The organism is Indioceanicola profundi (assembly GCF_003568845.1).
GTDB classification, from domain to species: domain Bacteria; phylum Pseudomonadota; class Alphaproteobacteria; order Azospirillales; family Azospirillaceae; genus Indioceanicola; species Indioceanicola profundi.
Genome location: NZ_CP030126.1, coordinates 2,587,501 through 2,645,171, shown reverse-complemented (window position 1 = coordinate 2,645,171; position 57,671 = coordinate 2,587,501). Strand labels below are relative to the sequence as shown.

47 protein-coding genes, 2 tRNA genes and 2 rRNA genes (2 of these 51 only partly in view) are annotated in these 57,671 nt (G+C 67.0%); 31 read left to right on the top strand and 20 right to left on the bottom strand.

Annotated features, from left to right (window positions below; translation table 11 throughout):
• Positions 1-707, top strand: the 3' portion of a protein-coding gene (locus DOL89_RS12575) for an ATP-binding protein (RefSeq protein WP_119679468.1). 3,295 nt of this gene lie to the left of the window's left edge; 707 of the gene's 4,002 nt are visible here — the last part of the coding sequence; the start codon falls outside the window, past its left edge; its stop codon occupies positions 705-707.
• Between the two features lie 9 nt (positions 708-716).
• Here DOL89_RS12575 and DOL89_RS12570 read toward each other — a convergent pair whose 3' ends face one another.
• The 4 genes from DOL89_RS12570 to DOL89_RS12555 form a co-directional block, all read right to left on the bottom strand.
• On the bottom strand, positions 717-1,256 hold the full coding sequence (locus tag DOL89_RS12570; RefSeq protein WP_119679467.1) for a hypothetical protein: 540 nt from the start codon (positions 1,254-1,256) through the stop codon (positions 717-719).
• A gap of 84 nt (positions 1,257-1,340) precedes the next feature.
• On the bottom strand, positions 1,341-3,200 hold the full coding sequence (locus tag DOL89_RS12565) for a DUF294 nucleotidyltransferase-like domain-containing protein (RefSeq protein WP_119679466.1): 1,860 nt from the start codon (positions 3,198-3,200) through the stop codon (positions 1,341-1,343).
• 116 nt (positions 3,201-3,316) lie between these two features.
• Positions 3,317-5,074, bottom strand: a complete 1,758-nt coding sequence (locus tag DOL89_RS12560) for a sodium:solute symporter family protein (RefSeq protein ID WP_119679465.1) — start codon at positions 5,072-5,074, stop codon at positions 3,317-3,319.
• 15 nt (positions 5,075-5,089) lie between these two features.
• Positions 5,090-5,356 carry a DUF4212 domain-containing protein gene (locus tag DOL89_RS12555; RefSeq protein WP_225889784.1) on the bottom strand — a complete coding sequence of 89 codons (267 nt, stop codon included), beginning with the start codon at positions 5,354-5,356 and terminating at the stop codon, positions 5,090-5,092.
• A gap of 603 nt (positions 5,357-5,959) precedes the next feature.
• Here DOL89_RS12555 and cysG point away from each other — a divergent pair.
• The 8 genes from cysG to cysN all read left to right on the top strand — a co-directional run bounded on the left by cysG (position 5,960) and on the right by cysN (position 13,902).
• Positions 5,960-7,369 (top strand): siroheme synthase CysG, encoded by a 1,410-nt coding sequence (cysG, locus tag DOL89_RS12550; RefSeq protein WP_119679464.1) that lies wholly within the window; start codon positions 5,960-5,962, stop codon positions 7,367-7,369.
• A gap of 13 nt (positions 7,370-7,382) precedes the next feature.
• Positions 7,383-7,712, top strand: a complete 330-nt coding sequence (locus DOL89_RS12545; protein WP_119679463.1) for a DUF2849 domain-containing protein — start codon at positions 7,383-7,385, stop codon at positions 7,710-7,712.
• A 17-nt stretch (positions 7,713-7,729) separates the two neighbouring features.
• Entirely contained in the window at positions 7,730-9,469 is a 1,740-nt protein-coding gene (locus DOL89_RS12540; protein ID WP_119679462.1) for a nitrite/sulfite reductase, read from the top strand.
• A complete protein-coding gene (locus DOL89_RS12535; protein WP_119679461.1) occupies positions 9,456-9,962 on the top strand; it encodes a DUF934 domain-containing protein in 507 nt (168 codons plus the stop codon). The genes DOL89_RS12540 and DOL89_RS12535 overlap by 14 nt, the downstream gene beginning before the upstream one ends.
• Positions 9,959-10,678 (top strand): phosphoadenylyl-sulfate reductase, encoded by a 720-nt coding sequence (locus tag DOL89_RS12530; protein ID WP_119679460.1) that lies wholly within the window; start codon positions 9,959-9,961, stop codon positions 10,676-10,678. Before DOL89_RS12535 ends, DOL89_RS12530 begins: the two co-directional genes overlap by 4 nt.
• A complete protein-coding gene (locus DOL89_RS12525; RefSeq protein ID WP_205574578.1) occupies positions 10,675-11,013 on the top strand; it encodes a DUF2061 domain-containing protein in 339 nt (112 codons plus the stop codon). The genes DOL89_RS12530 and DOL89_RS12525 overlap by 4 nt, the downstream gene beginning before the upstream one ends.
• A 62-nt stretch (positions 11,014-11,075) precedes the next feature.
• Positions 11,076-11,969 (top strand): sulfate adenylyltransferase subunit CysD, encoded by an 894-nt coding sequence (cysD, locus tag DOL89_RS12520; protein WP_449768889.1) that lies wholly within the window; start codon positions 11,076-11,078, stop codon positions 11,967-11,969.
• A 1-nt stretch (position 11,970) separates the two neighbouring features.
• The gene (gene cysN / locus DOL89_RS12515) at positions 11,971-13,902 is read left to right on the top strand and encodes a sulfate adenylyltransferase subunit CysN (protein WP_119679458.1); all 1,932 of its coding nucleotides are present in this window, start codon (positions 11,971-11,973) and stop codon (positions 13,900-13,902) included.
• Positions 13,903-14,059: 157 nt separating this feature from the next.
• Here the strand turns inward: cysN and DOL89_RS12510 are convergent, their stop codons facing one another.
• A complete protein-coding gene (locus DOL89_RS12510; RefSeq protein WP_119679457.1) occupies positions 14,060-17,338 on the bottom strand; it encodes an amidohydrolase family protein in 3,279 nt (1,092 codons plus the stop codon).
• A 145-nt stretch (positions 17,339-17,483) separates the two neighbouring features.
• Positions 17,484-17,762, bottom strand: coding sequence for a hypothetical protein (locus DOL89_RS12505; RefSeq protein WP_119679456.1), 279 nt, complete (start codon positions 17,760-17,762; stop codon positions 17,484-17,486).
• A 555-nt stretch (positions 17,763-18,317) separates the two neighbouring features.
• Here DOL89_RS12505 and DOL89_RS12500 point away from each other — a divergent pair.
• Entirely contained in the window at positions 18,318-19,889 is a 1,572-nt protein-coding gene (locus tag DOL89_RS12500; RefSeq protein ID WP_162937485.1) for a lipopolysaccharide biosynthesis protein, read from the top strand.
• Here the strand turns inward: DOL89_RS12500 and DOL89_RS12495 are convergent.
• The 6 genes from DOL89_RS12495 to DOL89_RS12470 form a co-directional block, all read right to left on the bottom strand.
• Positions 19,822-20,109 (bottom strand): DUF1289 domain-containing protein, encoded by a 288-nt coding sequence (locus DOL89_RS12495; protein ID WP_119679454.1) that lies wholly within the window; start codon positions 20,107-20,109, stop codon positions 19,822-19,824. The two genes, DOL89_RS12500 and DOL89_RS12495, sit on opposite strands and share 68 nt — an antisense overlap.
• 82 nt (positions 20,110-20,191) lie before the next feature.
• Complete coding sequence (locus DOL89_RS12490; protein WP_119679453.1) at positions 20,192-20,374, bottom strand: hypothetical protein; 183 nt, start codon at positions 20,372-20,374, stop codon at positions 20,192-20,194.
• A gap of 79 nt (positions 20,375-20,453) precedes the next feature.
• Positions 20,454-21,590, bottom strand: a complete 1,137-nt coding sequence (locus tag DOL89_RS12485) for a pentapeptide repeat-containing protein (protein WP_162937484.1) — start codon at positions 21,588-21,590, stop codon at positions 20,454-20,456.
• Positions 21,591-21,669: 79 nt separating this feature from the next.
• The gene (locus DOL89_RS12480) at positions 21,670-22,653 is read right to left on the bottom strand and encodes an NAD(P)H-dependent flavin oxidoreductase (RefSeq protein ID WP_119679451.1); all 984 of its coding nucleotides are present in this window, start codon (positions 22,651-22,653) and stop codon (positions 21,670-21,672) included.
• A 32-nt stretch (positions 22,654-22,685) separates the two neighbouring features.
• On the bottom strand, positions 22,686-22,976 hold the full coding sequence (locus tag DOL89_RS12475; protein ID WP_119679450.1) for a type II toxin-antitoxin system RelE/ParE family toxin: 291 nt from the start codon (positions 22,974-22,976) through the stop codon (positions 22,686-22,688).
• The gene (locus DOL89_RS12470; protein ID WP_119679449.1) at positions 22,976-23,170 is read right to left on the bottom strand and encodes a CopG family transcriptional regulator; all 195 of its coding nucleotides are present in this window, start codon (positions 23,168-23,170) and stop codon (positions 22,976-22,978) included. The genes DOL89_RS12475 and DOL89_RS12470 overlap by 1 nt, the downstream gene beginning before the upstream one ends.
• 158 nt (positions 23,171-23,328) lie before the next feature.
• Here DOL89_RS12470 and DOL89_RS12465 point away from each other — a divergent pair, with 158 nt between their 5' ends.
• A complete protein-coding gene (locus tag DOL89_RS12465; RefSeq protein WP_119679448.1) occupies positions 23,329-25,599 on the top strand; it encodes an NADP-dependent malic enzyme in 2,271 nt (756 codons plus the stop codon).
• Positions 25,600-25,644: 45 nt separating this feature from the next.
• On the opposite strand, the gene DOL89_RS12460 is transcribed toward DOL89_RS12465, so the two are convergent.
• Entirely contained in the window at positions 25,645-25,995 is a 351-nt protein-coding gene (locus tag DOL89_RS12460; RefSeq protein WP_119679447.1) for a DUF3147 family protein, read from the bottom strand.
• Between the two features lie 190 nt (positions 25,996-26,185).
• On the opposite strand from DOL89_RS12460, the gene DOL89_RS12455 reads away from it, so the two are divergent.
• The 7 genes from DOL89_RS12455 (at position 26,186) to phoB (ending at position 34,175) form a co-directional block, all read left to right on the top strand.
• Positions 26,186-27,619 (top strand): ATP-binding protein, encoded by a 1,434-nt coding sequence (locus tag DOL89_RS12455; RefSeq protein ID WP_119679446.1) that lies wholly within the window; start codon positions 26,186-26,188, stop codon positions 27,617-27,619.
• Positions 27,620-27,822: 203 nt separating this feature from the next.
• Positions 27,823-28,863 carry a substrate-binding domain-containing protein gene (locus tag DOL89_RS12450; protein ID WP_205574577.1) on the top strand — a complete coding sequence of 347 codons (1,041 nt, stop codon included), beginning with the start codon at positions 27,823-27,825 and terminating at the stop codon, positions 28,861-28,863.
• Between the two features lie 140 nt (positions 28,864-29,003).
• On the top strand, positions 29,004-30,470 hold the full coding sequence (gene pstC / locus DOL89_RS12445) for a phosphate ABC transporter permease subunit PstC (protein WP_119679445.1): 1,467 nt from the start codon (positions 29,004-29,006) through the stop codon (positions 30,468-30,470).
• Entirely contained in the window at positions 30,463-31,776 is a 1,314-nt protein-coding gene (gene pstA / locus DOL89_RS12440; RefSeq protein ID WP_119679444.1) for a phosphate ABC transporter permease PstA, read from the top strand. Before pstC ends, pstA begins: the two co-directional genes overlap by 8 nt.
• Positions 31,777-31,781: 5 nt before the next feature.
• Positions 31,782-32,585: a phosphate ABC transporter ATP-binding protein PstB gene (gene pstB / locus DOL89_RS12435; protein ID WP_205574576.1), complete on the top strand. Its 804-nt coding sequence runs from the start codon at positions 31,782-31,784 to the stop codon at positions 32,583-32,585.
• Between the two features lie 77 nt (positions 32,586-32,662).
• Entirely contained in the window at positions 32,663-33,388 is a 726-nt protein-coding gene (gene phoU / locus DOL89_RS12430) for a phosphate signaling complex protein PhoU (protein ID WP_119679443.1), read from the top strand.
• Between the two features lie 82 nt (positions 33,389-33,470).
• A complete protein-coding gene (gene phoB, locus DOL89_RS12425) occupies positions 33,471-34,175 on the top strand; it encodes a phosphate regulon transcriptional regulator PhoB (RefSeq protein WP_119679442.1) in 705 nt (234 codons plus the stop codon).
• Between the two features lie 40 nt (positions 34,176-34,215).
• Here the strand turns inward: phoB and DOL89_RS12420 are convergent, their stop codons facing one another.
• Both DOL89_RS12420 and fzlA read right to left on the bottom strand, forming a co-directional pair.
• Positions 34,216-34,929, bottom strand: coding sequence for a hypothetical protein (locus tag DOL89_RS12420; RefSeq protein WP_119679441.1), 714 nt, complete (start codon positions 34,927-34,929; stop codon positions 34,216-34,218).
• Positions 34,930-35,031: 102 nt separating this feature from the next.
• On the bottom strand, positions 35,032-35,700 hold the full coding sequence (fzlA, locus tag DOL89_RS12415) for an FtsZ-binding protein FzlA (RefSeq protein WP_119679440.1): 669 nt from the start codon (positions 35,698-35,700) through the stop codon (positions 35,032-35,034).
• Between the two features lie 253 nt (positions 35,701-35,953).
• On the opposite strand from fzlA, the gene DOL89_RS12410 reads away from it, so the two are divergent.
• A complete protein-coding gene (locus DOL89_RS12410) occupies positions 35,954-36,406 on the top strand; it encodes a GNAT family N-acetyltransferase (RefSeq protein ID WP_119679439.1) in 453 nt (150 codons plus the stop codon).
• 16 nt (positions 36,407-36,422) lie between these two features.
• Here the strand turns inward: DOL89_RS12410 and DOL89_RS12405 are convergent, their stop codons facing one another.
• A complete protein-coding gene (locus DOL89_RS12405; RefSeq protein ID WP_119679438.1) occupies positions 36,423-37,226 on the bottom strand; it encodes an undecaprenyl-diphosphate phosphatase in 804 nt (267 codons plus the stop codon).
• A 393-nt stretch (positions 37,227-37,619) separates the two neighbouring features.
• On the opposite strand from DOL89_RS12405, the gene DOL89_RS12400 reads away from it, so the two are divergent.
• From DOL89_RS12400 to DOL89_RS12385, 4 genes are all read left to right on the top strand, one after another.
• Complete coding sequence (locus DOL89_RS12400) at positions 37,620-39,077, top strand: NAD(P)-dependent oxidoreductase (RefSeq protein ID WP_119679437.1); 1,458 nt, start codon at positions 37,620-37,622, stop codon at positions 39,075-39,077.
• Positions 39,078-39,188: 111 nt separating this feature from the next.
• On the top strand, positions 39,189-39,836 hold the full coding sequence (locus tag DOL89_RS12395; protein WP_119679436.1) for a glutathione S-transferase family protein: 648 nt from the start codon (positions 39,189-39,191) through the stop codon (positions 39,834-39,836).
• A 16-nt stretch (positions 39,837-39,852) separates the two neighbouring features.
• A complete protein-coding gene (gene gltB, locus DOL89_RS12390; RefSeq protein WP_119679435.1) occupies positions 39,853-44,415 on the top strand; it encodes a glutamate synthase large subunit in 4,563 nt (1,520 codons plus the stop codon).
• 169 nt (positions 44,416-44,584) lie between these two features.
• The gene (locus DOL89_RS12385) at positions 44,585-45,100 is read left to right on the top strand and encodes an REP-associated tyrosine transposase (RefSeq protein ID WP_119679434.1); all 516 of its coding nucleotides are present in this window, start codon (positions 44,585-44,587) and stop codon (positions 45,098-45,100) included.
• Between the two features lie 68 nt (positions 45,101-45,168).
• Here the strand turns inward: DOL89_RS12385 and DOL89_RS12380 are convergent, their stop codons facing one another.
• Positions 45,169-45,843: a tRNA-uridine aminocarboxypropyltransferase gene (locus tag DOL89_RS12380; RefSeq protein WP_119680402.1), complete on the bottom strand. Its 675-nt coding sequence runs from the start codon at positions 45,841-45,843 to the stop codon at positions 45,169-45,171.
• A gap of 166 nt (positions 45,844-46,009) precedes the next feature.
• On the opposite strand from DOL89_RS12380, the gene DOL89_RS12375 reads away from it, so the two are divergent.
• Together DOL89_RS12375 and DOL89_RS12370 are read left to right on the top strand one after the other, a co-directional pair.
• The gene (locus tag DOL89_RS12375) at positions 46,010-46,585 is read left to right on the top strand and encodes a tetratricopeptide repeat protein (protein ID WP_162937483.1); all 576 of its coding nucleotides are present in this window, start codon (positions 46,010-46,012) and stop codon (positions 46,583-46,585) included.
• A gap of 102 nt (positions 46,586-46,687) precedes the next feature.
• The gene (locus DOL89_RS12370; RefSeq protein WP_119679432.1) at positions 46,688-47,152 is read left to right on the top strand and encodes a hypothetical protein; all 465 of its coding nucleotides are present in this window, start codon (positions 46,688-46,690) and stop codon (positions 47,150-47,152) included.
• 22 nt (positions 47,153-47,174) lie between these two features.
• On the opposite strand, the gene DOL89_RS12365 is transcribed toward DOL89_RS12370, so the two are convergent.
• Entirely contained in the window at positions 47,175-47,936 is a 762-nt protein-coding gene (locus tag DOL89_RS12365; RefSeq protein ID WP_119679431.1) for an MOSC domain-containing protein, read from the bottom strand.
• Between the two features lie 246 nt (positions 47,937-48,182).
• On the opposite strand from DOL89_RS12365, the gene clpB reads away from it, so the two are divergent.
• Complete coding sequence (gene clpB / locus DOL89_RS12360; protein WP_119680401.1) at positions 48,183-50,825, top strand: ATP-dependent chaperone ClpB; 2,643 nt, start codon at positions 48,183-48,185, stop codon at positions 50,823-50,825.
• A gap of 178 nt (positions 50,826-51,003) precedes the next feature.
• Positions 51,004-52,104, top strand: coding sequence for a hypothetical protein (locus DOL89_RS12355; protein ID WP_119679430.1), 1,101 nt, complete (start codon positions 51,004-51,006; stop codon positions 52,102-52,104).
• On the opposite strand, the gene DOL89_RS12350 is transcribed toward DOL89_RS12355, so the two are convergent.
• Positions 52,101-52,808 (bottom strand): rhomboid family intramembrane serine protease, encoded by a 708-nt coding sequence (locus DOL89_RS12350; RefSeq protein ID WP_119679429.1) that lies wholly within the window; start codon positions 52,806-52,808, stop codon positions 52,101-52,103. The genes DOL89_RS12355 and DOL89_RS12350 overlap by 4 nt on opposite strands.
• Before the next feature lie 121 nt (positions 52,809-52,929).
• On the bottom strand, positions 52,930-54,357 hold the full coding sequence (locus tag DOL89_RS12345; protein ID WP_119679428.1) for a M23 family metallopeptidase: 1,428 nt from the start codon (positions 54,355-54,357) through the stop codon (positions 52,930-52,932).
• 709 nt (positions 54,358-55,066) lie between these two features.
• Between DOL89_RS12345 and DOL89_RS12340 the strand changes: the two genes are divergently transcribed.
• The 4 genes from DOL89_RS12340 to DOL89_RS12325 all read left to right on the top strand — a co-directional run.
• Positions 55,067-56,551: ribosomal RNA gene (locus DOL89_RS12340) — 16S ribosomal RNA — on the top strand.
• 190 nt (positions 56,552-56,741) lie between these two features.
• Positions 56,742-56,818: transfer RNA gene (locus DOL89_RS12335), tRNA-Ile, on the top strand.
• A gap of 5 nt (positions 56,819-56,823) precedes the next feature.
• Positions 56,824-56,899 (top strand) — tRNA-Ala (locus tag DOL89_RS12330).
• A 267-nt stretch (positions 56,900-57,166) separates the two neighbouring features.
• Positions 57,167-57,671, top strand: a 23S ribosomal RNA gene (locus tag DOL89_RS12325); it runs 2,244 nt beyond the window's last position.
• The 16S and 23S rRNA genes sit together here with 2 tRNA genes alongside, the layout of an rRNA operon.

The following is a 57,671-nucleotide window of genomic DNA, read 5'->3' as shown; positions in this document are numbered from 1 at the left end:
CCCTGGCGACGCGCCGTTACGGCCTGCTGCTCACCGACTGCCACATGCCGGTCGTGGATGGCTACGAGCTGTCGGCGCGGCTGCGCCGGCGGGAGGCGGCCGACCGCCGCGGGACCCGCCTGCCGGTCATCGCGCTGACCGCCGACGCCATCCAGGGAACGCGGCAGCGCTGCCTGGATGCCGGAATGGACGGATATCTGGTGAAGCCGGTGGACCTGCTGGAGCTGGACGCGATCCTGCGCGACTGGCTGCCGGCCATTGCGGAGCTGCGCCGGCCCCTGGACCCGGCGGATGCGGCGGGCCGGCCTGCCCTGGCGGAAACCTCCGACCCGGCCGGCGGCGATGCCGCGGTGCTCGACCCCACGCGGCTGCGCGACGTGTTCGGCACACTGGACGGCCGTGCGGCGGAGATGCTGGAGCTTTATCGCAGCTCCACCGAACCGCTGCTGGCCGCCATACGCGCCGCCCTGGCGGTGGAGGATGCCGCCGCCCTGCGGCAGGCGGCACATGCGGCCAAGGGCGCCTCCATCGGCATCGGCGCCAAGGAGATGGGGGAGATAATGGCGGGGCTGGAGAGGGCCGCCCGTGCCGGCGACCTCACGCTTGCGGCGGAGCAGGCGGCGCGCCTGCCCGAGGCATGGTCCCGCCTGCTGTCCGAACTGGACGACTTCTCCGCCGCGGTCCGGGCGGACGCGGCGGCGGAGTAGGGCAAGGGATCAGGCCGGCGGCGCTTCCGCCTGTTCCTGCGCGCAGGCGGTTTCGAACAGCTTGGCCGGGCCGCCCTCCACCCATTCCAGGCCAGCGGGCAGCCCATCGGGACCGTAGCCAGCGCCCATGGTCACCACGGCGTCGCGCTTGCCGGCGCAGTCGACCAGGTGCCGCTGGATCAGCGTCTCCGCATCCCGCCGCAGCAGCAGAATGTCGATCATCGCCATGCCGGGATGGGCGGGATTGCGCTTGATGCTGGCGCTGTCGGCCACCACCAGCTCGGTGGCGACGGGCTGGACCAGGGACCAGGGTTCCAGCAGGGTCTTCTCCTCCAGCCGCTCCACCACCACCATGTGCGGCGGCAGCAGGCCCGCGGTGCGGTCGGCCCACTGGTAACGTACGGCGGCGGTGACGGCTATGATCGCCAGCGCGGCGACGGCGGCCATCATCCAGCGCGGCGGGCTGGCGCGGAACAGCTTGAAGCCCGCCATCACAAGGCCGACCGCCGCCAGCGCGGCGCAGGCCGCAATCACTACATCCAGGAACATTTCCCCCGAACCCTTTTTCCAGATTTGCCGACAAGCTATCCGGAATCGGGCAGGCTCCGCCAGCGTCCAGCCTTGCCGGCCACGTCAGGCCCGGCCGCCCCGATAGGCGGCGATGGCGGCGCCCTGCATGTTCTTCACGACCGAGAACGCGTCCTTCAGGTGGCCGCGCTCGAAAGGCGAGAGTTCCTGCGGGGTGAGATAGTTGTCGGGCTTGTGCCCGGCCCGCATCAGCCGGGCCTGGTGACGCAGCCGGACTAGGCTCAGGAATTCCAGCGCGTCGATCAGGTCGCGGCCGCCATCCTCGCTGATTCGGCCGTCCTTGACCGCCGCCTCGATCCGGTCATGGCTGTTCACCGGGGTGAGGCCGCCATCCAGAGCATAGATCCGTGCCAGATCCACGATGGGGGCGATGCCGCTGTGCTTCATGTCCAGCGTCCTGTTGTGCTCCCCGCCGGAGATCAGGACGAAGTTGCGGAAGATGCCCAGCGGCGGCTGGTGGGTCAGGGCGTTGCCCGTCATATGGCCCAGGAAGAGGCGGCTGCCCTTGGCCTGGGCCAGCACGGCCGATTGCAGCTCCTGGAACATGGCGGTGTCGCCGGCGACGGCGCGCATGTCGAAGAAGACGCTGGAATACATCAGCGCCTCCGGCTCCGGCTGGCCGATCCAGCGGGCGAAGGTCCGCTTCCATCCGGTCAGCGTCTGCCGCCAGCGCGGGTTCATGGCCATGATGCCGCCGGGGCAGTGCACATAGCCGGCAATGTCCAGCCCGTCGCAGACGAAGCGGGCGAATCGCTCGAACCAGACGGCGTGCCGGGTCGGGTCGTAGCTGTCGGCGATGACCAGGCAATTATCCTGGTCGGAGCGGGCCGTCTGCTCGTTCCGGCCCTGCGATCCGACGGCCAGCCACAGCCAGGGCACCGGGGCGGGACCCAGCTCCGCCTCCGCCAGTTGGATCAGCCGGGTGGTGGACGCATCCGCCAGGGTAGAGACGGCGTGGCCGATGCTGTAGGCGCTGGCACCGCCCTCCACCAGCTCATAGACCATGTCGGGGATGCCGCTCAGGGCCTCCGCGATGCCGTGCGGGTCGGTGCGCTGGGCCACGTCGCCGGCCAGATAGACGACCGACTTGGATTGGGTGCGCAGCAGATCCGTGGTGGTCACCACGCCCACCGGCACCTCCCCCCGTACGACCGGCAGATGGTGGATGTCGTGGCGCGACATCAGGATCAGCGCCTCGAACAGCCAAGCTGTGGCCTGGATCGCCTGCGGCTTCGCCGTCATCACCTGCTCCACCGGCAGGTCGGGGGAGAGGCCGGCGGCCAGCACGCGGCGGCGCAGGTCCCGGTCGGTGAGGATGCCGCGCAGCCGGCCTGCCTCCACCACCAGCAGGCAGGAGACATTGTGGCTGCTCATCGCCTCGGCGGCCTGCCGGATACTGGCGTCGGGCGCGATGGTGACCGGTTCCCGCTTCAGCAGTTCGGCGAGCCGCCGGCCGGTCAGGCCCCACCGTTCCGTCACGGCGCTGCCGCCCCGCGCGCCGCGCAGCCGGTCCCCGCCCTGGGGGGAGAAGAAATAGCCGAAGCTGGGATGGGTGGCCCGCAGCCGGTCGAACTCCGCCCGCGGCAGGTCGTAAAGCTCCGTATCCTCCAGCGCGGTGATCTGGTTCACCGCCGTGCCGCCGGCCAGCAGGGCGCGCACGCCGGCGCATTCCCCCTCGCCCAGGCGGGCCAGCAGGTGCCCCTCCGGCGAGCGCGTCTCCAGCGCGCCATGGCGCACTACGCTCAACGCGCCGACCCGGTCGCCGGGCGCCATCAATATCCCGCCGCGGCGGATGGAACGCTGGGCGATCCTGCGCGCCAGCGCTTCCAGCTCCGTGTCCGGCAGCAGGGCGAACGGGTGGTGTTCCGCCAGGAACTCCCGGATCGGCTGGAACGGGTCATCCATGGGCAAGACCTCCTGCCCGGCATTGTGACCGGGGCGCCCGCAGGTCACAAAAGAAAACGGGCGGAGTTCCCGGAGGAACCCCGCCCGCTCTCATGCTCTGATTGGAGCGGAAGCGGTCAGTGGTGGGCGATGGCCGCCGCCGCGCCGCGCGGCGACCGGATGAAGTCCACCAGATCCTGGATACGCTGCGGCGGGGCCGCAGTGAGGCGGCTGATGATGAAGGCCGCGACGAAGTTCAGGATCATGCCGATGAAGCCGATGCCTTCCGGCGAGATGCCGAACCACCAGTTGTCGGCCACGTTGGCGGTCGGGTTGATGAACTTGAAGTACAGGATGTAGGCGAAGGTGAAGCCCAGACCCAGCAACATGCCGACGATGGCGCCTTCCCGGTTGATGCGCTTGGAGAAGATGCCCATTAGGATGGCCGGGAACAGCGAGGATGCCGCCAGACCGAAGGCGAAGGCCACCACCTGGGCCACGAAGCCCGGCGGGTTGTAGCCCATGTAGCCCGCGATGACGATGGCGACCGCGGCGGAGATGCGGCCGGCCATCAGCTCCTGCTTTTCGCTGATGCCCTTCGCGAAGGTGCTCTTCATCAGGTCGTGCGACACGGCCGAGGAGATCACCAGCAGCAGTCCGGCGGCGGTGGAGAGCGCCGCGGCGATGCCGCCGGCCGCGACCAGGGCAATCACCCAGTTCGGCAGCCGCGCGATTTCCGGATTGGCCAGGACCATGATGTCGTTGTCGACGGTCAGCTCATTGCCGGCCCAGCCATACTGCTGCGCCTGCTCGGCCGGGAAGCGGGCCTCGTTGTAGTACTGGATGCGGCCGTCGCCGTTCTTGTCCTGGAACTTCAGCAGGCCGGTCTGCTCCCAGCGCTGGAACCACCCCGGACGCTCATCATAGACCAGATTGCCGTCCGGCGCGCCCACCGGACCGGACTGGATCGTGTCCGTCAGGTTGTAGCGGGCCATGGCGCCCACGGCCGGGGCGCAGAGATACAGCAGGGCGATGAAGAACAGGGCCCAGCCGGCGGAGGCGCGGGCGTCGCGCACGCGCGGCACGGTGAAGAAGCGCACGATGACGTGCGGCAGGCCGGCCGTACCGACCATCAGCGCCGCGGTGATCGCGAAGATATCGATGACCGACTTGTTGCCGTCGGTGAACTGTGTGAAGCCGAGGTCCGAGATGACCTGGTTCAGCCTGTCCAGCAGATAGGTGTCCTCGCCCCGCAGCGTGTCGCCGAAGGCCAGCGGCGGCACCGGGTTGCCGGTGAGCTGCAGGCTGATGAAGACGGCCGGGATGATGTAGGCGGCGATCAGCACGCAGTACTGGGCCACCTGGGTGTAGGTGATGCCCTTCATCCCGCCCAGCACCGCGTAGATGAAGACGATGCCCATGCCGACCAGCAAGCCGGTCAGGATCTCCACCTCGAGGAAGCGGGAGAAGACGATGCCGACGCCGCGCATCTGGCCCGCGACGTAGGTGAAGGAGATGAAGATCAGGCAGATCACGGCCACCACGCGCGCGGTCTGGCTGTAGTACCGGTCGCCGATGAACTCCGGCACCGTGAACTTGCCGTACTTGCGCAGGTAGGGCGCCAGCAGCATGGCCAGCAGCACATAGCCGCCGGTCCAGCCCATGAGGTAGACGGAGCCGTCATACCCCAGGAAGGAGATCAGGCCGGCCATGGAGATGAAGGAGGCGGCCGACATCCAGTCCGCGCCGGTGGCCATGCCGTTGGCGATCGGGTTCACACCCTTGCCGGCCACGTAGAACTCACCGGTGCTGGATGCACGCGTCCAGATGGCGATGCCGATGTAGAGGGCGAAGCTGAGCCCCACTACGATGTAGGTCAGTGTTTTAAGATCCATCGTTCCGACTCCCCCTTACTGCTCGTCGACGTCGAATTCGCGGTCGAGCTTGTTCATCCGCCAGGCGTAGTAGACGATCAGAATCAGGAAGATGACGATCGAACCTTGCTGGGAGAACCAGAAGCCCAGAGGGAAGCCGGCGAGTCGGAAGTTGTTCAGCGCATCGGCAAAGAGAATGCCTGCGCCGTAGGAGACCGCAAACCAGATGACCAGACATATGGCGACGGTACGAAGGTTCGCGGCCCAATATCGGCGCGCTGCGGTGTCCAGGTTGTCACTCACGCGTTACCTCCCTTGATTCATTAGCTTTGGCAGGATTTCAGCAGACCCGGCAACCATCGTCCATGGCACAGAAACCCTGAAACGTCAAAGGGGTGCGCGTTCGACTCGCCATATGGATAAACAGACTAAAGCATCTGTTTTCCTGCAAATTCTGGATCATTGCGGTTCCGGCATGAAAGTTCGGTCAGGCACCTGACCGGCGGGGAGAAGCGGTTTCCCCGTCCTGAACGCCGCTCGCGCACCGGATTCGCGCGACTCGGAACATAAGCTGCGCCGTGCCTGCAAGAGTCGGTCGGAATCTTGCGATCTCCTCGCTTCGGCGGGTAACAATCCGCTGATCGCGCTGTTTCACCGCGTCGGCTACGTGGAATCGTGTATTTCACACTTTGCCTTGCCGGAGCTGCATGCCTGTCCCGCCGCCGTCAGGGGACTTGGTGGCCCGGACAGTGGAAATCGCACCTAATCCATTGCGGCAGAAGGGAAATTCCCCAACGCCAATCTGACATATAGAACAATACGAATATGTAGAAATAATATTTCACCTCGACATCGGGCGTCGATGACGCAACCTTATGGTCGATGAACCCACAATGGGGGCGTTTCATGGCCTTGAAGACCTTTCCGATCTCGATGGCGCTCTCCGGGCGTGCCGTCCTGCTGGCCGGCGGGTCGGAGTCCATGCTGCGCAAGGCGCGCCTGCTGGCGCCCTTCGGCGCCCGCCTCCGCGTGGTCGATCCGGAACCGCTGGCCGACCTCGCCGCCATGGCGGCGGAGGTGCGTCGGCGCGGTTTCCAGCATGGCGACCTGGACGATGTCGCGCTGGCCTTCGCCGACGGCGATGACGAGGCGCTGTCCGCCGAGGTGTCGGCCCTGGCCCGCGCCCGCGGCATTCCGGTGAACGTGCCGGACCGTCCGCACCTGTCCAGCTTCATCATGCCGGCCATCATCGACCGCGACCCGATCACCATCGCCATCAGCTCCGGCGGGGCGACGCCCGTGCTGGTGCGCCGTCTGCGGGAGAAGCTGGAGGCCGTGCTGCACCCGAATCTGGGCGTGCTGGCCCGCTTCCTGGACGGGTTCCGCCCGGCCGTGAAGGCGACCCGCGATGGCGAGATCGAGAAGCGCCGCTTCTGGGAAGCGGTGGTGGACGGGCCTGTCGCCGACCGGGCGCTGGCCGGCGACCTGGCGGGCGCCAACGACGCCATGGCCCGCGCCCTCAACGATCCCGCCTACGGCCAGCAGGCCGCCGGCCGCGTGGCCCTGGTGGGGGCGGGGCCGGGCGATCCGGACCTGCTGACCATCCGCGCCCTGCGCGTGCTGCAGGATGCCGACGTGGTGGTGCATGACAAGCTGGTCGACGACCGGATCATGGATTATGTCCGCCGCGACGCCCGCCGCATCTATGTCGGCAAGTCCAAGGCGAACCACACGCTGAGCCAGGAGGAGATCAACCGCCTGCTGGTGGCGGAGGCGGCGGCCGGCCACCGGGTGGTGCGGCTGAAGGGCGGCGACCCCTTCGTCTTCGGGCGCGGCGGGGAAGAGGTGGAGGCCCTGCGCGCCGCCGGCATCGCGGTGGAGGTGGTGCCCGGCATCACCGCGGCGCTGGGCTGCGGCGCCATCAGCACCATCCCGGTCACCCACCGCGGCCTGTCCCAGGGCGTCACCTTCCTGACCGGACATGGCAGGGATGGCGAGCCCGAGCTGGATTGGGAAGCGCTGGCCCGTTTGAAGCACACGCTGGTGATCTATATGGGGCTGTCTGCCGCCGGCATGATTACCCGCCGCCTGTGCGATGCCGGGATGGGCCCGGATACCCCCGCCGCCCTGATCGAGAAGGGGACGCGCCCCGACCAGGTGCTGGCGGTGGGCACGCTGGGCACGCTGGCCGACATGGCCGCCGCCCACCATATGGCCGGACCGGCCTTGATCGTGGTGGGCGAGGTCGTGCGTCTGGCCGATCCCGCCCGCATCACCGAGATCGTCCGGCCCGCACTGGCCGTTGCCGCCGAGTAAGGAACGAAGAAGCATGCTGGTGAAAGCAAGAGGCCCCGTTCAGGCCGTCAGCGCGAACCGCCTCTCCGACGGGATCGCCGTGTGGCTCGGCCCGGACCACCGCTGGGTGGACCGGGTGGAGGAGGCCGGCGCGTTCGAAGGCGAAGCCATCGCCCAGGCGCTGGAGGCCGCGAAGGCCGACATGGCCGCCCGGCTGGTGGTCGACGTCTACCCGCTGGATGTGCGCGTCGAGGATGGCCGCACCATCCCCACCCACATCCGCGAGCGTATGAAGGCGCTGGGCCCCAGCATCCGTTCCGACCTCGGCAAACAGGCGGAAGCTCCTTCCGCCGTCATCCTGTGATCCCTGGAGACGCCAGCATGAACCACATGCCCCAGCCCTCCGACTTCGGCCCCGACAATGCGGGTCCGCGTCACAACGCGCCCGACCGGCACGCCGGCGTCTACCGCTATGACGAGCTGGACAAGGAATTCGTCTTCCAGCGCGTGGAGCAGTTCCGCGCCCAGGTCGAGCGCCGCCTGAAGGGCGAGCTGACCGAGGACGAGTTCAAGCCGCTCCGCCTGATGAACGGCGTCTATCTCCAGCTCCACGCCTACATGCTGCGGGTGGCGATCCCGTACGGCATGCTGGATTCCACCAAGATGCGCCGGCTGGCGGAGATCGGGCGGAAGTGGGACCGCGGCTACGGCCACTTCACCACCCGCCAGAACCTGCAGTTCAACTGGCCGGCCCTGGTGGACGTGCCGGAGATGCTGACGGCGCTGGCCGAGGTGGACATGCATGCCATCCAGACCAGCGGCAACTGCATCCGCAACGTCACCACCGACCATTTCTGCGGCGCGGCGGCGGACGAGATCGTGGACCCGCGGGTCTATGCCGAGATCCTGCGCCAGTGGTCGACGCTGCACCCCGAGTTCAGCTTCCTGCCGCGCAAGTTCAAGATCGCCATCTCCGGTACGCCGCAGGACCGCGCCGCCGTGCGCACCCACGATATCGGCCTGACCGCCACGCGGAGCGAGGCCGGCGAGGTGGGCTTCACGGTCTATGCCGGCGGCGGGCAGGGGCGCAGCCCCTTCCTGGCGGTGAAGCTGCGCGACTTCGTGGCGGAGCCGGAGCTGCTGGCCTATCTGGAAGCCATCCTGCGCGTCTACAACCAGTACGGCCGCCGCGACAACATCTACAAGGCCCGCATCAAGATCCTGGTGCATGAGCTGGGGGCCGAGGAATTCACCCGGCTGGTCGAGGAGGAGTATGCGCGGATGCCCAGGGCGGAATACGCCCTGGCGCCCGAGGTGGTGGAGGCCATCCAGACCCACTTCGCCCTGCCGCCGCTGACCGCGCTGCCGGCGGAGAGCGAGGCGTTCGATGAGGCGAAGCGTAGTGACCGCGCCTTCGCGCGCTGGACCAAGTCCAACCTGCATCCGCACCGCGCCCCCGGCTACGCCATCGCCACCATCAGCCTGAAGCCCGTCGGCGGCATCCCCGGCGACGTGACGTCAGACCAGATGGACGCGCTGGCCGAGCTGGCCGACCGCTACAGCTTCGGGGAGCTGCGCGTCACGCACGAGCAGAACCTGGTGCTGGCCCATGTGCGCAAGGACGACCTCTACCCGCTGTGGCAGGCGCTGGAGGCCATCGGTCTCGGCACCGCCAATGTGGGGCTGGTCAGCGACATCATCGCCTGCCCGGGCCTGGATTACTGCGCGCTGGCCAACGCCCGCTCCATCCCCGTCTCCCAGGCCATCTCGGAGCGGTTCGCGGATCTGGACCAGCAGCACGACATCGGCGAGCTGAAGATCAAGATCAGCGGCTGCATCAATGCCTGCGGCCACCACCATGTGGGCCATATCGGCATCCTGGGCGTCGACAAGAAGGGCGAGGAATTCTACCAGATCCTGCTGGGCGGCGATGCCGGCCCGAACGCGGCGCTGGCGGAGATCGCCGGCCCCGGCTTCGACTATGACGGCATCGTGGATGCGGTGGAGACGGTGGTGAAGACCTACCTGTCCGTCCGCAGCGGTCCGCAGGAACGCTTCATCGACACGCTGGCCCGGCTGGGCCATGCCCCGTTCAAGGAGGCGCTCTATGGCGCTGCTTGAGAATGGCTGTCCCGTCGCGGACGCCTGGACCTTCGTTCCCGACGACCAGCCGATCCCGGCCGAGGGGCCGGTGATCGTCACCCTGGCCCGCCTGACCGCGGAAGGCAACGCCATCGCCGCCGACCGCAAGCTCGGCGTCCGGCTCGCCAGCTCCGAGCTGGCGAAGGCGGTCGCACCCTATCTGGAGCGGCTGTCCCTGGTGGCCGTGGAGTTCCCGAAGTTCCGTGACGGGCGCGGCTTCTCCACCGCCCGCGAGTTGCGGGAGCATTACAGCTACACGGGCGACATCCGCGCCGTGGGCCACACGCTGCCGGACCAGTACCGTTTCCTGCTGCGGGTGGGCTTCACCCAGGTGGAAGCGCCGGACGACCGCGACCTGCGGGCCTGGGAACAGGCGCTGACGCAGATCGACATCGCGTATCAGCGCGCGACCGATGCGCCGACGCCGGCCAGCCTGCTGCGCCGCCGGTACACCCAGAAAGTGACATCATGAGCATTCTCGACCTGCATCGCCGGGTGGCGGATCTCAACGAGCGCTACGGCCACCTCAATGGCGAGGAGCTGCTGCGGCCGCTGCTGACGGAAGAGCTGAAGGGCGAGATCGCCCTAGTCTCCTCCTTCGGGGCGGAGAGCGCGGTGCTGCTGCATCAGGCGTCGCGCATCGATCCCGGCGTGCCGGTGATCTTCATCAACACCGGCAAGCTGTTCGGGGAGACCCTGCGCTACCGCGACACGCTGGTGTCCCGGCTGGGCCTGACCGACGTGCGCGAGCCGCGGCCCGATCCGGAGGATGAGGCCAGGGAGGACCCGCACGGGCTGCTGTGGCGGCAGAATGCGGGCGCCTGCTGCGCGCTCCGCAAGGTGCGGCCGCTGGCCAAGTCGCTGGAGCCGTTCGGGGCCTGGATCACCGGCCGCAAGCGCTATCAGGCCGCGACCCGCACTGTGCTGCCGGTGATCGAGGCGGCGGACGGCAAGATCAAGGTCAACCCGCTGGCCGGGTGGGGCCGCGACGAGCTGACCGCCTATCTCGACCGGCACGACCTGCCGCGGCATCCGCTGGAGGCGGACGGTTACCTCTCCATCGGCTGCATGCCCTGCACCGACCGCGTCGCGCCGGGCGAGGACCCGCGGGCCGGGCGCTGGCGCGGGCAGGAGAAGACGGAGTGCGGCATCCACCTGCCGATGAGCGCCGTCGGGGGCGCGCAATGACGGGCCTGCCGTCCGGCCGCGAACCGGTGGAGGCGCAGAGCTGCCCGGAGGCGGACACCGCCGACGGGCGGCGCGGGTTGAACCCGCGGATGCGCTCCCACCTGGAATCGGTCGCCAAGGCGGTGAGCTGGCGGGTCACGGCGGGGATCGACACCTTCGTGATCAGCTACCTCGTCACCGGCAGCGTCAAAGGCGCCGGCTCCATCGCCTTGATGGAGCTGTTCACCAAGATCGGCCTGTTCTGGGCACATGAACGGGCCTGGTTACGCATCGGGCGGCTCAATCTTTCCCGGTTCCTACCGGGGCGGACGCGCCCGTCTTCCGGAGTTGAGTGATGGCCGACAGTCTGGACCTGGCCTATACGGGCAACCGCAGCGCGACGCTGCCGGCGGCGCGCCTGACGCATCTGCAGAGGTTGGAGGCGGAAAGCATCCACATCATCCGCGAGGTGGCGGCGGAGACCGAGCGTCCGGTGATGCTCTATTCCATCGGCAAGGACAGCGCGGTGATGCTTCACCTGGCGCTGAAGGCCTTCCATCCGTCGCGGCTGCCATTTCCGCTGCTCCATGTGGACACCACCTGGAAGTTCAAGGAGATGATCAGCTTCCGCGACAGCCTGGCCGCCCGGCTGGGGGTGGAGCTGCTGGTGCATGTCAATCCCGAGGGGCTGGCCCAGAATGTCGGGCCCTTCACCCACGGCTCGGCCCTGCACACCCAGATCATGAAGACCGAAGGGCTGAAGCAGGCGCTGGACAAGTACGGCTTCGACGCCGCCTTCGGCGGGGCGCGCCGGGACGAGGAGAAGTCCCGCGCCAAGGAGCGCATCTTCAGCTTCCGCTCCGCCGCCCACCGCTGGGACCCCAAGAACCAGCGGCCGGAGCTGTGGAACCTCTATAACGCCCGCAAGAACAAGGGCGAGAGCATCCGCGTCTTCCCGTTGTCCAACTGGACCGAGCTGGACATCTGGCAGTACATCTACCTTGAGAACCTGCCGCTGCCGTCCCTGTACTTCGCCAAGGAGCGGCCGGTGGTGCGGCGCGACGGCACGCTGATCATGGTGGATGATGAGCGCATGCCCTTGCAGCCGGGCGAGACGCCGGAGATGCGGAAGGTGCGGTTCCGTACACTGGGCTGCTATCCGCTGACCGGCGCCATCGAGAGCGAGGCGGACACCCTGCCCGCCATCATCCAGGAAATGCTGCTGACCAAGCAGTCCGAACGCCAGGGGCGCGTCATCGACAAGGATGCCGGCGCCTCCATGGAACTGAAGAAGCGCGAAGGGTACTTCTAAGATGGCCCACGTCTCGGACCTGATCGCCACCGACATCGGGCGGTACCTGCACACGCACCAGCACAAGGACCTGCTGCGCTTCATCACCTGCGGCAGCGTGGATGACGGCAAGAGCACCCTGATCGGGCGGCTGCTGTACGAATCCAAGATGCTGTTCGAGGACCAGTTGGCGGCGCTGGAGGCGGACTCGAAGAAGGTCGGCACCCAGGGCGGCGACCTGGATTTCGCGCTGCTGGTGGACGGGCTGTCGGCGGAGCGGGAGCAGGGCATCACCATCGATGTTGCCTACCGCTTCTTCTCCACCGACCGGCGCAAGTTCATCGTGGCCGACACGCCGGGCCATGAGCAGTACACCCGCAACATGATCACCGGGGCCTCCACCGCCGATCTGGCGGTGATCCTGGTGGATGCGCGCAAGGGCGTGCTGACCCAGACCCGCCGGCACAGCTTCCTGGTCTCCCTGATCGGCATCCGGCATGTGGTGCTGGCCATTAACAAGATGGATCTGGTCGGCTTCGGCCGGGAGCGGTTCGAGGAGATCCTGGAGGAATACCGGGCCTTCGCCGCACCGCTGGGCTTCCAGACCATCACCCCCATCCCGATGTCGGCCCTGAAGGGCGACAATGTGGTGGAGGGCAGTGCGGCCATGCCCTGGTACCAGGGCCCCAGCCTGATGCAGCATCTGGAAACGGCGGTCGTGACCCCGGCGGAGGGCAACAAGGCCTTCCGCATGCCGGTGCAGTGGGTGAACCGCCCGAACCTGGATTTCCGCGGCTATTCCGGCCTGATCGCGGCCGGCGAGGTGCGCCCCGGCGACCGCGTCGTGGCGCAGCCCTCGGGCCGCGAGACCCGTGTCGCCCGCATCGTCACCTATGACGGCGACCTGGACGTGGCGGTGGCCGGCCAGTCCGTGACCCTGACCCTGACGGACGAGGTGGATATCAGCCGCGGCGACCTGCTGGCCGCGGCCGACGCCCCGGCGCAGGTGGCGGACCGGTTCGAGTCCACCATCGTCTGGATGAACGACGCCGCCATGCTGCCGGGTCGGCGCTACCTGATGAAGATCGGGACGCGCACCGTCACGGCCTCGGTCCTGGCGCTGAAGCACCGGATCGACGTCAACACCCAGGCGCAGCTCGCGGCGAAGACCCTCGACCTCAACGAGATCGGCGTCTGCGACCTCAGCCTGGACGAGGCCATCGCCTTCGATCCCTATCAGGAGAACCACACCACCGGCGGCTTCATCCTGATCGACCGGATCAGCAACGAGACGGTGGGCGTCGGCCTGCTGCGCGCTGCACTCGCCCGGTCGCGCAATGTGCGCTGGGAGACGCTGGACATCGACCGCGCGGCGCGGGCGGCCCAGAAGGGCCAGAAGCCCTGCGTGCTGTGGTTCACCGGCCTGTCGGGTGCGGGCAAATCCACCATCGCCAACCTGGTTGAGAAGAAGCTGCATGCCGACGGGCGGCACACCATGCTGCTGGACGGCGACAATGTCCGCCACGGTCTGAACAAGGACCTCGGCTTCAGCGACGCCGACCGGGTGGAGAATATCCGCCGGGTGGCGGAGGTGGCGAAGCTGATGGCCGACAGCGGCCTGATCGTGCTGGTCTCGCTGATCTCGCCCTTCCGGTCGGAGCGGCAGATGGCGCGCGACCTGCTGCCGCCGGGCGAGTTCCTGGAAATCTTCGTGGACACGCCGCTGGACGTGGCGGAGGGCCGGGACGTGAAGGGCCTCTACAAGCGGGCCCGTGCGGGCGAGATCCGGAACTTCACCGGCATCGACAGCCCCTATGAGGCGCCGGAGCAGGCCGACATCCGCATCGATACCCAGACCACCGGCCCGGAGGCCGCGGCCCTGGCCATCGTGGAAGAGCTGGAACGCCGCGGCCTGCTCACCGCCGACCTGCTGGTGGACGGGGCGGCGATCTGAGGGGGGCAGTTCGCAGGGCGGATAGAGGTCCTAGCCGCCTACGGCGTCCGCTGAAGCGACGACAGGCTCAGGACGAGGGAGTAGGCACTCTCTCCACACCAATGAAGAAGGGGCGGCCCGATGGAGCCGCCCCTTTTCCGTTCCGGTGAAGACCCGGTCAGTGCCCGTGATTGTGGCCGTGGCCGAGGGTGTGGCCGTCGCGGGCCCAGGATTCGCCGCCCTCCTGCTGAAACCAGAAGGGCTTGTGCTGCACGGCGGTCGGGAGCACCTGGTTCATCTCGGTGTCGTAGACCCGGCCGTTCAGCACCGTGTAGCGGATGGACACGCTGTTGCGGATATCCTCCAGCGGGTTGGCGTCCAGCACGATCAGATCGGCCAGCTTGCCCGGCTCGATAGAGCCGAGGTCGCGGTCGTAGCCCAGGGCCACGGCCCCGTTCATGGTGCCGGCGCGCAGCGCGTCGATGGTCGGCATGCCGCCCTGGGCCAGCATCCACATCTCCCAGTGGCTGCCCAGACCCTCGCGCTGGCCGTGGGCGCCGATGACCACCGGCACGCCGAGCTGGTTCAGCTCATGAGCGACGCTGGCGACCTGGACGTGGTTCAACTCCTCCTCCGGCACCTGGACCGGGCGGCGGGCGCGGCTGTCCAGGATGCGGCGCGGCACGTACTTGGTCAGGATCGGGTCGGCCCACACGGGAGAGGACTGGTACCAGTAGTTCTCACCCATGTTGCCGCCATAGGCCACCACAAGGGTGGGGTTGTAGGCGGTGCCCGACGCGTCCCAGAGCTGGCGCACATCGTCATAGATGCGGCCGACCGGCAGCGAGTGCTCGATCGTGGTGTGGCCGTCCACGATCATGGTCATGTTGTGCTGGAACAGCGAACCGCCCTCCGGCACCACATTCACGCCCAGCTCGCGCGCGGCCTCGATCACCTGCTGGCGCTGGTCGCGGCGGGGCTGGTTGTAGCTCTTCACGCTGTGCGCCCCCGCCGCCTTCATGCGGCGGAGGTGGGACTTGGCGTCCTCCAGGCTTTCGATCTTCGCGGCGATGGACCCCGCCGCACCATAGAGGATGGTGCCGGTGGAGAAGATGCGCGGGGCGACGATCTCACCCGCCTTGGCCAGCTCCGACGCGGCGAAGATCTCGCTGGTGTCGTTGGAGGGGTCGTGCAGCGTGGTCACGCCGAAGGCGAGCGAGGCATAGTTCACCCAGCTCTGCTGCGGGATGATCTCGTTCGCGCCCATGGAGCCGTGCCAGTGCCCGTCGATCAGGCCGGGCATCACGGTCTTGCCCTTGGCGTCCACCACCTCGGCATCCGCCGGCACGGTGACCTCGGCCGCCGGCCCGACCGCCTCGATCCGGTTGCCGTTGACCAGGATGGTGCCGTCCTCGATCACCTCGCTGCCGCGCATGGTGATGACGCGGGCGTTGGTGAAGGCGATGCGGCCCTTCGGCACGTCATAGGCATGGGTGAAGCCGATATCGATGCCCTGGGTCGGGGCATCCGGCAGCTTCTCCGGCGCGCCGTCGATGAAGGCGAAGGCCTCCTTCAGCTCCCGGCTGAACAGCTCGGGCCCGAGCGACCACCAGAGGCGCTTGCCGTCGCCCGACCAGTGGATCCACTCGCCGGCATCCTTGGCCACCGTGGCGACGGGCAGGGCCTTCATGTCCGGCCCGATCTCCACCGTCTGACCGGTGGCGGGGAAGGGGGCGATGTGCGCCTTGAACCGCTCGGTCCAGGCGATCCACTTCCCGTCCGGGGAGACGGCGTATTCGGTGGCGAGGGCGGAGCGGAGATGGGTGTGCTCGTCCGACCCGTCCAGCTCCACCGACTTCAGCAGCCGCTTGGTGGGCTGACCGGTCTCGCCGGGCTCATGCTCCATGAAATAGAGCCGGTTGCTGTCGGCGCCGAAATGGGGCAGCACGCCCTCATGCCGGATTTCCGTCGGCTCGCCGCCCTTGGCGGGGATGGTGTAGATGCCGGTCTCCCGCGCCCAGACGGCTGGGAGCAGATAACCGTCCGCCACGGTGCGGTAGACGATGGTCTGCCCGTCGGGGGAGAAGGCGGGCTCCACATAATGGCCGGGCTTCTCCGTCACCTTCCGCCCCTCGCCGCCGCGCGGGGTGATGGTGCGGATGGAGCCGAACTCCTCATCGCTCCAGGTGGTGTAGACGATGCTCTTCCCGTCACGCGACCAGGCCGGATACAGCTCGAAATGGTCGTTCTGCCGGGTCAGCCGGCGCGGCGTGCCGTTGGGCAGGTCCCGAATCCACAGCTTGCCCAGGGCCTCGTACACCACCTGGCTGCCGTCCGGCGACGCCTCCGCCCAGCGGAGCATCTTCACGTCGAACTTTTCGGGCGCCACTTCGACGGGGAAGCGGACGGCCTCCTGGATCTTGCGGCTGGACTTCACATGGAAGGGGATGGGCGTGACCTGCTTCGTGGCCACATCGATGCGGTGGAAGCCGCCATCCGCCCAGAAGACGACGGACTTGTTGTCCGGGGTCCAGGACATGGCGGGATAGACGCCATGGATGGCCCAGGTCTCCTGCATGTCGCGGTCGAGGCCCTCATAGATCGGCACCTCGCGCCCGGACTCCAGATCCATGACATAGAGCACGGATTTGTAGCGGACGCGGCGGATGAAGGCGAGGGACTTGCCGTCCGGGGACGGGGTGGGGCGGATGGAGCCGCCGGGACCGGACACGAACTTCTCGATCTCGCCGGTCTCGCGGTCCAGCCGCTGGATGGCGTAAAGCTCGGTGTTCGGGTCCTTGCTGTACTCGAAGACCCCGCCCGGCGTGACGTCGTCGCTGAAATAGACATAGCGGCCGTCGGGGGAGAAGGCGGGCTCACCGGTATCCTTCTGCTCCGTCCGGCGCTTGGTGAGCTGCACGCCCTCCCCGCCGGAGCGGTGGTAGAGCCACATCTCGCCCGCACCCAGCGAGCGGGTGGAGGTGAAGTGCTTGCGCGCGATGATGAACTGGCTGTCCGGCGACCAGTCCGGCTGGTTCAGGAGACGGAAATCCTCCTTCGTCACCTGCCGCGGGTTGGAGCCGTCGCGGTCCATGATCCAGATGTTGTCGCCCGCCCCGCGGTCGCTGGTGAAGGCGATCCACTTGCCGTTGGGGGAGTAACGGGGCTGCATGTCCCAGGCAATTCCGCTGGTCAGCGCCTTCGCCTCGCCGCCCGTGATCGGGATCGTGTAGAGGTCGCCCAGCAGGTCGAAGACGATCTCCGTCCCGTCCGGGCTCACATCCAGCGACAGCCATGTGCCGGAGGTGACGTCGATCGTCACATCCTTCATCGGCCCCGGCGGGTTGGAGACGTCCCACTTGGGCTTCTCCTCCTTGCCGTCCTTCTTCGCGTCCTGGGCCCCGGCCGGTTGGGCCAGCAGCATCAGGCCGAGCGTTGCGGCGCAAATCCGCTTCATCCACTCTGTCTCCCGGTTCTTTCCGCGGCTCGGAGCCGCGTTTCCTGCCGGGGGACCTTAGACGTCGAAGCGACAGGGATCACCACAAGATTTGTAGCTGGACGGTAAACCGCAACCGGATCAAGCCGATAGGCCGGGTCCGGCCTCAGTCGTAGGGCCAGACGGGGGCGTGAAGCAGGCGCTGGGCATCTATCCGCAAGCGGTCGTGCAGCTCACGGATTCGGTCGCCGGCCTCCTCCTGCAACACCGCGTGCGGGGTGGTGCGGTTGGCGTTCAGCAGATCCTTGAGCTGGCGGGCGGTGCGGGCCAGGGGCGGGAAGGCGGCGCCGAGACGCCGGACCTCCTCCCGGTAATCCGGCTCCATCACATTGGGATAGATCCGGTCCATCCGGTCCAGGGCAAGGGAAAGCTGGGTCTTGTTCATCGGGCGGAGTCTCGGGGGCGCGTCCGGGGCGGGCGGTCAGATGTACAGGACGGAACGGCGTCATTCCAACCCCTCGTCCGTTCCGGCCGGAACCTGCCGCCCCCATCCCTCCGATAGGGACAGGGGCGGCTTCTCCAACGGTTAAGCCGAACGGAACCGGTCTCTCCGGTTGTGCTGTTGCCGCTCATCATAGGTTGGGCACATCATGCCGTCGGAACGGGCATAACCCATCTCGGAGGGGCTGCGGCCTGCCGCGAATATGGAAGGGTGGAATGCACGGCGGGAAAGCGGCCGTGATAGTCCGGCCTGCTCCCGCGCGGGCCGGCTTCGACAAGTCAGGCGTGCCTGGCCGGCCATGACAGGGCAGGCGGCGGCCTTCTGCAAAGCCCGTCATATGGCCGAGCATATCCGACGTTCGGCATAGATGATCGCGCACCCCTATTGTTGCATCAGCTAATCCGCAAGCACCCGGCGACAGAGCCGTGACAATTGCGTTTGAAGTATAGGCTCATTGCTGCGCGGACCATTGGTCCTTCCGTCACCCTGAGGATGCAGATGGCAGTCCGCCGGTCTCTTTTTTTCTCCTTGTCCCAGCGTTACCTGACGATGGTGATCAGCCTGCTGTCGACGGTGATTCTGGCCCGGCTTCTGACGCCGGAGGAGATGGGGATCTTCTTCGTCTGCGCCGCCATCATGATGGTGGTGCAGACGGTGGCCCAGTTCGGCGTCCTGCATTACATCGTGCAGGAGCGGCGGCTGACCCCGGCGCGGTTCCGCGCCTCGGTGGGCGTCATCGTCGCCAGCAGCCTGGTCGCCTTCGCCGCCCTATGGGCGGCCCGTTGGCCCATTGCCGACTTCTATGGGGAGCCGGCGCTGGCGAACGTGATGTCCGTCTATGCGATGAGCCTTCTGGTCATTCCCCTGAACACGCCGGCGGTGGCCTGGCTGCAGCGGGAAATGCGGTTCGACGCCGTGTTCGTCATTGGCCTCACGGGAGCGGTGGTGCAGGCGGTCACGTCCGTCGCGCTCGCCATCGCCGGATACAACTACATGGCCCTGGCCTGGGCGGCCATTGCGGAGCAGGTCGGCATCACCGCCGCCACCCTGGCCTACCGCAGCCGGGAGACATGGGCGATCCCGTCCATCATCGGGTGGCGCAAGGTGGTGCGGGTCGGCGCTTCCATGAGCGCCGCGCAACTTCTCCAGGAGATGGGCAACCTTGCCCCGCAGCTCGCCATCGGCCGGTTCCAGGGCTTCGGCGGGGCGGGCCTGTTCAACCGCGGCCTGACCGCGGTGAACCTGTTCCATCGGTCCTTCGTGCAGGCCATCGTGCCGGTGCTGCTGCCCGCCTTCTCGCGCACCCACCGGGAAGGCGGGAATGTGCCCGAAGCGCTGATGCAGACGGTGTCCTATGTGGCCGTGATCGCCTGGCCATTCTTCGCCGTCACGGCGATCATGGCCTTCCCCATCGTCCGGCTGCTGTTCGGCGACCAGTGGGACGCGGCGGTTCCGGTGGTGCAAATCCTGGCGCTGACGGCGCTCTGCCTGCCGGTCAACAGCATCTCCGGCGAAGTGCTGGTGGCGCTGGGCCGTAGCGGCTCCTTCTTCCGCATCCAGTCGGCGGTGCAGGTGGTCCGCATCGTGTCGGCCATCCTTCTGGCCGCCGTCAGCATCGAGGCGGTGGCCGGCGCCATGGTCGGGGCGACGGTGATCCAGCTCGTGCTGGTTCTGGCCACGCTGAAGGCGGCCGTCGGCCTCAATCCCGGCCAGCTCGTCCTGCGCATGCGGAGCAGCGGCATCGTCACGGTGCTGGCAGCGTCGGGTCCGCTGGCCCTTATGCTGCTGGACCCCGTCGCGGTGCTGGGCGTCATCCCCACGATCATGATCGGCGGAGCGCTGGCAGCCATGGGATGGGTGCTGGGCATCTTCGTCGGGCAGCACCAGGTGGTGGACGAGGTGCGGCTGGTGCTCTGCCAAGCGCGTCAGCGCATCTCGGCGCGGCGCCGGACGGCGCCGGTCGGCCGGGGAGAGGATGAGCGGGCGGAGGAAAGGCTCCGCGTCAGCCGGGCGGCCGTGCCAGATCGTCCCGTTCCGCCCGCAGCCGCGCCAATTTCTCGTTCAGCTTGAGGATCTTGCGGTCCAGCTTGGCAACCCGCCTGGCGGCGCGGCCGTCCGGTCGGGCCGCCATCTGTGGCCGGACCCGATCATTGATGGCCGCCCGCGCCGCTTTGGACAGGGCTTTCCAGCCTTTGACCTCGTCCCGGGTACGGTAGCAGCCGGTACAGACATGGTCCGAATTGAAGCGGCAGACCTTGATGCAGGGATTGGCGTGGTCGGATCGGGGCATGGGCTCACGCGCCGGGGACGGGAAGGGCTCGTGCGCATATTGGCCTCCCGGCCCGCCTTGCAATGCCGTGCGGCGCCCGGCCTCAGCCGTTCCGGGCCTCGCGCCAGTAGCGCCAGGGCCAGGACAGCGCATACCGCAGCGCCACGGCGCAGACCGCCACATGGGCGCGGAGATCATGGTGTGAGGAGCGGAAGCCGGTCGGGATCAGTTCCCCGATCGCCACCAGCAGGTAGCCCATCACCATCAGCCAGAGAACCGTCAACATCGTTCGCCTCGACACTCGGAACCAGGAGCACGGGAAGGCCTCCAGGATCGTTCCGGGCCGTTAACGATTACTGAATGGGCTACGCCGGTGGGGTGCAGTTCGCCATTTTCGCTCCAGCGAATCCAGCCGGTCCCGGCCGCGCGCCGGTGAGGTCGCACCAATCCAGCACCGCGCCCTGGAATCGGGCGGGCAGGGCATTGCCGTTGCGTAGCGGCAGGTCTCCCAGGTCGGCGGCTTCCAGCCGGCCATGCATCAAAGTCGCGCCGGTGAAGTTGGCGCCCCTGAGGTCCGTCCCCGACAGGTCGGTGTAGAGCAGTCTGGCACCCTGGAAGTCGGCCGCCGCGAGTTTCGCATGGGCAAGGTTGGCGCCGGCCAGTTCCGCCCCGCGGAAGGACACGGCCGACAGTTCCCGCCCGCGGAAATCCACACCGCGCAGCTTCTGCCCGGTGAAGTCGGCCCGCCGCCCCTCCCGTCCGGTGCTGTCCACCCAGCGCTCATGCTCGGCGATGATGCGCTCCATCTCGTCCAGCCCGCGCAGATGGGCTTCGAAGGCTGGATTGCCGCGGAAGGCGCGCCGGGTCTGCTCATCGACGGAGAAGACGGCATCGGAGATGTCGGCCAGATGGAAGTTGGCCCCGTTCATCTCGGCGCCCAGCAGAACGACGCCTTGCAGGTCCGCTTCCTGGAAATCCACCTGCTTCAGGTCGGCATTGCGAAGATTGACGCCCCGCATGCGGCACTTGCGCATGACGGCCCCCTGCAGCGACGCCCCCTCCATGTTGCAGAAGGACAGGTCGGTCACAGCGCCGAAGCTGTTGTGGTCGGTCTGGTTCTTCGTCCCGGTCTTGATGACCAGGGTGCCCACCCGCATGTCGGTGCCGTCCAGGCGGGCCGATTGCAGGTCCGACCTGTAGAAGCGCGCGCCCCGCAGGTTGGCGCGGCTGAAGTCGCAGCTCCGCAGATTGGCCCCGATGAACAGGCTGTTCTCCAGATCGGCGTCACGGAACAGCACCCCTTCCATATCGGCGGACGACAGGTTGCTGGCCAGCATGCGCGCCCCGGACAGGTCGAACCCGCGCAGCCGCAGCCCGGTCAGGTTCGCCAGCCGCAGTTCCAGCCGCTTGCCCCCGCGGCCCTTGGCGAACTGGGCATGCTCGGCAAGCTGCTGCGGCAGGTTTGATACGCGGGCCGCAGTAGCATCGGTGGTGGATTGCATGGGGGCGGAACCATTCAGGGTTCCCACCATTATGGAGTAACTCTTTGCGGTTGCGCAATCCTGTATGCAGATGGCGCCTCTATTCGGCGGCCGGCCCGCTCCCCGCGAAGGCGGAGGGCAGGGCGCAGGCAGCGCTGTACTCCGCCGCCATGCGGTCCACCAGCTCGGCCACGGTGGGTACGTCGCCGATGCTGCCGATGCCCTGGCCGGCGGACCAGACATCCTTCCAGGCCTTGGGCTTGTTGTCCCAGTTGCTCACGTCCGGGGTGCGGCCCGGTGTGGTCAGCTCCGCCACGTCCAGGCCGCTGGCGGCGATGCTGGGGCCGAGATAGTTGCCGGGGATGCCGCTGAAGAAGGGGGTGTAGACGATGTCGGCGGCCTGGCCGTCCAGGATCATCTGCTTATAGGCGGGGTTGGCGTGCGCTTCGGCGGTGGCGATGAAGCGGGTGCCCATATAGGCCATGTCCGCCCCCATGACCTCCGCCGCGCGCACCGCCTGTCCGGAGGACATGGCCCCGGCCAGCACGATGGTGCCGTCGAAGAATGACCGCACCTCCGGCAGCAGGGCGAAGGGCGACAGCGTGCCGGCATGGCCGCCGGCCCCGGCGCAGACCAGGATCAGCCCGTCCACCCCGGCCTCCATGGCCTTCTTCGCATGGCGCACATTGGTGACATCATGGAAGACGATGCCGCCATAGCCATGCACATGCTCCACGATCTCCGTCGGCGCACCGACGGAGGTGATGACCAGCGGCACCTTGTGCTTGACCACCAGCGCCAGATCCTCCTGCAGCCGGGTATTGGACCGGTGCACGATCAGGTTCACGCCGAAGGGCGCCACCTTCCTGTCTGGGTTGGCCGCCGCGTAATCGCCAAGGTCGTGGGTCAGATTGCCCAGCCATTCGTCCAGCAGCTCCACCGGACGGGCATTCAGGGAGGGGAAGGTGCCCACCATCCCGGCCTTGCACTGGGCGGCGACCAGTTCAGGATAGCTGACAATGAACATCGGCGATCCGATCAGCGGCAGCCGCAGCTTGCCCTGGAACAGGCTGGGAATGGGCATGTGGTCTTCTCCCTGAGGACAGGTTCTTGTTGTTACGTTCCGGCGGGGCCGTCGCGATCCTGGGCGCCGTGCCAGACGCGCAGGATGGTTACGGTCGCAGCATTCTCATCGACTTCGTAGACGATGACATAAGGGTAGGCCAGCGTCAGTTCGCACGTGCCGTCGGGCTTCGGCCGGCCGTGCAGGGGGAACGCGGCCAACCCGTTTCCGGCACCGTGCATCCGGCGCAGCATTCCGGCGGCGGCATGGGGATTGAAGCCTGCGATATACTGGACATGGCTGATGGCGTCGCGCTGGGCCTCATCGGTCCAGACCACCCGCATCAGCGCCGATCCGACAGCGGCGCTGGCGGCATCGGCCGGCCGTTCTCAAGCGCTTCCGCGGCTTCCAGCAGCCAGCGCCCGACCACGGAATGATCGGTCACACGCCCGGCGCGCAGGCTTTCCCGCGCCTCCGCGATGGCCTGCGCCCTGCGGTCCTCATCGACCTGATCGAAGATGCTGTCCGGCTGCTCCATGGGGCGGATTCTGACAGGTTGCAGATGCCCCCGCAACAGCCGCCTCGCCCCGCTGTCTCCACTGCGCATGCATGCAATGCGCGCCTAGCGGCGGGCGGCGGCGCTCTGTACCATGCGTCGACTCGCCAATTAACCAAAATGCGGCACGGGAGTGAAACATGGCCGACAGCAATACCAAGGTCACCGAGGAAGAGGCCCTGTGGCTGCACAGTTCCGGCCGCCCCGGCAAGCTCGAAGTCACGCCCACCAAGGCGCTGACCACCCAGCGCGACCTCTCTCTCGCCTACTCGCCCGGCGTGGCTGTGCCGTGCCTGCGCATCCAGGCCGATCCCGCGACGGCCTATGACTACACGGCCAAGGGCAATCTGGTCGCCGTGGTGTCCAATGGCACGGCCGTATTGGGTCTGGGCGACCTCGGCGCGCTGGCCTCCAAGCCGGTGATGGAAGGCAAGGCGGTGCTGTTCAAGCGCTTCGCCGATGTGGACGGCATGGATCTCTGCGTCGATACCCGCGACGTGGACGAGTTCGTGAACTGCGTCCGTTACCTGTCCCCCAGCTTCGGCGGCATCAATCTGGAGGACATCAAGGCCCCGGACTGCTTCATCATCGAGCAGCGCCTGCGCGAGCTGATGGACATCCCCGTCTTCCATGACGACCAGCACGGCACCGCCATCATCGCCGCCGCCGGCCTGATCAACGCCATCGAGCTGACCGGGCGGACCATGGAGACCACGCGCATGGTGGTGAACGGCGCCGGTGCCGCCGCCATCGCCTGCGTGGAGCTGATCAAGTCCATGGGCATGCCGCACGGGAACATCACCCTGTGCGATACCAAGGGCGTGGTCTATCAGGGCCGCACCAACGGCATGAACCAGTGGAAGTCGGCCCACGCCGTGGAGACCGACGCCCGCACGCTGGCCGAGGCCATGCAGGGCGCCGACGTGTTCATGGGGCTGTCGGTGAAGGGCGCCGTGACGCCGGAGATGGTGAAGTCCATGGCGGACAAGCCCATCATCTTCGCCATGGCGAACCCCGATCCGGAGATTACCCCGGAACAGGTTAAGTCCGTGCGCTCGGATGCCATCGTCGCCACCGGTCGCTCGGACTATCCGAACCAGGTGAACAACGTTCTCGGCTTCCCCTACATCTTCCGCGGCGCGCTGGATGTCCGGGCCAGCACTATCAATGACGAGATGAAGATCGCCGCCGCCCGCGCCCTGGCCGAGCTGGCGCGGGAGGATGTGCCGGACGAGGTGGATGCCGCCTATTCCGGCCGCCGGCTGCGCTACGGGCCGGAATACATCATCCCGGTGCCTTTCGATCCCCGGCTGATCGTGAAGATCCCGGCGGCTGTGGCGAAGGCCGCCATGGATTCCGGCGTGGCCCGCAAGCCCATCGTCGACATGGAAGCCTATGGGCAGGCCCTGCGCCTGCGCCTGGACCCCACCAGCGACAGCCTGCAACTGATCTTCGAGAAGGTGAAGGCGTCGCCGAAGCGCGTGGTCTTCGCCGAGGGCGAGGAGGAGCGGGCGATCCGCGCCGCCATCGCCTTCCGCAGCGCCGGCTACGGCACGCCGGTCCTGGTCGGGCGCGAAGAGGTGATCCGGGAGCAGGTCGCGGCGCTGGGCCTCGGCGCGATCGAGCCGCTGGAAATCCACAATGCCCGCATCTCCCGGCATAATGAGCGCTACACGGAGTTCCTCTACGACCGCCTCCAGCGCCGGGGCATGCTGCACCGTGATTGCCAGCGCATGGTAAACCAGAACCGCAACGTCTTCGCCTCCTGCATGGTGGCGATGGGCGATGCGGACGCGCTGGTCACCGGCCTGACCCGAAGCTTCTCCGTCAGCTTCGAGGATGTGGCGCGGGTGGTCGATCCGCAGCCGGACCATCTGGTGTTCGGCCTGTCCGTGCTGGCCAGCCGGGCGCGCACCGTCTTCATCGCCGACACCACGGTGAATGAGCGGCCGACGGCGGAGCAGCTCTGCGACATCGCGGTCCAGTCCGCCCGGATGGCCCGTCAGATGGGGCATGAGCCGCGCGTGGCCTTCCTCTCCTTCTCCAACTTCGGCCAGCCCATGCGGGAGCGGGCGCAGCATGTCCGCGACGCCGTGGCCCTGATGCGCACCCGCGACGTGGATTTCGAGTTCGATGGTGAGATGTCCGCGGACGTGGCGCTGGATTACGAGCTGATGCAGCGGCTCTACCCGTTCTGCAAGCTCTCGGGTCCGGCCAATGTGCTGGTCATGCCGGCGCTGCACGCCGCCAATATCGGGGCCAAGCTGCTGCAGAAGATGGGCAACGGTACCCTGGTGGGCCCGCTGCTGATCGGGATGGACCGGCCGGTGCAGATCGTTCAGATGGGCGCCACGGTGAACGATCTGGTCACCACGGCGGTGCTGGCGGCGCACGACGCCCTGGCCTGGTGACCATGTCCGGGGCTGGGCATCCCATCCGGCCGGGGGCAGGCCCGGTCAGATCGGGATGCCCAGCTTCGGCAGCAGCCAGACCGTGAGGAGATACAGCGCCACGGTGAGGGCGCATCCCGCCAGCAGGGCGGGATAGAAGCCGATGCCCTGGCGCAGAAGCGCTGGAACCAGCAGGAACATCGGAAGCGACGGCAGGACCAGCCAGAAGGTCGCCTCGGCATGGGCGGCGAGCCGCTGCGCATCGCCCGTATCCTGCCAGAGCCAGATCATCCCCAGCAGGGACACCAGCGGCAGGGATGCCACCAGCGCCCCAAGAGCGGGGCTCCGCTTCGCCAGTTCGGAAACGGCCAGTACGATCAGGCCCGACAGGGCGGCCTTTACGACAAGATAGAGCATGCGCCGGTCCTTCCCGTGTTCCGGACGGTGTATGCTCGGCACGGCCGGCTGTTCCGGAAGACAGCCCCGCGGCAGACCTATGAATATTCCATGACGTGGGTGCGCGTTTACGCCCAGGGGTGGTATGTCCACCGATCCCCGTTCGCGCGGCTCCGGCGGTCGGCGGGGATGTCAGTCTGGAGTGTGGGATATGAGCAGCGTTGAAATCCGACCTCTCCGTTTCGCCCTGATCGGGGCGCTGCTCGTCGTGCCCACCTGCATCGTCCTGATCATGCTGGCGGCTCAGGGGTTGCTGCCTTTTCCCGTGGCGTTGGTCCTCATCCTGGCCCTCATCGGCGTGGCCTGGGCGGTGCTGCGCACGGTCTATCTCGATATCCGCCTTCTGGCGGACCAGATGGAGCGGCTGGGCGAGGCGGAGGAGGCGCTGGTCCCGGCCGCCGCCCGCTCCAGCTCCGCCCAGGCTGTTCTGGCCGCCGCCGCCCGCGCCCACCAGCACTGGCTGGACCGGTGCGCCCAGGGCGAGCGCCGGATCGCCGCCGGCGAGGCCGTGGTGGAGGCCTTGCACGATCCCCTGCTGCTGGTCGGGGCGGAGCGGCGCGTGCTGCGCGCCAACAGCGCTGCGCGCGGGCTGTTCGGCGAGCGCATGGTGGGCCGCGATCTGGCCGTGTCGCTGCGCAATCCCGTCCTGCTGGAAGCGGTGGACGCCGTGCTGGCCGGCGGCACCTCCCGCACGGTGGAATTCCTGCTTCCCGTACCGGTGGAGCGGACGCTGGAGGCACGGGTGAAGCCGTTCCCGCTGGAGCAGGAGGGCGGCGAGGACGCTCCCATCCGCGCGGCGCTGGTCACCCTGCACGACATCACCCTGCTGAAGCGGTCGGAGCAGATGCGCGCCGACTTCGTCGCCAATGCCAGCCATGAGCTGCGCACCCCGCTCGCCACCCTGATCGGCTTCGTCGAGACGCTGCGCGGGCCGGCCAGGGACGATATGGAGGCGCATGACCGCTTCCTCGGCATCATGCATGAGCAGGCGAACCGCATGTCGCGGCTGGTCAACGACCTGCTTTCCCTGTCCCGCATCGAGATGGATGAGCATTCGCCGCCTACCGGGACGGCAGATGTGCCGGAGATCGTCCGCAAGGTCGTGGCCATGCTCGAGCTGAAGGCGGCTTCCCGCAAGATCCGGCTGCGCATCGAAGGACCGGCGGAACTGCCGCCGGTGCTGGGCGACGAGGACCAGTTGGCGCAGGTGTTCCAGAACCTGATCGACAACGCCCTGAAATATTCCCGCGAGCAGAGCGAGGTCACGGTCCGCCTCTCCGCGCTGGAGCCCAGGGGCGGGACGGCGGGCGCCGTCTGCATCTCTGTCGCTGACCAGGGGGAGGGGATACCCCGCACGCACCTGCCGCGCCTGACGGAGCGCTTCTACCGCGTGGATGCCGCCCGCTCCCGCGCCCTGGGCGGAACCGGGCTGGGCCTCGCCATCGTAAAGCATATCGTGAACCGCCACCGGGGACGGCTGTCCATCGACAGCGAGGTCGGAAAGGGCAGCACCTTCACCATCCAGCTTCCGGTCGCCACACTCCGGTCAGGCATTCTACCAGCCTCCGCCAGCATGGCGGGGTAAGCATCCCGCGCCTGCATGGGCGCCATGTCCGCAGGAATGGCGAGGGCAGGCGCAGGGGTGGCCGGCGTCATCAAAGTGTCATCTCCGTGTAGTATTTGGTTCGCGCGCAGCCGTTATGGTCCGGCCACTCCGTCGGGACATTCCGCGGCAGGGTGTACGCACAATGGCGCCCTGGACAGTTGCCAAATACTGGAGGCATTGACGTGACCACCAAGAAGCTTGCCATGGCCGCCGTGTTCGGCGCTGCGTCCCTCGTGGCGATGACCGGCGTTGCCCACGCGCGCGACCAGATCCGCATCGTCGGTTCGTCCACCGTGTTCCCCTTCACGTCCACGGTGGTGGAGCGCTTCGGTCAGACCTCGAAGTTCCCGTCGCCCATTCTGGAGTCCACCGGCACCGGCGGCGGCATGCGCCTGTTCTGCGGCGGCGTCGGCGCCTCCCACCCGGACCTCACCGGCGCCTCGCGCCCGATGAAGGCTTCCGAGTTCGACAGCTGCCAGAAGAACGGCGTCGACCAGATCACCGAGATCAAGATCGGCTATGACGGCATCGCCTTCGCCCACTCGAAGAAGCGCGAGTCCTTCAACCTGACCAAGGCCCAGCTCTTCCAGGCCCTGGCAAAGGAGGTCGAGGTCGACGGCCAGATCGTCGCCAACCCCTACAAGACCTGGAACCAGATCGACTCGTCCTTCCCGAACGTCCAGATCGAGGTTCTCGGCCCGCCGCCGACGTCCGGCACCCGCGACGCCTGGGTCGAGCTGGTGATGGAAGAGGGCTGCAAGGAATTCCCGGCGATCAAGGAGCTAGGCAAGGATCGTCACGCCGCGGTCTGCAAGACCATGCGCGAGGACGGCGCCTTCATCGAGGCCGGTGAGAACGACAACCTGATCGTTCAGCGCCTGGACGCCAACCCGAACGCCTTCGGCATCTTCGGCTTCTCCTTCCTGGAGGAGAACCTGGACCGTATCGACGCGAACCCGGTGGGCGGCGTCGAGCCGAGCTATGAGACGATCTCCAGCGGCGACTATCCGGTCTCCCGCTCCCTGTTCGTGTACCTGAAGAACGCCCATGTCGGCGTCATTCCGGGCCTGAAGGAGTTCGTGACCGAGTACACCAGCGACCGCGCCTTCGGTCCGGACGGCTACCTGGCCGACAAGGGCCTGATCGCCCTCCCGGACGATGAGCGCTCCAAGGTCACCGAGACCGTGAAGAACCTGACCCCGATGTCCAAGCCGACCTCGTAATCGGGTCCATGCCGTGCCGGTGAGTGCCGGCACGGTTTCCGGTGGGACCCGGCGGAAAGCCTCTCGGCGCCGCCGGGTCCTTGTCGCTTGAGAAGCGACCCATTATTGGTTTTTCCCTTTTCCAACAACCGCGTGTGACGATGTCCGCTTCACTTACAGTCGGCATCCTGCTGATCCTGTCCGTAATAGGGTACTGGATGGGCCGTTCCCGCGCGGTTGCCGTGGCGGGCGGGCGGATCGCCTCCCTTCATTCGGTGCCGAATTATTACGGCCTCTACATCGCCATCTGGGCCGGGCTGCCGGCGCTGCTGCTGCTGCTATTCTGGGTGGCCGTCAAGTTCCCGCTGATCGAATCGATCGTGCTGGACTCCCTGTCGCACGAGATGATCGAAGCCTGGGCGCGTGTCATGGTCTCGCCTTCCGACCTGGAGGCGCTGTTGCAGCGCCTGCCCAACCTGGAAGAGGCGGCGCTGACCACGACGCAGGAGCAGCTGTTGCTGATCAACATCGGCAACATCGCGGCCGGTCAGGCGCAGTATGTGAATCCCGCGGTCGTGGATGTGCTGCGCCCCGCGGCGGAGCATTACAACCAGCTTCTTTCGCTCAGCAACTGGGCCGTCTTCGCCGCCTGCATGGCGCTGGCGGCGGCCGGGCTGTTCCTGGGCCGGCAGCGCATCTCCCCGGAGTTCCGGGCGCGCAACAATGTGGAGCGGGTGATCAACTGGCTGCTGATCGTCTGCTCGCTGATCGCGATCCTGACCACCGTCGGCATCGTGCTGTCGCTGCTGTTCGAGAGCGCCCGCTTCTTCGCCCAGGTCTCGCCCGTCGAATTCCTGTTCGGCCTGCATTGGAGCCCGCAGACGGCGATCCGCGCCGATCAGGCCGGCGCGTCGGGCGCGTTTGGCGCCATCCCGCTGTTCACCGGCACCCTGCTGATCGCCACCATCGCCATGACGGTGGCCCTGCCGGTCGGCCTGATGTCGGCCATCTATTTGTCGGAATACGCGCCCCGCCCCGTCCGCTCCACCATCAAGCCGGTGCTGGAGATCCTGGCCGGCATTCCCACGGTGGTCTACGGCTTCTTCGCCATCCTGACGGTGGCGCCGGTGATCCGCGACCTGGGCGCGGCGATCGGACTCGACGTCTCCTCCAACTCCGCGCTCGCGGCGGGAGTGGTGATGGGCATCATGATCGTGCCTTTCGTCTCCTCCCTATCGGACGACGTCATCAATGCGGTCCCGCAGAGCCTGCGCGACGGTTCCTACGGGCTGGGCGCCACCCGGTCGGAGACGATCCGGCAGGTGATCCTGCCCGCGGCGCTGCCCGGCATCGTCGGCGCCTTCCTGCTGGCGGTCAGCCGCGCCATCGGCGAGACCATGATCGTGGTCATGGCCGCCGGCCTGCAGGCGAACCTGACCTTCAATCCGCTGGATGCGGTCACCACCGTGACCGTGCAGATCGCGTCCCTGCTGGTGGGCGACCAGGAGTTCGACAGTCCGAAGACGCTGTCGGTGTTCGCGCTGGGTCTGGTGCTCTTCGCCGTGACCCTGCTGCTGAACGTCGTCGCCCTGCGGATCGTGCAGAAGTATCGGGAAAAGTATGACTGACATGGCCTCACCCATCGCGGCGAACCTGTCCTTCCACACCTCCGAAGCCGCGGAGAAGCGGCTGCGCCGGCGCTATGCGGCGGAGCAGCGGTTCAAGATCTACGGCATCGTGGCCGTGGCCATCGCCTGCCTGATGCTGGTGGTGCTTCTCGGCACCATCCTGCGGGAGGGCGTGACCGCCTTCTGGCAGACCTCCATCCGGCTGGAGGTGACGCTGGACCGGGAGGTGATCGATCCCCAGGGAACCGGCAACCCGGCCGACTTCGACCGCGGCGCCTTCCAGGATATGGTGCAGGACGCGCTCTATGCCCGTTTCCCGGATGTCGAGGGGCGGCGGGAGCGGCGGCAGCTTCGTGAGCTGATCAGCCCGGTGGCCGGCGTCTCCCTGGCCGCGCGCGTGCTGGCCGAACCGTCGCTGGTGGGCCAGACGGTGGAGTTCTGGGTGCCGGCCTCCGACCCGATCAACCAGCTCAACAAGGGCAAGATCGACCGGGACGCGCCGGAGGCGAACCGCCCCGTCAGCGATCAGCAGGTCGCCTGGTTCGATACGCTGGCGGAGAGCGGCGACAGCCGCACCGGCTTCAACAGCACCTTCTTCTCCTTCTCCGACAGCAACTATCCCGAGCTGGCGGGCATCTGGGGGGCTGCGGTCGGTTCCTTCTACCTGCTGCTGGTGACGCTGCTGCTGGCCTTCCCCATCGGGGTGGCCACGGCGGTCTATCTGGAGGAGTTCGCGCGGAAAAACCGGTTCACCGACTTCATCGAGGTGAACATCAACAATCTCGCGGCCGTGCCCTCCATCGTCTTCGGTCTGCTGGGTCTGGCCGTGTTCCTCCAGTTCTTCAGCCTGCCGCGCTCCTCACCGCTGGTGGGCGGCATGGTGATCGCGCTGATGAGCCTGCCCACCATCATCATCGCCGCCCGCGCGGCGCTGAAGGCGGTGCCCCCCTCCATCCGGGAGGCGGCGCTGGGCATGGGGGCGTCCAGGCTTCAGACGGTGACGCACCATGTGCTGCCGCTGGCCATGCCGGGCATCCTGACCGGCACCATCATCGCCATGGCGCAGGCCCTGGGCGAGACGGCGCCGCTGCTGATGATCGGCATGAACGCCTTCATCACCGAAGCGCCGACCGGCCTGCTGGACAGCTCCGCCGCTCTGCCGGTTCAGATCTTCATGTGGGCCGACCGGCCGGAGCGCGGCTTCGTCGAGCTGACCTCGGCGGCGATCCTGATGCTGCTGATCTTCCTGGTGCTGATGAACAGCATCGCCATCTTCCTGCGCAAGAAATTCGAACGCCGGTGGTGATCACAATGGACACGAACATCATGAATGCATCCGCCGCCGACACTGCGCCCTATACCGTCAAGATGCGCGCCGAGGACGTGAAGGTCTATTACGGCGAGAAGCGGGCGCTGCACGGGATCAATGTGGACATCCGCCAGAACGAAGTGCTGGCCCTGATCGGGCCGTCGGGCTGCGGCAAATCCACCTTCCTGCGCACCCTGAACCGGATGAACGACACCATCGACATCTGCCGGGTGACGGGCACCATCACGCTGGACGACGAGGACATCTACGCCCCCAAGCTGGACGTGGTGCAGCTCCGGGCACGGGTCGGCATGGTCTTCCAGAAGCCCAATCCGTTCCCGAAGTCGATCTTCGAGAACATCATCTACGGTCCCAAGCTGCACGGTCTGGCCACCCGCCGGGACGAGCTGGACGCCATCGTTGAGGCCTCGCTGAAGCGGGCCGGCCTCTGGAACGAGGTGAAGGACCGGCTGCACGAGCCCGGCACCGGCCTGTCCGGCGGCCAGCAGCAGCGCCTCTGCATCGCCCGCGCCATCGCGGTCAGCCCGGAAGTGATCCTGATGGACGAGCCTTGCTCGGCCCTCGACCCGATCGCCACCGCCCATATCGAGGAGCTGATCGACGAGCTGCGGGAGGCCTTCACCATCGTGATCGTCACCCACAACATGCAGCAGGCCGCCCGCGTCTCCCAGCGCACCGCCTTCTTCCATCTCGGCGACCTGGTCGAGGTGGGGAATACGGAGGAGATCTTCACGAACCCGCGGGATGAGCGCACCCAGGGCTACATCACCGGCCGCTACGGCTGACCGGCATTGCGACCGGCCCCGGAACGGGGCCGGATTCCCGCCCCGCCTTCAGGACACGCAGACAAGCGAGCGCCTCCATGCCCACGCAACATACCGTCAAGGCCTTCGAGCAGGAACTCCAGCGCCTGTCCAATCTCATCACCCAGATGGGCGGCGTGGCGGAAGCGCAGATCGAGGCCGCGGTCCAGGCCGTGGCGCGCCGCGACGTCGATCTCGCCGGGCGCGTCATGCAGGGCGATACCCGGCTGGATGATTACGAGCGCCAGATCGAGCAGGAAGCTGTGCGGATGCTGGCCCTTCGGCAGCCCATGGGAATCGACCTGCGCGAGATCCTTGGCTCCCTGAAGATCTCCGCCGATCTGGAGCGGACCGGCGATTACGCCGCCAACATCGCCAAGCGCTCCATCGCGCTGGCCCAGCTTCCGGCGGTGCGCCCGATCTCCGCCATTCCGCGCATGGGGCGGCTGGTGCAGGAGATGCTGAAGGACGTGCTGGACGCCTACATCGACCGCGATGTGGAAAAGGCCATTTCGGCTTGGCACCGGGACGAGGAGCTGGACGACCTCTATACCAGCCTGTTCCGCGAAGTCCTGACCTACATGATGGAGGACCCGCGCAGCATCACCCCCTGCACCCACCTGCTCTTCATCGCCAAGAACCTGGAGCGGGCGGGCGACCACGCCACCAACATCGCCGAAACCATCCACTTCCTGGTCAAGGGCTATCCCCTGACTGCGGACCGGCCCAAGGGCGACGAATCCAGCTTTGCCGTGGTGGAGCCGAACGAGCCTATCGCCGACTGACTGCCCGCCGGGGCGGCGTCCGGGTGCTGCCCCGACCCATTCTCCGCGATACTGACTTGACCCGGGAAACGGACAAGAAAAGATGAACTCCGCCCTCAAGCCGCTGATTCTGATCGTGGAGGACGAGGTCGATCTCGTCACCCTGCTGAAGTACAATCTTGAAAAGGAAGGTTTCCGCGTCGCCGCGGCCAATGACGGCGAAGAGGCGCTGCTGCTGGCCAACGAGCAGACGCCGCACTTGGTCCTGCTGGACTGGATGCTGCCCTTGATGAGCGGTCTGGAGGTCTGCCGCCAGCTCCGCCGCAATCCGAAGACCCGCGAAATTCCCGTCATCATGCTGACCGCGCGGGGGGAAGAGGCGGACAAGGTCCGCGGCCTCAACAGCGGGGCGGACGACTATATCTCCAAGCCTTTCAGCCCGACGGAGCTGGTGGCCCGCATCCGCGCCGTGCTGCGCCGCTCCAGCCCAGCCTTGTCGGAGGAGCTGCTGCGTTTCGCCGACGTGGTCATGGATCTGGCGGCCCACAGGGTGCGCCGCGACGGCCGCGACGTGCATCTGGGACCGACCGAGTTCCGCCTGCTGCGCCATTTCATGCAGCATCCTGGCCGTGTGTTCTCCCGCGAGCAGTTGCTGGACATCGTCTGGGGGCACGACGTGTATGTGGAGCCCCGGACGGTGGACGTGCATATCCGCCGCCTGCGCAAGGCGCTGAACGAGGACGAGTTCCCGGATCTGATCCGTACGGTGCGGTCGGCCGGCTACGCGCTGGACGCCAACGCGGACTGAGGAAGCAGGAAGGGCGGGGCATGACCCCGCCCTTTTCCGTTCATTCCTTCGGCGGCAGGGCGAAGGCGCCCATGGAGACGCGGGCGCTGAGCTTCAGCTTGTCCTGAACCCCGCCCTGGACGCTGGCCTTGGACTCCGCGACCATCATACGATCGGCGGCATAGGGCTGGGGCGGGTGACTCTCGTGCTCGAAGAAGTCGATATTGGCGACGCGGAACTGCCGGTCGGGGAAGGCTCCGTTCAGGCGCTTCAGCTCCTCATTCACCTTGGCGTAGATGTCCGCGCGCAGCTTGCTCTTCGCGGCCTCGACCTCCGCCAGGGTGGGGTCGAAGGCGATGCCGCCGACGCGGAGCTGCAGACCCGGCCGGCTGACCTTCTTGGTCTTGTCGCCCAGGCCCGCCAACTGCGGCTCCGGCAGGCGCGCCTGGATTTCCGCCTGCCAACGCTCAAGCCCGGCATCGTCATGCATGCGGTCCATCCGTACGATGCGCCACTCCCCCTCGCTGGTGACACCCTGGGCGGCCTTGACGATCTCGGCGCGGAGGTTGGCCGCATCCGTGCCGCTGCCGGCAGCGTCCACGATCAGGGTGACCAGCGCCGTCTCCGACCGGACCCAATCCTCGGCGGACAGGTTCAGAGAGATCATGTCCACGAAGGGCTGCGGCGGAATCACCACCTGGGCCTTGGCGGGTGCTGCGAGGGCAAGCCCGGCGGCAAGGGCCAGGGCGGGAAGGGTGAGACTATGGCGACGCATTCGTTCCTCCGTTGTCGGCGCCTCGTGCTGACCGGGAGTAGAGCCGCGGAAGGCGGCGGAAATGCGACGGAGCCGGGGCGGAACCCGATCGAAAGGGCGGCTTCAGAAATCCAGGTCGGCATAGTGCTTCGGCGGAACCACGCCGGGCACATTGTCGGCCAGCAGCGAGCGGAAGGCCGGGCGGCTCTTCACCCGCGCGTACCAGCTCTTCGCCTCCGGATGCTCGTCCCAGGGCACGTCGCCCATATAATCGATGGTGGAGAGCTGAGCCGCCGCCGCGATGTCGGCCAGGGAGAAATCATCCCCCGCCAGCCAAGTCCGCCGTTCCGACAGCCAGGCGATATAATCCAGGTGGTAATGGATGTTGGCATGGCCGGCGCGGATGGCCTGGGGGTAGGGCTGCCCCTGGCCGGACAGGCGCTTGTACAGCTTCTCGCCCACCAGATTGTCCGTCACCTCGGCCCCGAACTTGACGTCGAACCAAGCGGAAAGACGCCGCACCTCCGCCCGCACGGCCACGTCCCGGCCCAGCAGACTGCTGTCCGGATAGGCGTCCTCCAGATATTCGCAGATGGCGAGGTGATGGGCCACCACCAGCCCGTCCTCCTCCACCAGCACCGGCACCTCGCCGGCGGGATTCAGCATCAGGAACTCCTCCTGCCGCTCCCACGGTTTCACCATCTCCGCCGTGAACTCCAGGCGCTTTTCGGCCAGGGCCACGCGGACTTTGCGGGAGAAGGGCGACAGGGGATGATGGTGAAGTGTGCGCATCCAAGAGCCTATGCTGACCGGGAATCGGTGCAACAGCCGCGGTCACCGGTTAACTCCCGTGTGCCACAGCGAATCGAGAAAGGGAAGCGCCCGCCGGCCCCTTCCATCCGAAGGTGGAGTCCCGCACCGGCTTACCCCTTCCGAAAGGGATGGGCGCCTGCGCTGCGGGGGCGGGATGACGGGGGTGCTCCGCCTGCGGTATCCAAGGCTCTGCGGCCTGGAAGGGCCAAGAGCCAGGAAGAGGGGACATGACATGGACGCCGATATCACCATCGCCCCCGTAACGGCTGCCGACGAAGCCGAATGGCGGCGGCTCTGGGCCGGCTATTGCGCTTTCTACCAAGTGGACCTGCCGGAGGCTGTGACCGCCGGCACCTGGACCCGCATCCTGGACCCGGAATCGCCGGTGCACGGGCTGATCGCGCGGGGGCCGGACGGAAGGGGCGTCGGGCTGTGCAACTATGTCCTCCATGAGAACACGTGGAGCTTGGCTCCGGTCTGCTATCTGGAGGATCTGTTCACCGATTCCGTCTTCCGCGGCAAGGGCATCGGTCGGGCCATGATCCAGCGGCTCCAGGCCCTGGCGCGCGCCCAGGGCTGGCGGCACGTCTACTGGCACACGAACGAGGACAACAAGACCGCCCGCGCCCTGTATGACAAGGTTGCCGGGGGGCGCGATCCCTTCGTCCGCTATGTGCTGAAATAGACCACGGCGCAGCCGGTCAGAGCAGGAAGAACGCCAGACCCAGCGTGCCGAGGGCGATGCGGTACCAGGCGAAAGGGGTGAAGCCGTACTTGCCGACGAAGGCGACGAGGCTCTTCACCACCAGCAGCGCCGAAAGGAACGCAACGGCGAAGCCGACGGCGATCATCCCGACCCCGTCGAAGGTCAACACGTCGCGGTTCTTGTAGATATCGTAGGTGGCGGCCCCCAGCATGGTGGGGATGGCGACGAAGAAGCTGAACTCCGCGGCGGCGCGCCGGTCGACGCCCATCATCAGCGCCCCGATGATGCTGGCGCCCGAACGCGACACGCCGGGGATCAGCGCCAGACACTGGAACAGCCCGATGCGCAGGCTCAGCCCGACCGGGAACTCCTCCACATAATAATGGCGGGGTTGGGGGACGGCCCGTTCGGCGATCAGGATCAGGATGCCGCCGACCACCAGCGCCACGCAGACGATGACCGGGTTGAACAGCACCCCCTTGATGAAGCCGTGCAGCGTGGCCCCCAGCGCGGCGGCCGGCAGGAAGGCCAGGATCACGGCGGCGGCGAAGCGGCGGGCGCCATTGTCGAAGGGCAGGCCCACCAGCACCTTCCAGAGCTTGCCGAAATAGACGATCAGCACGGCCAGCACGGCGCCGAGCTGGATCACCACCTTGAACACATCCTCTGCCTGCCCCTCGAACCCCAGCAGGTTCGCCAGCAGGATCAGGTGTCCGGTGGAGGAGACGGGGATGAATTCCGTCAGCCCCTCCAGAACGCCCAGGATGACGGCGTTGAGGTACTGGCTTGCTGCATCCATGGGCGCGGGTCCGGCGGCTGAGGGCGTGTTTGTCTGGCGGGCCTTATAGCAGGCCGGGCGTCAGGCTGGCGAGTATGTGCAACGCGGTATGAGATCGTGAGTTGCCCATATCATGAAGATGTCATTCAGATGCCATTTTTCAGTTAAAACAACTGCCTAGGTGCATTAAGGTCCGGATCGGACCTATTTGCTGCATCTCGGCGGATTTTGCCCGTGATGCTGAGGCTGGCGCAACACAGTCATGCGCCGTGATTGGTCAACATGGCTGACCTATCGGCAAAAAAATGCTGGATGCGGGGCTCTGCGGGATTTATATGGACTTCTGGCTGTGAAGCGCCGGAAAGCCTTGTTCGTGGGCTGCCGGCCAAGGGTCCGATCGGCGGGAGTTGAGAGATGGCGCAGACGAAGATGCTTGGGTTCGTGCATACCGGGCAGCGCATGCCCGATAAGCGGAAGGCGGAGCTGCGCGCCCAGGACTTCCAAGAAATCTACGCCCGATTCAGCGACCAGAGCGCGCAGGAACAGGCCGGCCGCTGCTCCCAGTGCGGCGTGCCCTTCTGCCAAGTGCACTGCCCCGTTTCCAACAACATCCCCGACTGGCTGAAGCTGGTCGCGGAGGGGCGGCTGGAGGAGGCCTACGAGGTCTCGCAGGCCACCAACAACTTCCCGGAAATCTGCGGCCGCATCTGCCCGCAGGACCGGCTGTGCGAGGGGAACTGCACCATCGAGCAGTCCACCCACGGCGCGGTCACCATCGGCTCGGTGGAGAAGTACATCACCGACACCGCCTGGGACATGGGCTGGGTGAAGCCGATCCAACCGACCCGTGAGCGCCCGCAATCCGTCGGCATCGTCGGCGCCGGCCCGGCCGGCCTCGCCGCGGCGGAGCAGCTCCGCAAGAAGGGCTACGAGGTCCATGTCTACGACCGCTACGACCGGCCCGGCGGGCTGCTGATCTACGGCATCCCCGGCTTCAAGCTGGAGAAGGAAGTCGTGCTGCGCCGCTGGCAGAACATGGAGAAGAGCGGCATCCGCTTCCATCTCGGCTTCGAGGTCGGCCGGAACGCCACGCTGACCGAACTGCGGCTGCGCCATGACGCCGTGCTGATCGCCACCGGCGTCTACAAGGCGCGCGACCTGGAAGGTCCCGGAGCCGGGCTGGACGGCATCGTGCCGGCGCTGGACTATCTGACCGCCAGCAATCGGGTCGGCCTTGGCGACACGGTGGTGGATTACGAGAACGGCACGCTGAACGCCGCCGGAAAGAATGTCGTCGTCATCGGCGGCGGCGACACGGCCATGGACTGCGTCCGCACGGCGATCCGCCAGGGTGCGAAGTCCGTGAAGTGCCTCTACCGCCGCAACCGCGCCAACATGCCCGGCTCCCAGCGCGAGGTGGCGCATGCGGAGGAGGAGGGTGCGGAGTTCGTCTGGCAGGCGGCCCCCGAGGCCTTCCTGGGCGACGCCCGCGTCACCCATGTCCGCGCCCATAAGATGCATATGGGCGTTGCCGACGCCACCGGCCGCCAGACCCCGATGCCTATCGAAGGCTCCGCCTTCACGATGGAGGCCGATCTGGTGATCAAGGCGCTCGGCTTCGATCCGGAGGACATGCCCGGCCTGTTCGGCGACAAGTCCCTGAAGGTCAGCCGCTGGGGCACCGTCCAGATCAACCACCGCACCATGATGACCAACCTGGACGGCGTCTTCGCCGCCGGCGACATCGTGCGCGGGGCCAGCCTGGTGGTCTGGGGCATCAAGGACGGCCGCGACGCCGCCGAGGGCATTCACCGCTTCATCCAGACCAGCCAGGCCGCGGTGGAAAGGCCGGTGGCCGTGGCGGCGGAGTAAGGCGCCGTAGGTCGGATCGGGCCGAAGGCGCCGATCCGACACAGCGGTCCAGAATGGAAACGGCTTGTCGGATCATCGCCACGCTCGATCCGACCTACGGGAGACCTCCCCATGCTCCGCCTCTACGACAATCTCTCCTCCGGGAACGGGTACAAGTGCCGCTGGCTGCTGACGCAGCTCGGCATGCCGTTCGAGCGCGTGGAGGTGGATATCGACAAGGGGGAGAGCCGGATTCCGGAGTTCCTGTCCCTCAATCCGAACGGCCGCATCCCATTGCTACGGCTGGAGAAGGACGATTATCTGGCGGAGAGCAATGCCATCCTGCGCTGGATCGCGGAGGGCTCGCCCTTCTGGCCGGACAACCGGCGGGACAAGGCGGCGGTGCTGCAATGGCTGTTCTGGGAGCAGTACAGCCACGAGCCCAATGTCGCTACCGCCCGCTTCTGGATCACCCACCGGTTCGAGATGACGCCGGAACGGGTGCATGCGCTGGTGCTGAAGCGGGAGCAGGGCTATGCCGCGCTGCGCCAGATGGAAACGCATCTGCTGATGCGCGACTGGCTGGTGGGGGATCGCTGCTCCATCGCCGATATCGCGCTGTACGCCTACACCCATGTTGCCGAGGAAGGCGGGTTCGAACTGGACCGTTTCCCCGCCATATGCCGCTGGATGGAGCGGTTCGCCGCCCAACCGGGCCACATCAAAATCACCGACGACGTCGGCACGCCCGTGCCGTTCGATCCCGCCACGCTTGCCTGAGTCGAAGGGGGCACCCATGACCGACCGCACGATCCCCGCCAACCCCCCGGTGCTTGACGGCGAAGCCTTCATCCGCGACTGGAAGGCCAATGCCGCGAAGCTCGAGGCGGAGCATGCCTACAATCCCGCGGACGAGGTCGACAGCTGCGGCGTCGGCTTCGTCGCCGCGCTGGACGGCAAGCCCCGCCGCGCCGTGGTGGAAAAGGCCATCGAGGCCCTGCGCGCCCTCTGGCACCGCGGGGCGGTGGACGCCGACGGCAAGACCGGCGACGGCGCCGGCATCCATGTGCAGGTGCCGCAGGCCTTCTTCCATGAGCATGTGGTCCGCACCGGCCATCCGGCACCGGACGGGCTGATCGCCGTCGGGCAGGTGTTCCTGCCGCGCACCGACCTGGAGGCGCAGGAGCGCTGCCGCTCCATCGTCGAGACCGAGATCCTGAAGTGGGGCTACACCATCTTCGGCTGGCGTCAGGTGCCGATCAATATCGGCGTCATCGGCGAGAAGGCGAACGCCACCCGGCCGGAGATCGAGCAGATCATGGTCGGCAATCCGAAGAACGTTGCCGAGGACCAGCTCGAGCGCGACCTCTACGTCATCCGCCGCCGGATCGAGAAGGCGGTACGGGGTGAGCAGATCAACGACTTCTATATCTGCTCCCTGTCCTGCCGCTCGATCATCTACAAGGGCATGTTCCTGGCGGAGCAGCTCACCAGCTTCTATCCGGACCTGCTGGATGAGCGGTTCGAGAGCAATTTCGCCATCTATCACCAGCGCTACTCCACCAACACCTTCCCGACCTGGTGGCTGGCCCAGCCCTTCCGCACCCTCGCCCACAATGGCGAGATCAACACGCTGCGCGGCAACACCAACTGGATGAAGGCGCACGAGACCCGGATGGATCATGAGATCTTCGGGTCCCATATCGAGGATGTGAAGCCGGTTATCCCGGTCGGCTCCTCCGACAGCGCGGCCCTGGACGCGGTATTCGAGCTGATGGTGCGCGCCGGCCGCTCCGCCCCCATGGTGAAGACCATGCTGGTGCCGGAGGCCTGGGCCGCCAATCCCACCATGCCCAAGGCCCATCAGGACCTGTACAGCTACGCCAACGCGGTGATGGAGCCGTGGGACGGGCCGGCGGCGCTGGCCATGTATGACGGCCGCTGGGTTGTCGGCGGGCTGGACCGCAACGGTCTGCGCCCGATGCGCTATGTCATCACCGGCGATGGCCTGCTGATCGGCGGCTCCGAAACCGGCATGGTGAAGGTGGACGAGCCCAGCGTGGTGGAGAAGGGCCGCCTCGGCCCCGGCCAGATGATCTGCGTCGACCTGGCGGAGGGCCGCCTGTATCACGACCGCGAGATCAAGGACCAGCTTGCCGCCCAGCGGCCTTATGGCAGCTGGATCAAGAACATCACCGTCCTGGACGATCTGGTGAAGGCGGCTCCGGCCGAACCGGCGGAGCTGTCGCGCGAGGAGCTGCGCCGCCGTCAGATCGCCTACGGCATCACCATGGAGGATCTGGAGAGCATCCTGCATCCCACCGTGGAGGATGCGAAGGAGGCCGTGGGCAGCATGGGCGACGACAGCCCCATCGCGGTGCTGTCCGACAAGTACCGAGGCCTGCACCATTTCTTCCGCCAGAACTTCAGCCAAGTCACCAATCCGCCCATCGACTCGCTGCGCGAGAAGCGGGTGATGAGCCTGAAGACCCGGCTGGGCAATCTGGGCAACATCCTGGACGAGGATGCGAACCAGACCCGGCTGCTCCAGCTCGAGAGCCCGGTGCTGACCACCGCCGAGTTCCGCGCCATGCGCAAATACATGGGCGAGACGGCGGCGGAGATCGACTGCACCTTCGACCCGAATGCGGGGCCGGACGCGCTGCGCGACGGGCTGCGCCGTGTCCGCCAGGAGGCGGAGGATGCGGTGCGCGGCGGGGCCACGCACGTCATCCTGACCGATGAGGCGCAGACGGCCGACCGCGCCGCCATCCCGATGATCCTGGCGACCGGCGCGGTCCACACCCACCTGATTCGCCAGCAGCTCCGCACCTTCACCAGCCTGAACGTCCGTTCCGGCGAGTGCATGGACACGCACTACTTCGCCGTGCTGATCGGCGTCGGGGCGACCACGGTGAACGCCTACCTGTCGCAGGAGGCCATCGCCGACCGCCACCGCCGCGGGCTTTTCGGGAACCTGTCGCTGGAGGAGTGCCTGGCCCGCTACAAGAACGCGGTGAACGAGGGCCTGCTGAAGATAATGTCCAAGATGGGCATCAGCATCATCAGCAGCTATCGCGGCGGCCTGAACTTCGAGGCGGTGGGCCTGTCCCGCTCCCTGGTGGCGGAGCATTTCCCCGGCATGGTCAGCCGCATCTCCGGCATCGGCCTGAATGGCATCCAGAAGAAGGTGCTGGAGCAGCACAACCTCGCCTGGGACGAGGAGGTGATCGCGCTTCCGGTCGGCGGCTTCTATAAGTACCGCCGCGGCGGCGACCGCCACGCCTGGGAAGGCGGTCTGATCCACATGATGCAGACCGCTGTCGCCACCGACAGCTACTCCACCTACAAGAAATATTCGGAGGGGATGCATAACCGCGCCCCCATCCAGCTCCGCGACCTTCTGGACTTCCGCCGGCCGGAGCAGAAGCTGCCGCTGGACGAGGTTGAAAGCATCACGCAGCTCCGCAAGCGCTTCGTGACGCCGGGCATGAGCCTGGGCGCCTTGTCGCCTGAAGCGCACGGCACGCTGAACGTCGCCATGAACCGCATCGGGGCCAAGTCCGACAGCGGCGAGGGCGGCGAGGTGCCGGAGCGGTTCAAGCCCGACCGGAACGGCGACAACTGGAACTCCGCCATTAAGCAGGTGGCCTCCGGCCGCTTCGGCGTCACGGCGGAGTATCTGAACCAGTGCCGCGAGATCGAGATCAAGGTGGCGCAGGGGGCCAAGCCCGGCGAGGGCGGCCAGCTTCCCGGCTTCAAGGTCACGGAGATGATCGCGCGGCTGCGCCACGCCACCCCCGGCGTGACCCTGATCAGCCCGCCGCCGCACCACGACATCTACTCGATCGAGGATCTGGCCCAGCTCATCTACGACCTGAAGCAGATCAATCCCGACGCCAAGGTCTGCGTGAAGCTGGTCAGCCGCTCCGGCATCGGCACCATCGCCGCCGGCGTGGCCAAGGCGGGCGCCGACATCATCCTGGTGTCCGGCCACAATGGCGGCACTGGCGCCTCCCCGCAGACCAGCATCAAATATGCCGGCATCCCGTGGGAGATGGGCCTGTCGGAGGTGCAGCAGGTCCTGGTGCTGAACCGTCTCCGCCACCGTGTCGTGCTGCGTACCGATGGCGGCCTGCGCACCGGCCGCGACATCGTGATGGCCGCGATGCTGGGAGCGGAGGAGTTCGGCATCGGCACCGCGGCCCTGGTCGCCATGGGCTGCATCATGGTGCGCCAGTGCCATTCCAACACCTGCCCGGTCGGCGTCTGCGTGCAGGCGGAGGATCTGCGCAAGAAGTTCACCGGCACGCCGGAAAAGGTGGTCAACCTCTTCAGCTTCATCGCCGAGGAGGTGCGTGAAATCCTGGCCTCCCTCGGCTTCCGCAAGCTGGAGGAGGTGATCGGCCGCACCGACCTGCTGCATCAGGTCAGCCGTGGTGCTGCCCACCTGGACGATCTGGACATGAACCCGCTGCTGGCCCAGGCGGACCCGGGCGAATATGCCCGCTTCTGCACCCAGGTCGGCCGCAACGAGGTGCCGGACACCCTTGACGCCCAGATGATCAAGGACGCCCGCTCCCTGTTCGAGGACGGGGAGAAGATGCAGCTCCAGTACAATGTCCAGAACGCCCACCGGGCCATCGGCACCCGGCTTTCGGCCATGATCACCCGGAAGTTCGGAATGACGGGCCTTCAGCCCGGCCATGTCACGGTGCGCCTGCGCGGCTCCGCCGGCCAGAGCCTCGGCGCCTTCGCGGTGCAGGGGCTGAAGATGGAGGTGTTCGGCGATGCCAACGACTATGTGGGCAAGGGTCTGTCCGGCGGCACCATCGTGGTGCGGACGCTGACCGCCAGCCCGCTGAAGTCGAACGAGAACACCATCATCGGCAACACGGTGCTGTACGGCGCCACCGCCGGCAAGCTGTTCGCGGCCGGCCAGGCGGGTGAGCGCTTCGCCGTCCGCAACTCCGGCGCCACGGTGGTGGTGGAGGGCTGCGGGTCCAACGGCTGCGAATACATGACCGGCGGCACCGCCGTGATCCTGGGCGCGGTCGGGGATAATTTCGGCGCCGGAATGACCGGCGGCATGGCCTTCGTCTATGACGAGGATGACGGCTTCCCGCTCTCGGTCAATCCGGACAGCGTGATCTGGCAGCGCATCCAGGTGCCGCATTACGAGGACATGCTGCGCAACCTGATCCAGGAGCATGTGACCGAGACAGGCAGCCGCTGGGCCATGCAGCTCCTGAACGACTGGGACCTGGTGCGCGACCGGTTCTGGCAGGTGGTGCCGAAGGAAATGCTGAACCGCCTCCCGATCCCGGTGACCCTGCCGCAGGCGCTGAGCGCGGAGTAACGCGGATTATCGTCGACGTAGGTCGGCGCCGAGCGAAGAGAGGCCCGACATCCTGCCGGAGGACGGTTTGGATGTCGGGCCTCTGCTGTTTGGGGCAGAGAAGCGAGGCGAATTCCCATCAGCGCTAGCAGGGAATTGACCTGCCATCACTACGGGCGTAGCTTTGCGTATGCGCTACCGTAGATGTATCACGCCTGGAGCAGCCTACTTCCTGACGGTGGTAACCGCTGGCCGCAGGCCGGTATTTGCCGATCCTGTGCAGGTTGCCCTATTGCGTGAGGTCCTTCGCGACGTGAAACGCAGGCGGCCTTTTGAGATTGAGGCCATGGTCGTACTGCCCGACCACCTGCACATGATCTGGAAATTGCCGGATGAAGATGCGGACTATGCCAGCCGGATCGCGACCATGAAGGGAACCTTCAGCCGACGCTGTGGTCTGTCCGGTATCGGGCCGATCCGGACCAGCCGCCGCGAGAGGGGAATCTGGCAGAAGCGCTTCTGGGAACATCTCATCCGTGACGAGGATGATTGGAACCGCCACGTCGACTACATCCATTGGAATCCGGTGAAGCACGGTTTGACGGCCTCCGCGACGGACTGGCCCTGGTCAAGCATCCACGCCCACGTCCGGCATGATATGGCAGCGCCAACGGACTTCGTCCGGCACGCGAAGTCCGATCCGTAGATCGGAGCCAGGGCCCTATCTGTTCACCGACGGCGCGAGTGTCGGGCCTTGCTCCGCTCGGCGCCGACCTACGATACGGAAGGCCGCCGGGGGCCGCGGCGGGCCTTCCAGCGCTTCAGCAACTCGTCGAAGGGCTTCAGCAGCTTTTGCTGCAGGCCGGGATCGCCCTCCAGCTTGCCCAGGACGAAGGCGCCGGCTTCGAGCGTGGAGACGCTTTCCTTGCGCGGCTCCTTGCGGACGCTGCCATAGGCGGAGCGGAAGTCCGGGTGGATGACGATCCGGCGCAGCTTCAACAGCCAGGCATTCCGCCACCACAGCGCCTTGGCCTGGGACCAGGTGCCGTCCAGCAGCACGATGCCCTCCAGATCGGCCAGCACCAGATCGCCCGCCGGGTCGGGACCCTTGCGGCCGAACACGGCCAGCCCGCCGCGGGGAACCTGCGCCACATCCTCCTTGCTGCCCATGTGCAGCACGGCCCAGCGGCGGTGGTCCACGGTGGGGCGGCCAAGGGCCTTGGCCAGGTTGGGCCAGGACAGGCCCACCTTGTGGGTGGCGTTGGCGAGCTGCCCGGTCAGCAGCCGGGCGGTGCCGAGCTGCACGTCCTGCTCCTGCGGGTGCTGAAGCACCAGCACATGCAGGCGGGTCTGCACCTTCTCCAGCTCGGCGCAGAGGCAGAGCTCCTCCTGCTTGCCGCAGGTGGGGCAGGGCGGGGGCGGTTCCAGAATCTGGGTCGTATCGGTCATGGCGGGCACCATAGCGCAAGCCGCGGCACTGTTCATGCGGGATTGCGCGGTGGGGTGGGGTGCCCGCCGCACATGGGCGCGGAGGAGCCGCTATTCGACCTTGGTGCCATGGCGGTGCCTTGCTGCCGGGGCGCAGTATGGCGGTCCAGGCCAGGGGAGGTGCGGAATGAAGCTGTGCTGCATAGCAATGATGGGCGGTGTCATGGCTCTGGCGCTGCCAGCGGTAGCCGCGGCACAGGGCTTCGATACCCGCGATGCCGCCAGCATCCAGGCCGTGGAGAATCTGGAGGCCTACGCCGTCTATAAAATGGGCCAGTACGATCTGGCCCGCGAGCGGTGGGAGGCGCTGGCGGCCAAGGGCAACACCACGGCCATGATCAACCTGTCCAACATGCACGCCCAGGGCCAGGGCGTGCCGCGCGATCCCGCCGCCGCCCGGAACTGGACCCGCAAGGCGGCGGAGCTGGGGGACGCCAGAGCGCAGCTCGAACTCGGCCTTGCCTATGAGCGGGGCGACGGGGTGGAGCGGAACCTGGACGAAGCCGCCCTGTGGCTGGGCCGCGCGGCGGAGAAGGGGAATGCGGAGGCGCAGTTCTCCCTGGGCGTGCTGCTCGCCACCGGGCAGGGCAAGGGACCGGAGGCCGCGACGCCGGAGCAGCGGCGGCAGGCGAGGAGCTGGCTGTCCAAGGCCGCCGAGTCTGGTCACGAAGAAGCCGCGGCGATGCTGTCCGTGCTGAAGTAAGCCGGCGGGCGCAACGGAAACCTCACGGCAATACGGCGCACATCCGGGCGACATGGGGGGCGGGCAGTCTCCGCCCCATTCCCGTCTCATGGAGCCACGGACATGATCTTCCACGCATCCATCCCCGCCCGCGATCCCGTCGTCACCGCCGCCATGCTGGCCGAGCTGACCGGCGGCACGGCCTATCCCTTCCCGCCGGTTCGCGGCGGCTTCATCGTCTTCACCGGGGCCGGCAACGGCCATGCGCTGGAAATCTATCCGGCCGGCGTCGGCGTGGCGCCGGGCGGGGTGGAGATCGCGGCCGGCACCCGCCAGGGCGGCGCGCCGGGGGAGACCCACATCGCGCTGGGCGTGCCGAAGTCGGAAGCGGAGATAAGGTCGATCGCCCGCCAGGCCGGCTGGACCTGCGAAACCTGCGACCGCGGCGGTTTCTTCCAGGTGGTGGAGCTGTGGATCGACGGCACCTTCCTGATCGAGGCGCTGACGCCGGAGATGCAGCGGGCCTATGCCGCCTCCATGACGCCCGAGAACTGGGCGAAGACCTTCGGCTTCGCCAACGCGGCCTGAGGCGCGGACCGGGCCGGAGGCGTCAGAGCAGCGTGACGCCGTCGCCCTTGCCGATACCGCCGCCGGTGACGACATGGGCATAGACGCCGCAGACGGCATGGCCGAAGCCGCCCTTCAGCGCCTTGACGATATTCATGTCGCGCTCGGCCGTGGCGGGGTTCACCTCCGTCGCGGCGCAGCGGGTGGTGGTCTTGAAGACCTCCAGCTCCACATCGCCCACGCGCAGGCGCTTGCCCACCCACTCCATCTCCGCCCAGGGCTCGAAGCCTTCCAGGTGCAGGTTGCCGCGGAAGCGCAGCGGGTCCACCGGGGCGCGGGTGATGCGCTCGATATCCCGGACGCTGGCCAGATTGATCAGCGACACCGCCTTGTCCGGGATGTCGGTGAAGGCCATGCCGGGGCTTTCCACCAGCTTGTAGGGGCCGGGAACCGCGGCATCCTTCATGTAGGCGGCCAGGAACTGGTCGATCAGCAGCCGCCCGGTGGGGGTGTCGATCTTCCCGCGCGCCACGGGCTTGCCGGCCCGGTTCAGGACCAGCATGGCCGTGGCCGGATCATACTCCGCCGCAAGCGTCGCCAGCCGCTCATCCCGCACCAGGGCCAGGAAGTTGGTCTTCGGCTTCCACGCCGGCTCCGCCGGGTCGAAGGCGCTGGCGCCATGGATGATCGCGAAGCGCCGGTCCTGCGGCAGCCCCTGGCCGGGCGATAGCTCCACCCGCTCCACGATCTGCGCGGACAGGCCCTTCACGGGGTAGTACTGGATCTGGTCGATGCGTGCGGACATGGGTCCGCTTATGGCTGCGGGTCCGGGCCTTGTCAATGCAGCGATCACCCGCGCGGACCTGATCCGGAAGGCTCCCCGCTCCCTTTAACGACGTCGAGACCCGCCGCCGGATACCCTTGCGGCCTGCCGGGGCTTAACCCACATATCGCAATGATCCTCCCGGATCGCACAGATGTGGATCATGGCCGGGGCGGGCCCAGATGGGACGCCTCTTCATCCGGCCGAGCCTGAGGGAGAATGGGGACCATGGATTTTTCCAAATATACCGAGCGCAGCCAGGGCTTCGTGCAGGCGGCGCAGGGGCTGGCTCTGCGCAGCGGCCACCAGCAGCTCACGCCCGAACATCTGCTGAAGGTCCTGCTGGACGACAAGGAAGGGCTTGCCGCCAACCTGATCCGCGCCGCCGGCGGCGATCCGGCGCGCGCGTTGACCGCGGTGGAAGGCGAGCTGAAGAGGATTCCCAAGGTGGAAGGCCCCGGCGCCGGCGGCGTCGGCTTGAGCCGTGAGCTCGCCCGCGTGTTCGGCACGGCGGAGGAGGTGGCGCAGAAGGCCGGCGACAGCTTCGTCACCGCCGAACGCCTGCTGCTGGCCTTGGCGCTGACCACGGGGACCGGGGCCGCCAAGGCGCTGGCCGATGCGGGCGCCGCCCCCCAGAAGCTGAACGAGGCCATCAATTCCCTGCGCAAGGGCCGCACGGCGGACAGCGCCAGCGCCGAGCAGGCCTATGACGCGCTGAAGAAGTACGCCCGCGACCTGACCGAGGCGGCGCGCGACGGCAAGCTCGACCCCGTGATCGGCCGCGACGAGGAGATCCGCCGCACCATCCAGGTGCTGGCCCGCCGCACCAAGAACAACCCCGTCCTGATCGGTGAGCCCGGCGTGGGCAAGACCGCCATCGTGGAGGGGCTGGCCCAGCGCATCGTGAACGGCGACGTGCCGGAGGGGCTGAAGAGCAAGCGCCTGCTGGCGCTCGACCTTGGCTCGCTGGTCGCAGGTGCCAAGTACCGCGGCGAGTTCGAGGAGCGGCTGAAGGCCGTGCTCCAGGAGATCCAGGCGGCGGCCGGCGAGATCATCGTCTTCATCGACGAGCTGCACACGCTGGTCGGGGCCGGCAAGGCGGACGGCGCCATGGACGCCTCCAACATGCTGAAGCCCGCGCTGGCGCGCGGCGAGCTTCACTGCGTCGGCGCCACCACGCTGGACGAGTACCGCAAATACATCGAGAAGGACGCGGCCCTGGCCCGCCGCTTCCAGCCCGTCTTCGTGCCGGAGCCGACGGTGGAGGACACCATCTCCATCCTGCGCGGGCTGAAGGAGAAGTACGAGCTGCACCATGGCGTGCGCATCACCGACGGCGCCATCGTGGCGGCGGCCACCCTGTCCAACCGCTACATCACCGACCGTTTCCTGCCCGACAAGGCCATCGACCTGATCGACGAGGCGGCCAGCCGTCTCCGCATGGTGGTGGACAGCAAGCCGGAGGAGATCGATGCGCTGGACCGCGACATCATCCGGCTGAAGATCGAGCGGGAGGCGCTGAAGCGCGAGACCGACGCGGCTTCCCGCGACCGGCTGGAGAGGCTGGAGGCCGAGCTGGCCGATCTGGAGCAGAAATCGGCCGAGCTGACCGCCCAGTGGCAGGCGGAGAAGGAGACGCTGACCTCCGCCCAGAAGCTGAAGGAGCAGTTGGAAGCTGCCCGCGCCGAGCTGGAGCAGGCGCAGCGGACGGGCAACTGGGCCCGCGCCGGCGAGCTGACCTATGGCGTGATCCCGGAGCTGGAGAAGAAGCTCGCCGATGCCGACGCGGCATCCGAGCACCGGATGCTGAACGAGGAGGTGCGCGACGACGCCATCGCCTCCGTCGTCAGCCGCTGGACCGGCATCCCGGTGGATAAGATGCTGACCGGCGAGCGGGAGAAGCTGCTCCGCATGGAGGAGAAGCTGCGCAGCCGCGTCATCGGCCAGGAGGAGGCCGTGGTCGCCGTCTCCAATGCCGTCCGCCGCGCCCGCGCCGGCCTGCAGGACCCGAACCGGCCCATCGGCAGCTTCCTGTTCCTCGGCCCCACCGGCGTCGGCAAGACCGAGCTGACCAAGGCCCTGGCGGAGTTCCTGTTCGATGACGAGACGGCCATGGTCCGCCTCGACATGTCGGAATATATGGAGAAGCACTCCGTCGCCCGCATGATCGGCGCCCCTCCGGGCTATGTCGGCTATGAGGAGGGCGGGGCGCTGACGGAGGCGGTGCGCCGCCGGCCCTACCAGGTCGTCCTGTTCGACGAGGTGGAGAAGGCCCATCCGGACGTGTTCAACGTGCTGCTCCAGGTGCTGGACGATGGCCGCCTGACCGACGGCCAGGGCCGCACCGTGGACTTCCGCAACGTGCTGATCGTCATGACCTCCAACCTCGGCAGCCAGTATCTGGCCGAGTTGCCGGAAGGGGCGGACGCCTCGGCTGCGCGGGAGCAGGTGATGGAGGTGGTGCGGCAGAGCTTCCGGCCGGAATTCCTGAACCGGTTGGATGAGATTCTGCTGTTCCACCGGCTGAACCGGGCCAACATGACCGGCATCGTCAGCATCCAGCTCGGCAGGCTGCGCAAGATGCTGGCCGACCGCAACATCGAGCTGGAGCTGGACGAGGCGGCGCTGGCCTGGCTTGGCGACAAGGGCTACGACCCGGTCTACGGTGCCCGGCCGCTGAAGCGCGTGATCCAGCGGGAGCTTCAGAACCCGATGGCCACCCGCATCCTGGAAGGACGGATCGCCGACGGCCAGACCGTGCATGTCACCGCCGGCCCCGACGGGCTGGTGATCGAGGGCGAGCCGGTCAGCGGCATCCTCCCGCCCGAGGCCAGCGCCTGGGGCGGCGAACGCCCCCGCACGCTGCACTGAGCCCAGTAGGTCGGTCGCGCCAGAAGCGCGGCCGACATCCCGCACGGAACCTGTCGGCCACGCCCGTGCGTGGCCGACCTGCTTTGTGCCCTCCGCCTGAAATCCCGCACCGCATTGCCATCCTTGCTGCGCTGCGGCAGGGTGCGCGCGGTTTCCCACCAGCATCGCAACGCCGCCCATGCCCCATATCGTCCTCGACATCACCGCCCATGGCCTCGGCCACCTCGCCCAGATGTCGCCGGTCATGGCGGCGCTCGCGGAAGGCTGCGAGCCCGTCCGGCTGACGGTGCGGAGCGGTCACCCGCGGGAGACGCTGGCCCGCTTCATCGCCCAGCCCTTCGACATGGCCCCGCCGGTGGCGGAGATCGGCATGGCCATGCGGGACCCCAACCGCGTGGATGCGGAGGCCAGCCGCCGCTTCTACCTGGACCTCCATGCCGACTGGGATGCGCGGGTCGAGGGTGAGGCTGCCCGACTTGCGGCGCTCGCACCCAGCCTGCTGCTGGCCAACGTGCCTTACCTTTCCCTGGCTGCTGCGGATCGGGCCGGCGTGCCCGCCATCGCGCTCTGCTCCCTGAACTGGCGCGACGTTGTCGGCAGCTATCTGGGCCGGGAGGGGGGAATGGCGGCCGTGCTGGATCGGATGCACGCCGCTTACCGCACTGCGCAGCCCTTCATCCGCTTCGATCCCGCCCTGCCGATGGCCGATCTGCCCAATGCGGTGACCGTGGGGCCTGTGGCCCGGATCGGGCTGGACCGGCGGGCGGAGCTGCGTGGGCGCTTCCCGGATGCCGTCCCGGATACCCGCTTCGTCCTCGTCTCCTTCGGCGGCATCCAAGGGCCGCCGCTGATCCGCCGGCTGCCACGCCTGGACCGCATCGGCTGGATCGTCAGCGACGGACGGCTGGATCGGGAGGGGCGGGACGACATCCTCACCGTGGAGGAAACCAGGCTCTCCTTCATCGATCTTGTGCGCAGCGCCGACCTCGTCGTGACCAAGCCCGGCTACGGTCTCTTCGCCGATGCCGTCTGCAATGGCGTCCGCCTGCTCCATTTCGGCCGGCCCGACTGGCCGGAGACGCCCTATCTCGCCGAATGGGCCGCACGGCATGGCGTCGCGCTGGGGATGGAGGAGGCGGAGGTGCATGGGAGCGCGTTCGCCGGCAATGTACACGCGGCCCTCGCCATGACCCTGCCGGGACCGCCACCCGCCCCTACCGGCGGGGTGGAAGCGGCGCGGATCATCGCCGGGCGGCTCGGCCTCCGCCCGCGCGTCTAGATCGGCGGCTGCCGCCAGAGATCGCGCGGATCGGGCGGGGCCAGGAAGCGGACCAGCCCCAACCCGGCCACGAAGCCGCCGATATGCGCCCACCAGGCGATGCCGCCTCCCATGTCCGGCGTGAACAGGTCCCCGGCGCCTTGCAGGAGCTGCAGCGCGAACCAGACGCCGGCATAAGCCCAGGTGCTGACCGGAAGGATCAGCGGAATGATGATGATCGGGATCAGCAGCAGCACCCGCGATTTCGGATGCAGCGTGATGTGCGCCCCCAGCACGGCGGCAATAGCGCCGGAGGCACCCAGGGCGGGCACCTGGCTCCCGGCATAGACGGCCATGTGAGCCCAGCTCGCCAGCACCCCGCTCAGCAGATAGAACAGGGCGAAGCGGAGTTGACCCATCCGCTCCTCCACCGCCCGGCCGAACAGCCACAGCGTCCACATGTTGGCGATCAGATGCAGCCAGCCGCCATGCAGGAAGATGTTGGTGAGCAGCGGCCGGTAGTCGTTGGGATCGAGTCCGACCCGAACGGCCCAGAACGGGTCCGCATAGCGCCGCGGCACCAGGGCCCATTCAACGGCCAGCAGGAATCCTTCGCGCGGCCCCAGCGTGGCCTGATACACGAACACCAGTATGTTGACGCCCAGCAGCATCAGCACGACCGGCTGCCGGCGATAGACCTGGACGTCGGTGCGGATCGGTATCACGGGGGCTGCCGCCGTCCGTCGCTTCGGAAGCGGGCGGCGACACGGGCCGATCAGCCCATCCCGCCACCCGCATCATGTTCCAATGCGGAAGCCGCGATGCCGTTCCGTCGGAACCGGAAGGTCAGCAGCCGGGCTCGCGGCTGCACGCGCCGGACTTGACCGTCTCCTCGCCGCTGGCGCTCACCAGCTCCAGCGTCCCGGCCGGCTGGGCGGCGGCGACCGCCGTCGCGCGGGCGAACTCCTCGTCTACCTCGGCGACCAGGGCCTTGAAGCGCGCCATCTCCTTGCCGTCCAGGGTACGGCCGGTCGGCATGTCAGCCTTCAACGGGTTGGTCTGCCGCCCGTTCTCCAGCACCTCATAATGCAGGTGCGGCCCGGTGGAGCGGCCAGTGGTGCCCACGAAGCCGATCACATCGCCCTGGGTGACGCGGGCGCCCCTGCGGATATTGGCGCCGAACCGGGACAGGTGGGCATAGGCGGTCTGGATCTTGCCATTATGGCGGATGCGGACATAGTTGCCGTAGCTGCCCTTCTGGCCGGCCTCTTCGATGACGCCGTCGCCGGCGGCATAGATCGGCGTGCCGGTGGGGGCGGCGAAGTCCATCCCCTTGTGCATCTTGCTGTAGCCCAGCACGGGATGACGGCGCATGCCGAACTTGCTGGAAATGCGAGCGCCGTCAATCGGCGTGCGCAGCAGGGCCTTGCGGATCGACTCGCCCTTGCGGGTGAAATAGTCGACCGTGCCGTCCTGGAACTCGTAGCGGTAGACCGGCAGCACCTTGTTGCCCAGCTTCAGGGCGGCATACCGAATGGCGCCTTCGCGGGCGATGCTGCCATCTTCCGTGGTGTAACGGTCGAACAGCACCTCGAAGCCGTCGCCCTCATGAACGTCGCGCTGGAAGTCGACATCATAGGAATAGGTCCGGATCAAAGCTGCCAGGATCGGCATCGGCACGCCGGCCTCAGCGCCCGCCTGATACAGGGAGGAGTTGATGGTTCCGCGCGCGCCGACCGTCAGGCGCGCCAGCGGCTTCTCGATCTCCGCGGCACGGAAACCCTCATCCCCGGCGGTGACGCTGACCACCTTCTCGACCGCTGGCTGGAACTCGAACCCTACGAACCGCGGCTCCTCGCCCGTACGGTCGAACAGAACGGAGAATTCCTGGCCGAGACGGAGCTGGCGGGGATTGTGGACCTTGCGCATGGCGGCCACCGCCTCATGCGCCTGTTCGCGCGGAACCTCTGCATCCAGCAGCAGCTGAATCAGCGTGCCGCCGCGGCCCAGGCTGACAACCCGGCGCTCTACCGGCTCCACAGCGATTTCGGCATCGCCCCAGGCGTCGCCGGCTAGGCTCAGCCCCTGTTCCCGGTCGAAATCGGGAAGTATGACGGGAAGGGGAGGGGAGGGTTCATCGACCGCAGCAACTGTCGGCGGCGTCAGTGCGGGCATCGCCAGTTCAGGCGCCGGACGCGGCACCATTATAGCGGCTGCGACCAGGGCGCCGAGCGCGGCGGCTGTAACCGTCGTGACGGCGGCTCTGTTCAGCACGTCCCCATCTCCTGCATCTCCGGCCGAAATTCCTGGTCAAACTTGCTGGACCGCTGCTCTGGTGTCAACGTCGATGTGCAGCGGACGCATGACACCCGGCGCTGACCGGCAGGAAAGTTATAGCCCAATGCGCATACGCGTATGCAACCCCATTACGGCCGGGCCGTTGAGGCGGGGTAAGCTGGGTTCTTCTGACTGTCAGAAAAACGAAACGGCAGCGAAAGAAACCCTTTGACAGGCCACGCCACCCTCCATATAAACCGCCTCACCGACGCGCTGGACGGTGTTCGGCGGCGACGGTGAAGCAGTTTCGATTTTTGCCCTTGACGGCCTAGGCCTTAAGAGCTAAATGATCGGACTTCCGGCCCCAAGGGGCCGGGCAAGCCACCTCCCTCCCGGTTCGGGTTGGACTCGATCTTCAAAGGTCGGGCGTGGAGTGGTTCGGCCGTTCAGTGCCCTCGGGTGCTGCGGGGCGCGGGTCTTGAACAACTGCATATGGTTTTGAGAAGGGATGCGCAGGCGGCGGTCTCTGGGTGCCGGCGGGAGCTGGTGTTTGGAGTGCCTTATAGCTTGTGCATCACGCCAAGAATGCTCTGACCTGTTCTGATGGAGACATCGGGGCGGGTGCTTCAGGAGACAATTCGGGTAGGATTGCACCGGTTGAGGTGCTCCGTCGATGAGGATGTTGGTTTCGGCCGATATCCGCTTCAAACCTGAGAGTTTGATCCTGGCTCAGAACGAACGCTGGCGGCAGGCCTAACACATGCAAGTCGAACGAAGGCTTCGGCCTTAGTGGCGCACGGGTGAGTAACGCGTGGGAACGTGCCCTTTGGTCTGGGATAACGTCTGGAAACGGACGCTAATACCGGATGAGCCCTCTGGGGGAAAGATTTATCGCCAAGGGAGCGGCCCGCGTCTGATTAGCTAGTTGGTGGGGTAATGGCCCACCAAGGCGACGATCAGTAGCTGGTCTGAGAGGATGATCAGCCACACTGGGACTGAGACACGGCCCAGACTCCTACGGGAGGCAGCAGTGGGGAATATTGGACAATGGGGGCAACCCTGATCCAGCCATGCCGCGTGAGTGATGAAGGCCTTCGGGTTGTAAAGCTCTTTCGCACGCGACGATGATGACGGTAGCGTGAGAAGAAGCCCCGGCTAACTTCGTGCCAGCAGCCGCGGTAATACGAAGGGGGCTAGCGTTGTTCGGAATTACTGGGCGTAAAGGGCGCGTAGGCGGCGCTTCAAGTCAGATGTGAAAGCCCCGGGCTCAACCTGGGAACAGCATTTGAGACTGGAGTGCTTGAGTTCCGGAGAGGTGGGTGGAATTCCCAGTGTAGAGGTGAAATTCGTAGATATTGGGAAGAACACCGGTGGCGAAGGCGGCCCACTGGACGGATACTGACGCTGAGGCGCGAAAGCGTGGGGAGCAAACAGGATTAGATACCCTGGTAGTCCACGCCGTAAACGATGTCGGCTAGACGTTGGGGCTCTTAGAGCTTCGGTGTCGCAGCTAACGCATTAAGCCGACCGCCTGGGGAGTACGGCCGCAAGGTTGAAACTCAAAGGAATTGACGGGGGCCCGCACAAGCGGTGGAGCATGTGGTTTAATTCGAAGCAACGCGCAGAACCTTACCAGCCCTTGACATGCCTGGACCGGCGCAGAGATGCGCTTTCCTCTTCGGAGGCCGGGACACAGGTGCTGCATGGCTGTCGTCAGCTCGTGTCGTGAGATGTTGGGTTAAGTCCCGCAACGAGCGCAACCCTCATCGTCAGTTGCCATCATTTGGTTGGGCACTCTGGCGAAACTGCCGCTGACAAGGCGGAGGAAGGCGGGGATGACGTCAAGTCCTCATGGCCCTTACGGGCTGGGCTACACACGTGCTACAATGGTGGTGACAGTGGGCAGCGACCCTGCGAAGGGAAGCGAATCTCCAAAAGCCATCTCAGTTCGGATTGCACTCTGCAACTCGGGTGCATGAAGTTGGAATCGCTAGTAATCGCGGATCAGCACGCCGCGGTGAATACGTTCCCGGGCCTTGTACACACCGCCCGTCACACCATGGGAGTTGGCTTTACCCGAAGCCGGTGCGCTAACCCGTAAGGGAGGCAGCCGACCACGGTACGGTCAGCGACTGGGGTGAAGTCGTAACAAGGTAGCCGTAGGGGAACCTGCGGCTGGATCACCTCCTTTCTAAGGAACCGGCTCATCCGCCGCCCCGCCTGAGATGTTCAGGCCCTGGGTTTCCAGGTAAGGGGCCGCCGCCGGCGCATCCCTTCTCAACGGATCATGAGCAACCTGCCCCCGGCAGTCGGGCTTGTGGCTCTGGGCCCCGGATCGGGGTCCGGGGCCGAAGCCTCCGACCCAGGGGCTCGGAAGCTTCGGGCTAGTAGCTCAGCTGGTTAGAGCGCGCGCTTGATAAGCGTGAGGTCGCAAGTTCAAATCTTGCCTGGCCCACCATACCCGGGGGCGTAGCTCAGTTGGGAGAGCGCGTGCTTTGCAAGCATGAGGTCGTCGGTTCGATCCCGTCCGCCTCCACCAGGTTCTTGGTGTCGAGGGCGGGGAGAGCCCGGCCCCCTTGTGATCCGATGAGAAGACAGCAGATTGCCCGTGGGCATGGCGCATGGCGCCGGCCCTGGGCATTGGAGGCACCGGCCTCCGGTTCTTGGGACATTGTGAAGAAGGTAAATGCAAGTGTGACCGAGGGAGGTCCGCTGGCCTGGGAAGGCCGGTTTGGATCTCCAGGGAACTGCACTTTCAGGTGCGCTTGCGTGTGGGGTTTCCCCTGCGCGTGGGGCATCATGAGAGGATCAAGCGTAATAAGGGCATCTGGTGGATGCCTTGGCACTGAGAGGCGATGAAGGACGTTGCACGCTGCGATAAGCCATGGGGAGCCGCGAGCAGGCTATGATCCGTGGATTTCCGAATGGGGCAACCCACCGCGCAAGCGGTATCCCAAGCTGAATCCATAGGTTTGGGAGGCGAACCCGGGGAACTGAAACATCTAAGTACCCGGAGGAAAGGACATCAACCGAGACTCCGCTAGTAGTGGCGAGCGAACGCGGACCAGGCCAGTGGTCTTCTCTACATAACCGGAACCGTCTGGAAAGTCGGGCCAGAGCGGGTGATAGCCCCGTACGGGTAAACCGGAGAAGATCCTTGAGTAGGGCGGGACACGAGACATCCTGTCTGAACATGGGGGGACCACCCTCCAAGCCTAAGTACTCCTCAGTGACCGATAGTGAACCAGTACCGTGAGGGAAAGGTGAAAAGCACCCCGACGAGGGGAGTGAAAGAGCACCTGAAACCGGAT

Bases quoted from the DNA above. Each gene is read 5' to 3' on its own strand.
- DOL89_RS12485 (WP_162937484.1), bottom strand. From the start codon at position 21,590: ATGCAATCCACCACCGATGCTACTGCGGCCCGCGTATCAAACCTGCCG.
- DOL89_RS12495 (WP_119679454.1), bottom strand. From the start codon at position 20,109: ATGCCCCGATCCGACCACGCCAATCCCTGCATCAAGGTCTGCCGCTTC.
- DOL89_RS12410 (WP_119679439.1), top strand. From the start codon at position 35,954: ATGGACGCCGATATCACCATCGCCCCCGTAACGGCTGCCGACGAAGCC.
- DOL89_RS12460 (WP_119679447.1), bottom strand. From the start codon at position 25,995: ATGCTCTATCTTGTCGTAAAGGCCGCCCTGTCGGGCCTGATCGTACTG.
- DOL89_RS12560 (WP_119679465.1), bottom strand. From the start codon at position 5,074: ATGGATCTTAAAACACTGACCTACATCGTAGTGGGGCTCAGCTTCGCC.
- DOL89_RS12370 (WP_119679432.1), top strand. From the start codon at position 46,688: ATGATCTTCCACGCATCCATCCCCGCCCGCGATCCCGTCGTCACCGCC.
- pstC (WP_119679445.1), top strand. From the start codon at position 29,004: ATGTCCGCTTCACTTACAGTCGGCATCCTGCTGATCCTGTCCGTAATA.
- DOL89_RS12385 (WP_119679434.1), top strand. From the start codon at position 44,585: ATGCGCTACCGTAGATGTATCACGCCTGGAGCAGCCTACTTCCTGACG.
- DOL89_RS12455 (WP_119679446.1), top strand. From the start codon at position 26,186: ATGAGCAGCGTTGAAATCCGACCTCTCCGTTTCGCCCTGATCGGGGCG.
- DOL89_RS12570 (WP_119679467.1), bottom strand. From the start codon at position 1,256: ATGTTCCTGGATGTAGTGATTGCGGCCTGCGCCGCGCTGGCGGCGGTC.
- pstB (WP_205574576.1), top strand. From the start codon at position 31,782: ATGGACACGAACATCATGAATGCATCCGCCGCCGACACTGCGCCCTAT.
- DOL89_RS12375 (WP_162937483.1), top strand. From the start codon at position 46,010: ATGAAGCTGTGCTGCATAGCAATGATGGGCGGTGTCATGGCTCTGGCG.
- DOL89_RS12380 (WP_119680402.1), bottom strand. From the start codon at position 45,843: ATGACCGATACGACCCAGATTCTGGAACCGCCCCCGCCCTGCCCCACC.
- pstA (WP_119679444.1), top strand. From the start codon at position 30,463: ATGACTGACATGGCCTCACCCATCGCGGCGAACCTGTCCTTCCACACC.
- DOL89_RS12465 (WP_119679448.1), top strand. From the start codon at position 23,329: ATGGCCGACAGCAATACCAAGGTCACCGAGGAAGAGGCCCTGTGGCTG.
- phoU (WP_119679443.1), top strand. From the start codon at position 32,663: ATGCCCACGCAACATACCGTCAAGGCCTTCGAGCAGGAACTCCAGCGC.
- DOL89_RS12490 (WP_119679453.1), bottom strand. From the start codon at position 20,374: ATGTTGACGGTTCTCTGGCTGATGGTGATGGGCTACCTGCTGGTGGCG.
- DOL89_RS12355 (WP_119679430.1), top strand. From the start codon at position 51,004: ATGCCCCATATCGTCCTCGACATCACCGCCCATGGCCTCGGCCACCTC.
- DOL89_RS12475 (WP_119679450.1), bottom strand. From the start codon at position 22,976: ATGCGGGTGGTCTGGACCGATGAGGCCCAGCGCGACGCCATCAGCCAT.
- DOL89_RS12505 (WP_119679456.1), bottom strand. From the start codon at position 17,762: ATGAACAAGACCCAGCTTTCCCTTGCCCTGGACCGGATGGACCGGATC.
- DOL89_RS12395 (WP_119679436.1), top strand. From the start codon at position 39,189: ATGCTCCGCCTCTACGACAATCTCTCCTCCGGGAACGGGTACAAGTGC.
- DOL89_RS12365 (WP_119679431.1), bottom strand. From the start codon at position 47,936: ATGTCCGCACGCATCGACCAGATCCAGTACTACCCCGTGAAGGGCCTG.
- phoB (WP_119679442.1), top strand. From the start codon at position 33,471: ATGAACTCCGCCCTCAAGCCGCTGATTCTGATCGTGGAGGACGAGGTC.
- gltB (WP_119679435.1), top strand. From the start codon at position 39,853: ATGACCGACCGCACGATCCCCGCCAACCCCCCGGTGCTTGACGGCGAA.
- DOL89_RS12510 (WP_119679457.1), bottom strand. From the start codon at position 17,338: ATGAAGCGGATTTGCGCCGCAACGCTCGGCCTGATGCTGCTGGCCCAA.
- DOL89_RS12530 (WP_119679460.1), top strand. From the start codon at position 9,959: ATGAGCATTCTCGACCTGCATCGCCGGGTGGCGGATCTCAACGAGCGC.
- DOL89_RS12480 (WP_119679451.1), bottom strand. From the start codon at position 22,653: ATGCCCATTCCCAGCCTGTTCCAGGGCAAGCTGCGGCTGCCGCTGATC.
- DOL89_RS12500 (WP_162937485.1), top strand. From the start codon at position 18,318: ATGGCAGTCCGCCGGTCTCTTTTTTTCTCCTTGTCCCAGCGTTACCTG.
- cysN (WP_119679458.1), top strand. From the start codon at position 11,971: ATGGCCCACGTCTCGGACCTGATCGCCACCGACATCGGGCGGTACCTG.
- DOL89_RS12420 (WP_119679441.1), bottom strand. From the start codon at position 34,929: ATGCGTCGCCATAGTCTCACCCTTCCCGCCCTGGCCCTTGCCGCCGGG.
- cysG (WP_119679464.1), top strand. From the start codon at position 5,960: ATGGCCTTGAAGACCTTTCCGATCTCGATGGCGCTCTCCGGGCGTGCC.
- DOL89_RS12565 (WP_119679466.1), bottom strand. From the start codon at position 3,200: ATGGATGACCCGTTCCAGCCGATCCGGGAGTTCCTGGCGGAACACCAC.
- clpB (WP_119680401.1), top strand. From the start codon at position 48,183: ATGGATTTTTCCAAATATACCGAGCGCAGCCAGGGCTTCGTGCAGGCG.
- DOL89_RS12535 (WP_119679461.1), top strand. From the start codon at position 9,456: ATGGCGCTGCTTGAGAATGGCTGTCCCGTCGCGGACGCCTGGACCTTC.
- DOL89_RS12540 (WP_119679462.1), top strand. From the start codon at position 7,730: ATGAACCACATGCCCCAGCCCTCCGACTTCGGCCCCGACAATGCGGGT.
- DOL89_RS12470 (WP_119679449.1), bottom strand. From the start codon at position 23,170: ATGGAGCAGCCGGACAGCATCTTCGATCAGGTCGATGAGGACCGCAGG.
- DOL89_RS12525 (WP_205574578.1), top strand. From the start codon at position 10,675: ATGACGGGCCTGCCGTCCGGCCGCGAACCGGTGGAGGCGCAGAGCTGC.
- DOL89_RS12400 (WP_119679437.1), top strand. From the start codon at position 37,620: ATGGCGCAGACGAAGATGCTTGGGTTCGTGCATACCGGGCAGCGCATG.
- DOL89_RS12405 (WP_119679438.1), bottom strand. From the start codon at position 37,226: ATGGATGCAGCAAGCCAGTACCTCAACGCCGTCATCCTGGGCGTTCTG.
- DOL89_RS12545 (WP_119679463.1), top strand. From the start codon at position 7,383: ATGCTGGTGAAAGCAAGAGGCCCCGTTCAGGCCGTCAGCGCGAACCGC.
- fzlA (WP_119679440.1), bottom strand. From the start codon at position 35,700: ATGCGCACACTTCACCATCATCCCCTGTCGCCCTTCTCCCGCAAAGTC.